The 56,720-nt window shown below is 73.1% G+C and carries 48 protein-coding genes, 3 pseudogenes and 1 riboswitch (1 of these 52 cut by a window edge); of the genes and pseudogenes, 24 read left to right on the top strand and 27 right to left on the bottom strand.

Annotation, left to right across the window (positions count from 1 at the left end):
- The 10 genes from TR50_RS10430 to TR50_RS10385 form a co-directional block, all read right to left on the bottom strand.
- The coding region annotated (locus tag TR50_RS10430) for a biotin carboxylase N-terminal domain-containing protein (RefSeq protein WP_042418151.1) crosses the window boundary (this coding region is incomplete at its 3' end): on the bottom strand, positions 1-302 show 302 of its 579 nt. 277 nt of the annotated region lie to the left of the window's left edge.
- A gap of 113 nt (positions 303-415) precedes the next feature.
- Positions 416-952 carry an acetyl-CoA carboxylase biotin carboxyl carrier protein gene (locus TR50_RS10425; protein WP_052440900.1) on the bottom strand — a complete coding sequence of 179 codons (537 nt, stop codon included), beginning with the start codon at positions 950-952 and terminating at the stop codon, positions 416-418.
- Positions 942-2,696, bottom strand: coding sequence for an acetyl-CoA carboxylase carboxyl transferase subunit (locus tag TR50_RS10420; protein WP_042418150.1), 1,755 nt, complete (start codon positions 2,694-2,696; stop codon positions 942-944). Before TR50_RS10420 ends, TR50_RS10425 begins: the two co-directional genes overlap by 11 nt.
- 59 nt (positions 2,697-2,755) lie before the next feature.
- Positions 2,756-3,085 (bottom strand): TcmI family type II polyketide cyclase, encoded by a 330-nt coding sequence (locus TR50_RS10415; protein WP_042418147.1) that lies wholly within the window; start codon positions 3,083-3,085, stop codon positions 2,756-2,758.
- 17 nt (positions 3,086-3,102) lie between these two features.
- The gene (locus TR50_RS10410) at positions 3,103-3,588 is read right to left on the bottom strand and encodes an SRPBCC family protein (RefSeq protein ID WP_042418144.1); all 486 of its coding nucleotides are present in this window, start codon (positions 3,586-3,588) and stop codon (positions 3,103-3,105) included.
- Position 3,589: 1 nt separating this feature from the next.
- Entirely contained in the window at positions 3,590-3,847 is a 258-nt protein-coding gene (locus TR50_RS10405; RefSeq protein ID WP_042418142.1) for a phosphopantetheine-binding protein, read from the bottom strand.
- 40 nt (positions 3,848-3,887) lie between these two features.
- A complete protein-coding gene (locus TR50_RS10400; protein ID WP_042418139.1) occupies positions 3,888-5,141 on the bottom strand; it encodes a beta-ketoacyl synthase N-terminal-like domain-containing protein in 1,254 nt (417 codons plus the stop codon).
- Positions 5,138-6,406: a beta-ketoacyl-[acyl-carrier-protein] synthase family protein gene (locus TR50_RS10395; protein WP_042418136.1), complete on the bottom strand. Its 1,269-nt coding sequence runs from the start codon at positions 6,404-6,406 to the stop codon at positions 5,138-5,140. The genes TR50_RS10400 and TR50_RS10395 overlap by 4 nt, the downstream gene beginning before the upstream one ends.
- The gene (locus TR50_RS10390) at positions 6,403-6,825 is read right to left on the bottom strand and encodes a cupin domain-containing protein (RefSeq protein ID WP_042418134.1); all 423 of its coding nucleotides are present in this window, start codon (positions 6,823-6,825) and stop codon (positions 6,403-6,405) included. The genes TR50_RS10395 and TR50_RS10390 overlap by 4 nt, the downstream gene beginning before the upstream one ends.
- 50 nt (positions 6,826-6,875) lie before the next feature.
- Positions 6,876-8,075 (bottom strand): SchA/CurD-like domain-containing protein, encoded by a 1,200-nt coding sequence (locus TR50_RS10385; RefSeq protein ID WP_063775049.1) that lies wholly within the window; start codon positions 8,073-8,075, stop codon positions 6,876-6,878.
- Between the two features lie 332 nt (positions 8,076-8,407).
- Here TR50_RS10385 and TR50_RS10380 point away from each other — a divergent pair, with 332 nt between their 5' ends.
- Complete coding sequence (locus TR50_RS10380; protein WP_042418131.1) at positions 8,408-10,057, top strand: FAD-dependent oxidoreductase; 1,650 nt, start codon at positions 8,408-8,410, stop codon at positions 10,055-10,057.
- A gap of 98 nt (positions 10,058-10,155) precedes the next feature.
- On the opposite strand, the gene TR50_RS10375 is transcribed toward TR50_RS10380, so the two are convergent.
- From TR50_RS10375 to TR50_RS10370, 3 genes are all read right to left on the bottom strand, one after another.
- Positions 10,156-10,455 carry a hypothetical protein gene (locus tag TR50_RS10375; protein ID WP_042418128.1) on the bottom strand — a complete coding sequence of 100 codons (300 nt, stop codon included), beginning with the start codon at positions 10,453-10,455 and terminating at the stop codon, positions 10,156-10,158.
- Between the two features lie 91 nt (positions 10,456-10,546).
- Positions 10,547-10,675, bottom strand: coding sequence for a hypothetical protein (locus TR50_RS49710; protein ID WP_269084788.1), 129 nt, complete (start codon positions 10,673-10,675; stop codon positions 10,547-10,549).
- Between the two features lie 138 nt (positions 10,676-10,813).
- Positions 10,814-11,974 carry a ferritin-like domain-containing protein gene (locus TR50_RS10370; protein WP_236654361.1) on the bottom strand — a complete coding sequence of 387 codons (1,161 nt, stop codon included), beginning with the start codon at positions 11,972-11,974 and terminating at the stop codon, positions 10,814-10,816.
- A gap of 251 nt (positions 11,975-12,225) precedes the next feature.
- On the opposite strand from TR50_RS10370, the gene TR50_RS10365 reads away from it, so the two are divergent.
- From TR50_RS10365 to TR50_RS10355, 3 genes are all read left to right on the top strand, one after another.
- Complete coding sequence (locus TR50_RS10365; RefSeq protein WP_042418125.1) at positions 12,226-13,335, top strand: PP2C family protein-serine/threonine phosphatase; 1,110 nt, start codon at positions 12,226-12,228, stop codon at positions 13,333-13,335.
- Between the two features lie 170 nt (positions 13,336-13,505).
- A complete protein-coding gene (locus TR50_RS10360) occupies positions 13,506-13,877 on the top strand; it encodes a VOC family protein (protein ID WP_201776811.1) in 372 nt (123 codons plus the stop codon).
- Between the two features lie 14 nt (positions 13,878-13,891).
- Positions 13,892-14,815, top strand: a complete 924-nt coding sequence (locus TR50_RS10355; RefSeq protein ID WP_042418119.1) for an LLM class F420-dependent oxidoreductase — start codon at positions 13,892-13,894, stop codon at positions 14,813-14,815.
- Between the two features lie 7 nt (positions 14,816-14,822).
- On the opposite strand, the gene TR50_RS10350 is transcribed toward TR50_RS10355, so the two are convergent.
- From TR50_RS10350 to TR50_RS10340, 3 genes are all read right to left on the bottom strand, one after another.
- Positions 14,823-15,074 (bottom strand): hypothetical protein, encoded by a 252-nt coding sequence (locus TR50_RS10350; protein ID WP_152648341.1) that lies wholly within the window; start codon positions 15,072-15,074, stop codon positions 14,823-14,825.
- A gap of 84 nt (positions 15,075-15,158) precedes the next feature.
- Positions 15,159-16,466, bottom strand: coding sequence for an SUMF1/EgtB/PvdO family nonheme iron enzyme (locus tag TR50_RS10345; RefSeq protein WP_236654360.1), 1,308 nt, complete (start codon positions 16,464-16,466; stop codon positions 15,159-15,161).
- A 191-nt stretch (positions 16,467-16,657) separates the two neighbouring features.
- Positions 16,658-17,146, bottom strand: coding sequence for a MarR family winged helix-turn-helix transcriptional regulator (locus TR50_RS10340; RefSeq protein ID WP_439654210.1), 489 nt, complete (start codon positions 17,144-17,146; stop codon positions 16,658-16,660).
- Positions 17,147-17,290: 144 nt separating this feature from the next.
- Between TR50_RS10340 and TR50_RS10335 the strand changes: the two genes are divergently transcribed.
- Positions 17,291-18,259: an alpha/beta hydrolase gene (locus TR50_RS10335; protein ID WP_042418110.1), complete on the top strand. Its 969-nt coding sequence runs from the start codon at positions 17,291-17,293 to the stop codon at positions 18,257-18,259.
- 53 nt (positions 18,260-18,312) lie between these two features.
- On the opposite strand, the gene TR50_RS10330 is transcribed toward TR50_RS10335, so the two are convergent.
- The 4 genes from TR50_RS10330 to TR50_RS10315 all read right to left on the bottom strand — a co-directional run bounded on the left by TR50_RS10330 (position 18,313) and on the right by TR50_RS10315 (position 24,216).
- Complete coding sequence (locus tag TR50_RS10330) at positions 18,313-19,728, bottom strand: glucose-6-phosphate dehydrogenase (protein ID WP_042418107.1); 1,416 nt, start codon at positions 19,726-19,728, stop codon at positions 18,313-18,315.
- Entirely contained in the window at positions 19,725-21,554 is a 1,830-nt protein-coding gene (locus TR50_RS10325; RefSeq protein WP_042418104.1) for a glycoside hydrolase family 15 protein, read from the bottom strand. Before TR50_RS10325 ends, TR50_RS10330 begins: the two co-directional genes overlap by 4 nt.
- A 56-nt stretch (positions 21,555-21,610) precedes the next feature.
- Complete coding sequence (locus tag TR50_RS10320) at positions 21,611-22,645, bottom strand: NAD(P)-dependent alcohol dehydrogenase (protein ID WP_304941200.1); 1,035 nt, start codon at positions 22,643-22,645, stop codon at positions 21,611-21,613.
- Between the two features lie 296 nt (positions 22,646-22,941).
- Positions 22,942-24,216, bottom strand: coding sequence for an MptA/MptB family glycosyltransferase (locus TR50_RS10315; protein WP_042418097.1), 1,275 nt, complete (start codon positions 24,214-24,216; stop codon positions 22,942-22,944).
- Between the two features lie 538 nt (positions 24,217-24,754).
- Between TR50_RS10315 and TR50_RS10305 the strand changes: the two genes are divergently transcribed.
- The 4 genes from TR50_RS10305 (at position 24,755) to TR50_RS10290 (ending at position 29,602) form a co-directional block, all read left to right on the top strand.
- Positions 24,755-25,729, top strand: coding sequence for a hypothetical protein (locus TR50_RS10305; RefSeq protein ID WP_042418091.1), 975 nt, complete (start codon positions 24,755-24,757; stop codon positions 25,727-25,729).
- A gap of 240 nt (positions 25,730-25,969) precedes the next feature.
- Positions 25,970-26,422 (top strand): SPW repeat protein, encoded by a 453-nt coding sequence (locus TR50_RS10300; RefSeq protein WP_084700050.1) that lies wholly within the window; start codon positions 25,970-25,972, stop codon positions 26,420-26,422.
- Between the two features lie 324 nt (positions 26,423-26,746).
- Positions 26,747-27,646: an ABC transporter ATP-binding protein gene (locus tag TR50_RS10295; RefSeq protein WP_236654359.1), complete on the top strand. Its 900-nt coding sequence runs from the start codon at positions 26,747-26,749 to the stop codon at positions 27,644-27,646.
- A 105-nt stretch (positions 27,647-27,751) separates the two neighbouring features.
- Positions 27,752-29,602, top strand: coding sequence for a glycoside hydrolase family 15 protein (locus TR50_RS10290; protein ID WP_042418085.1), 1,851 nt, complete (start codon positions 27,752-27,754; stop codon positions 29,600-29,602).
- Between the two features lie 18 nt (positions 29,603-29,620).
- Here the strand turns inward: TR50_RS10290 and TR50_RS10285 are convergent, their stop codons facing one another.
- Complete coding sequence (locus TR50_RS10285) at positions 29,621-30,619, bottom strand: Lrp/AsnC family transcriptional regulator (protein WP_042418338.1); 999 nt, start codon at positions 30,617-30,619, stop codon at positions 29,621-29,623.
- A 131-nt stretch (positions 30,620-30,750) separates the two neighbouring features.
- Between TR50_RS10285 and TR50_RS10280 the strand changes: the two genes are divergently transcribed.
- Positions 30,751-32,370 carry an amidohydrolase gene (locus TR50_RS10280; RefSeq protein WP_042418082.1) on the top strand — a complete coding sequence of 540 codons (1,620 nt, stop codon included), beginning with the start codon at positions 30,751-30,753 and terminating at the stop codon, positions 32,368-32,370.
- Between the two features lie 133 nt (positions 32,371-32,503).
- Positions 32,504-32,875, top strand: a complete 372-nt coding sequence (locus TR50_RS10275) for a TraR/DksA family transcriptional regulator (protein ID WP_042418078.1) — start codon at positions 32,504-32,506, stop codon at positions 32,873-32,875.
- 29 nt (positions 32,876-32,904) lie between these two features.
- Here TR50_RS10275 and TR50_RS10270 read toward each other — a convergent pair whose 3' ends face one another.
- Complete coding sequence (locus TR50_RS10270; RefSeq protein WP_152648340.1) at positions 32,905-33,588, bottom strand: DUF899 family protein; 684 nt, start codon at positions 33,586-33,588, stop codon at positions 32,905-32,907.
- Between the two features lie 204 nt (positions 33,589-33,792).
- On the opposite strand from TR50_RS10270, the pseudogene TR50_RS48625 reads away from it, so the two are divergent.
- The 3 genes and pseudogenes from TR50_RS48625 to TR50_RS10260 form a co-directional block, all read left to right on the top strand.
- A pseudogene (locus TR50_RS48625) lies at positions 33,793-34,296 on the top strand (ATP-binding cassette domain-containing protein); the annotation flags it as partial.
- Positions 34,297-34,524: 228 nt separating this feature from the next.
- Positions 34,525-35,634, top strand: a pseudogene (locus TR50_RS42430) (SpoIIE family protein phosphatase); the annotation flags it as partial.
- Positions 35,635-35,696: 62 nt separating this feature from the next.
- The gene (locus tag TR50_RS10260; protein WP_042418067.1) at positions 35,697-36,020 is read left to right on the top strand and encodes a UBP-type zinc finger domain-containing protein; all 324 of its coding nucleotides are present in this window, start codon (positions 35,697-35,699) and stop codon (positions 36,018-36,020) included.
- Between the two features lie 25 nt (positions 36,021-36,045).
- On the opposite strand, the gene TR50_RS10255 is transcribed toward TR50_RS10260, so the two are convergent.
- A complete protein-coding gene (locus tag TR50_RS10255) occupies positions 36,046-37,062 on the bottom strand; it encodes a pyridoxamine 5'-phosphate oxidase family protein (RefSeq protein ID WP_063775046.1) in 1,017 nt (338 codons plus the stop codon).
- Positions 37,059-37,766 (bottom strand): hemerythrin domain-containing protein, encoded by a 708-nt coding sequence (locus tag TR50_RS10250; RefSeq protein ID WP_236654358.1) that lies wholly within the window; start codon positions 37,764-37,766, stop codon positions 37,059-37,061. The genes TR50_RS10255 and TR50_RS10250 overlap by 4 nt, the downstream gene beginning before the upstream one ends.
- 157 nt (positions 37,767-37,923) lie before the next feature.
- Between TR50_RS10250 and TR50_RS10245 the strand changes: the two genes are divergently transcribed.
- A complete protein-coding gene (locus TR50_RS10245; RefSeq protein WP_236654357.1) occupies positions 37,924-41,268 on the top strand; it encodes an ATP-binding protein in 3,345 nt (1,114 codons plus the stop codon).
- A 135-nt stretch (positions 41,269-41,403) separates the two neighbouring features.
- Here the strand turns inward: TR50_RS10245 and TR50_RS10240 are convergent, their stop codons facing one another.
- Positions 41,404-42,339, bottom strand: coding sequence for an oxidoreductase (locus TR50_RS10240; RefSeq protein WP_042418064.1), 936 nt, complete (start codon positions 42,337-42,339; stop codon positions 41,404-41,406).
- Positions 42,340-42,745: 406 nt separating this feature from the next.
- Between TR50_RS10240 and TR50_RS10235 the strand changes: the two genes are divergently transcribed.
- The 5 genes from TR50_RS10235 (at position 42,746) to TR50_RS10215 (ending at position 49,200) form a co-directional block, all read left to right on the top strand.
- Positions 42,746-44,161 (top strand): multicopper oxidase family protein, encoded by a 1,416-nt coding sequence (locus tag TR50_RS10235; RefSeq protein WP_042418061.1) that lies wholly within the window; start codon positions 42,746-42,748, stop codon positions 44,159-44,161.
- Between the two features lie 27 nt (positions 44,162-44,188).
- Positions 44,189-45,421 (top strand): MalY/PatB family protein, encoded by a 1,233-nt coding sequence (locus TR50_RS10230; RefSeq protein ID WP_042418322.1) that lies wholly within the window; start codon positions 44,189-44,191, stop codon positions 45,419-45,421.
- A gap of 577 nt (positions 45,422-45,998) precedes the next feature.
- A riboswitch (cobalamin riboswitch) is annotated at positions 45,999-46,151 on the top strand.
- Positions 46,152-46,248: 97 nt separating this feature from the next.
- Entirely contained in the window at positions 46,249-47,229 is a 981-nt protein-coding gene (locus tag TR50_RS10225; protein ID WP_042418058.1) for an ABC transporter substrate-binding protein, read from the top strand.
- Between the two features lie 31 nt (positions 47,230-47,260).
- The gene (locus TR50_RS10220; protein ID WP_236654356.1) at positions 47,261-48,340 is read left to right on the top strand and encodes a FecCD family ABC transporter permease; all 1,080 of its coding nucleotides are present in this window, start codon (positions 47,261-47,263) and stop codon (positions 48,338-48,340) included.
- On the top strand, positions 48,337-49,200 hold the full coding sequence (locus tag TR50_RS10215; RefSeq protein WP_152648339.1) for an ABC transporter ATP-binding protein: 864 nt from the start codon (positions 48,337-48,339) through the stop codon (positions 49,198-49,200). Before TR50_RS10220 ends, TR50_RS10215 begins: the two co-directional genes overlap by 4 nt.
- A gap of 63 nt (positions 49,201-49,263) precedes the next feature.
- Here TR50_RS10215 and TR50_RS42425 read toward each other — a convergent pair whose 3' ends face one another.
- Positions 49,264-51,351: an Ig domain-containing protein gene (locus TR50_RS42425; RefSeq protein WP_052440897.1), complete on the bottom strand. Its 2,088-nt coding sequence runs from the start codon at positions 51,349-51,351 to the stop codon at positions 49,264-49,266.
- Positions 51,352-51,720: 369 nt separating this feature from the next.
- On the opposite strand from TR50_RS42425, the gene TR50_RS10205 reads away from it, so the two are divergent.
- The gene (locus TR50_RS10205) at positions 51,721-52,482 is read left to right on the top strand and encodes a dienelactone hydrolase family protein (RefSeq protein ID WP_042418056.1); all 762 of its coding nucleotides are present in this window, start codon (positions 51,721-51,723) and stop codon (positions 52,480-52,482) included.
- Between the two features lie 245 nt (positions 52,483-52,727).
- The gene (locus tag TR50_RS10200; protein WP_084700040.1) at positions 52,728-53,981 is read left to right on the top strand and encodes an MFS transporter; all 1,254 of its coding nucleotides are present in this window, start codon (positions 52,728-52,730) and stop codon (positions 53,979-53,981) included.
- A 7-nt stretch (positions 53,982-53,988) separates the two neighbouring features.
- Here the strand turns inward: TR50_RS10200 and TR50_RS10195 are convergent, their stop codons facing one another.
- A complete protein-coding gene (locus TR50_RS10195) occupies positions 53,989-54,849 on the bottom strand; it encodes a LysR family transcriptional regulator (protein ID WP_042418052.1) in 861 nt (286 codons plus the stop codon).
- A 232-nt stretch (positions 54,850-55,081) separates the two neighbouring features.
- Here TR50_RS10195 and TR50_RS10190 point away from each other — a divergent pair, with 232 nt between their 5' ends.
- Positions 55,082-56,158 (top strand): hypothetical protein, encoded by a 1,077-nt coding sequence (locus TR50_RS10190; RefSeq protein ID WP_042418049.1) that lies wholly within the window; start codon positions 55,082-55,084, stop codon positions 56,156-56,158.
- Between the two features lie 136 nt (positions 56,159-56,294).
- Positions 56,295-56,720: pseudogene (locus TR50_RS46640) on the top strand (hypothetical protein); the annotation flags it as partial.

Raw genomic sequence — 56,720 nt, 5'->3', positions numbered from 1 at the left:
ACGATGCCGTTGGCCTCGCAGATCTCGGCGAAGTCGGGGTCCTCCGACAGGAAGCCGTAGCCCGGATGGATGGCCTGTGCGCCGGTCTGCCGGGCGGCCTCGATGAGGGCCGGGATGTTGAGGTAGCTGTCCTTGGACGGCGGCGGCCCGATGTGCACGCTCTCGTCGGCGAAGCGCACCACCGCGGAATCGCGGTCCGCGGAGGAGTACACCGCCACCACGCGGATGCCGAGCTCCCGGCACGCGCGGGCCACCCGCAGCGCGATCTCTCCGCGGTTGGCGACAAGAACGGTCGAGAACATGAGGACCAACTCCCTCCTCGCAGGGCGGACGGGCCGTCGTGGGGCCCCGGGGTAGCGCGGTGGCCGGTTGCGGCAAGCGCAACCGGCCACCTCCGCCGTCCTCTGACGGCGGATCAGGCGTTCTGTTCCACAGGGACGGGCTCGAGCGCGATCAGCATCTGGTCGTACTCGACCGGCTGCGCGTTGGGGGCGATCATCTCGACCACACGACCACCGGTCTCGGCGGTGACCGTGCTCATCATCTTCATCGCCTCCAGCACCCCGACCGGCTGACCCGGTCGGATCACGTCGCCGATGCGGACGAACGGCGCCTCGTCCGGAGCGCTGGCATGGTAGAAGGTGCCCACCATGGGCGCGCGGACGTAGCTGCGCGGATCGTCCCCGAGGACGGCCGGGTCACCCGGCAGCCCCGCCCCGGCGAGCGTTCCCAGGGCGTCCGGCACCCCGCCGGCGCGCGGCGGGTCCGGCCACTCGACCTCGACGGTCGTCTGCCCGTCCTGCATCCGGATCCGCCGTGGCGGCTCGGGCGCGGACCTGGCCAACTGGGTGACGCTGCGGCACACGGCGTCCAGCACCGCGCCCGTCTCCGCTCCCGCGTCCGCGTCCGTCACCTCCGCGGCGTTCTCCTTGTACTCGTCGTCAGGCTTCACCGGTCACCTCTTTCAACGCTCGGTTCGGCTCGTCGACGCCGAAGCGGTGGAAGTGGTCACGGCGCGCTCGGACCAGACGCCGTGGCTCCCAGGGGTCCAGCTCGTCGAGAGCGGCCTCCAGTGCGGCGCCGAGCAGTGCCGCCGCGCGCGTGGGATCGGTGTGCGCACCGCCTGGGGGCTCCGGTACGACACCGTTGACGATACCGAGACGCAGGAGTTCTGCCGCGCCGACGCGCAGGGCGGAGGCCGCTGTCGACGCCGCGTCGGAGTCCTTCCACAGGATCGCGGCGCATCCCTCCGGGCTGATCACCGAGTAGATCCCGTTCTCACAGATCAGCACCCGGTCCGCGACCGCGAGAGCGAGCGCCCCGCCGCTGCCGCCCTCGCCGGTGACCACGGCCACGATCGGCACGGGAAGCCCGGCCATCAGGCGCAGGTTCTCGGCGATGGCCACGGCCTGGCCGTTGCGCTCCGCCTCGGGGCCGGGGTAGGCGCCGGGCGTGTCGACGAGCGTGACCACGGGGAGTCGCAGCTTCGCGGCCATCCGCATGAGCCGGGCCGCCTTGCGGTAGCCGGCCGGGGAGGGCATGCCGAAGCTCCGGCGCTGCCGTTCGGCCAGTTGGCTGCCGCCCTTGTGATGGCCGATCAGCATGATGGGGCGTCCGTTGAGCCGTCCGGGGCCGCCGACCACGGCGGGGCAGTCCGCCCCGAGCCGGTCGCCGTGCAGCTCGTGGAAGCCGTCGAGCAGGTGCGCGGCGTAGTCCAGGATCGTGGGCCGCTCGCAGTGGCGCGCCAGCTGCACGGGCGTCCACGAGTCCACGGCCGGGACCTGGTCGGCGCAGCGCAGGATGTGCTCGGGCGCACGGCCCGTCGAGCCGTCCCGGACGAGATCCGCCGGCCCGGGGGCTGGTCCAGGCTCCGGTGCGGGGTCGGCAGGGTCGGCTCGGTGGTCCTGGAGCGCGAGCAGCTGGGCCAGCACGGTTCGCTGGGCCGCCCGGGGCACGATGTCGTCGATCAGGCCGTGCCGCAGGAGGAACTCCGCCGTCTGGAAGCCCGGCGGCAGGGTCTCCCCGATGGTCTGCTCGATGACCCTCGGGCCCGCGAAACCGAGGCGGGCCCCGGGCTCGGCGAGGATCACGTCCGCCAGGGTGGCGAAGGACGCGGCCACGCCGCCGTAGGTCGGATCGGTGATCAACGAGATCACCAGGATCCCGGCCTCGTCCAGTTCGGCCAGGGCCTGACTGGTCTTCGCCATCTGCATCAGCGAGAGCGCGCCCTCCTGCATCCGGGCGCCGCCGGAGGCGGTGACCAGCAGCAGGGGGACGCGCAGCCGCAGGCTGGTCCGCGCCGCCTCCGTGATCAGGGCTCCCACGCTGCACCCCAGACTCCCGCCGAGGAAGCGGAAGTCCATCGCGGCGACGACCACCGGCCAGCCCTCGACGGTGCCGCGCACGCAGACCACGGCCTCGTGCAGCCCGGTCTCGGCCCGCGCGTCGAGCAGCCGCTCGGGGTAGGGACGGGTGTCGACGAAGTCGAGCGGGTCGTGCACGGAGTCGATGTGGGGAATCGGCAGCGCGGAGCCCGGGTCCAGAAGCTGGTCCAGACGCTGGGGCGCGGTGAGCCGGGCATGCGTGCCGCAGTCGGGGCACACGCGCAGGGAGCGGATGAACCGTTTGTCGTAGATGAGCCGGACGCACTGGTCACAGCGGACCCACGCGTCAGTCGGTCCTTCGACGTCGACCATGCTGGTTCCTTCCACGTACGGGTGGCACCGGGCCGACCGGGGTGCGGCGCGGGCCGGGGTCAGTCCGGGTTCCGCTCCCACCGGTAGAACTCGCGGGCCATCGCGTCCTTGGGCTCACGCCAGGTGTCCGGGTCGTAGGCCTGGACGTAGGCGGCGAGCCGCTCGCTGACGTCGCGGAACTCCGGGTGGTCGTGGTACCGGGCGACCTTGGGGCCGGGGGGCTGCTCGGACTCGATCAGGTGCAGGTACAGGTCGCCGAACTGGAAGAGGCTGCGCCCGGTGACGCCGATCAGCTGGGGCAGTTCCCCGCTGTCGGAGGCCGCGAAGGTGGCGGCGATGTCGTGGGCGGCGTCGGGCCTCATGCGGGCGACGATCAGTGCGCGGTGCATCAGGGGGTTCCTCCCTCTCAGCGCGGCAGGGGCTGGGACGAGCTCCAGCCCGCCTCCTTGGCGCGCCGCTCGACCTTGTCGCGGATGACCTCCATCTGCACCCGGGAGTTGCGGTTGATGAGCTCGGTCATGCCGGCGTCGTCCACGGGCGCGGTGGGCTTCATGGAGAAGTCCTGGACCCAGCGCATCGAGGTGCCGCCGGGTAGCTCCTGGTAGTGCCAGGTGATGTCCATGTGCTCGAACGGGCCGGTCTCGACCCGGTGGGCCCGCACCGTCAACGCGGGCCGGTCGGCCTCGCGCTGGGAGACCCAGGACCAGACGGCGCCGTTCTCGTCGGGGTGCATGGTCAGCCGGAAGGTGACCTTGTCGCCGTTGCGTTCCAGCACGTCGACGGACGCGTACTCGGTGAAGAGCGACGGCCAGCTCTCGAGATCGTTCGTCAGATCCCAGGTGAGGTCCAGCGGGGCCGCGATGGTGATGGTGTTGTCGGTGTGTCCGGACATGTCACACTCCAGCCTTGAGCTGCTCGTTGACGATGGTGAGGAAGGCGCGGGGGGTCTTGGCCATCTCCGGCTCGCCGCCGATGGAGCGGCCGTAGCGCTTCTCCAGCTCGGAGACGATGCCGAGCAGGCCGAGCGAGTCGAGGTCGAACACGGCGAACTCGGCGTCGGGCCGCTCCTCCAGGGTCGCGGTGTCCACGTCCAGGCCGGCGCGGCCCTTCATCAGGGAGGCGAGTTCGTCGTAGGTCACAGGGCCGTTCATGGGGTTCTCCTTCGTTCGGGTCGGGAGCGGCACGAGGCGGTCAGGAGTGGCCGCCGTCGTCCGCGCGGCGCAGCACCAGCGCCGAGTTGCAGCCCATCAGGCCGCGGCTGAGCACCAGCGCCGTCCGCAGCGGCACGCTGCGGGCGTGGCCGGTGACCACGTCGAGGTCGACGCGGACCTCCGCGACGTTGGGGGTGGGCGGCACCGCGCCGTGCTCCAGGGCGAAGACCGCCGCGGCGACGTCGAGGGCCGAGGCGGCCGAGAACGCGCGGCCGAACCCGGCCTTGGGGGCGGTCACCGGGACGTCGGCGGCCCGCACCCCCAGCGCGTCGCTGATGGCGAGCGCTTCGGCCTGGTCGGCGGCCGGGACGCCGAGGGCGTCCGCGAAGACCACGTCCACCTCCTCCGGGTCGCAGCCGGCGTCGTCCAGGGCGCCTTGGATGGCCCTGGCCAGCCCCTGCCGCGAGTGCTCCCAGGACCGCGTGCCGGTGAACGTCGAGGCGTGGCCGACGACCTGGGCGCGGATGCGGGCGTCGCGTCGGCGGGCCCAGTCCTCGTCCTCCACCACGAACATGGCGCCGCCCTCGGCGGGCGAGAAGCCGCAGGCGTGTTCCGTGAAGGGGAGGTACGCCCGATGCGGGTCCTCGGCGAGGCTGAGCTCGGGGTAGCCGAGCTGGCAGACCATCGAGTAGGGGGCGAGCGGGGCCTCGGTCGCGCCGGTCACCACGGCTCTGGTGCCGTGCCCGAGGGCGCGGCGGGCGTGGGCGAACACGTCCAGCCCGCCGGCCTCGTCGTTGGCCAGCACGCCGCAGGGTCCGCGGAAGCCGCCGCGGATCGAGATCTGGCCGGTGCTGGCGGCGTAGAACCACGCGATGGACTGGTAGGGGCCGACGAAGTGCGGCCCGTTTCCCCACAGTTCCTGGAGTTCACGCTGGCCGAACTCGCCGCCGCCGGAGCCTGCGGCGGTGGTCACGCCGATGGTGAAGGGCGCCTGCGGGTCCCCGGTGAGCCGGGCGTCCTCGAGGGCGAGGTCCGCGGCGGCCATGGCGAAGTGCGTGAACCGGTCGGTCTGCACCAGGAAGCGGCTCTCGACCAGCGGTTCGGGTTCGAAGCCCCGGACCTCGCCGGCGACGCGCAGCGGCAGATGGGTGCAGCCCTCGCGGCTGACCCGGTCCAGCGCGACGGTCCCCTGCAGCACGGCCTTCCAGAAGCCGTCGCAGCCGCTGCCGTTGGGCGCGATGACGCCCGCGCCGGTGATCACGGCCCGCGGCGGCGTGTCGCTGCTGCGTCTCATGGCAGCCTCCGGTCGGGATGGGTGAGCACGACCGCGGACTGGAAGCCGCCGAACCCGCTGCCGACGGACAGCACGTTGCGCAGGCGCTGCTGCCGGGCCGTGCGCGGCACGTAGTCCAGGTCGCACTCGGGGTCGGGGGTCTCGTAGTTGGCGGTCGGCGGCACCACGCCGTGGGCGATGGCCAGGGCGCAGGCGGCCAGCTCGATCGCGCCGATGGCGCCCAGCGAGTGGCCGACCATCGACTTGATGGAGCTCATCGGCACCGCGTAGGCGTGCTCCCCCAGTGAGCGTTTGACCGCCGCCGTCTCGTGCCGGTCGTTCTGCCGCGTGCCCGAGCCGTGGGCGTTGACGTAGTCCACCTCGCCCGGCGAGACCCGGGCCTGCTCCAGCGCCCGGTCGATGGCCTCGGACATCTCCCGGCCCTCGGCGGTCAGCCCGGTCATGTGGTACGCGTTGCCGAAGGTCGCGAATCCGCTGATCTCGCAGTAGATCCGCGCCCCGCGGGCCAGGGCGTGCTCGCGCTCCTCAAGGAGCAGCACCGCCGCGCCCTCGCCGAGCACGAAGCCGTCGCGTTCCGCGTCGAAAGGCCGGGAGGCGTGGGCCGGGTCGTCGTTGCGCGTCGAGGTCGCCTTGATGGCGTCGAAGCACGCCACGGTGATCGGGGAGATCGGCGACTCCGACGCACCGGCCACGACGATGTCGGCCTTGCCCTCGACGATGCTCGCGAAGGCGTGTCCGACGGCGTCCAGGCCCGAGGTGCAGCCGGTCGAGACCGTCTGCACCGGCCCGTGGGCCCCCACGAACTCGGCGACCTCGGAGCCGAGCGTGCTGGGCGAGAAGGCCCGGTGCAGGTGCGGCCCCGAAGCGCCGGGTTCCACGTCCCAGCGGGCGCCGTGCTCGCTGACGGCGACGTAGTCGTGTTCGAGCCGGGTGGTCCCGCCCACGGCCGACCCCAGCGACACGCCCATCCGCCAGCCGTCCAGCCGGGAGGTGTCGAGCCCGGAGTCCCGCAGCGCCTCGGCCGCCGCGACGAGCGCGAACTGCACGTACCGGTCGGTGCGCGCCGCCGTCTCGGGGTCGAGGCCGCCGGCCAGCGGCTCGAAGTCGCACTCGGCCGCGATCCGGGAGCGGAACGCCGCCGCGTCGAAGAGGGAGATCCCCCGGGTCGCGGTGCGCCCGGCGGTCAGCAGGTCCCAGAAGGCCGGGACGCCGACGCCGCCGGGGGCGACCACGCCCAGTCCCGTCACCGCCACGCGGCGCGTCATATGCTCGCCGCCCGCGCGTCGGCGGACGGTTCCTGCCCGTCCTCGGTGTCGACGTGCCCGAGCTCCGGGCGCGGCGCGAGCGGACCCAGGTGGAACACCATCCGGGCCTGCGCGGCGCCGACGTTGCGGAAGCGGTGCCGCATGTCACGCGGGATCAGCAGCCCCTGCTCGGGACGGAGCGGGTGCGCCTCGCCGTCCAGGTCCACCTCGAGCTCCCCGGCCACGACGAACACGAACTCCTCGGAGTACGGGTGGTAGTGCTCGCCGATGCGCTCGCCGGGCTCGATCAGCGCGAGGCCCATGAATCCGCTGGTCGCCCCGACCGTGGTGGGGGTGAGCATGGCGCGCAGGTCGCCGCCGCGGCGTCGGTTGGGTGGGACGTCACCGAGGCTGACGATACGGGTGGGTTGAGTGGTCATGACTCTCTCCCGAACTGTGCGTACGAACGGTTCGTACGAAAGGACGGTGCTCAGGACGAGGCGGAGACGCGGTCGGTGATCGGGCGCATCGCGCACCCGGCCAGGAACCGCGCCAGCGCGGGCTCGTCGGCGGCGAACGTCGGATCGCCGAAGTCCAGGTGGAGGCGGAGCTGCTCCACCGTCCCGGAGTCGAGGCCCGCGGCGTGCCCGGGGACCTCCTGGTACGGCCGGCGCAGGTCGACCATGCGCATCAGCAGGTCGTCGCGCGCGAACATGGTGCTCTGCGCCAGCGGACTGCCGGCCGCGGCCGCGGCCTTGACGTCGTGCTCCCCCAACAGCCGTGCCGCGTCCACCGCATGGCCGCGTCTGACCGGGTAGAGGAACGCGTGCCGGGTGACCTCGCCGCCGTCGGCGGGCCGGCCGTCGGCGGCGTGCCGCACGGCGGGCAGGGCCGCGTGGGCGAAGAAGGCGCGGGCAGAGGTGGGGTCGGCCAGGTCGCGGGCCTCCTCCAGATACGGGTTGATGGCCTCCTCGACACGCCGGACCTCCGGCTGCATGGCCACGTGCCGCAGGGCGTTGCCCAGGTCTCCCTTGACCTCGACGGCCCGCACCACCTGGTTGCCGCGCATGAACAGCGAGGTGCGGCACAGCCGCGTCGTCTCGTCGACCTGCGCCCTGGGCGACTCGTAGCCCGACAGGATCTCCGCCACCCGCTCCTCGCTGCCCGGCTTCACCGTGAACGCGATCGCGTGGCGCACCAGGCCGCCGCTCGCCAGCGGCGGGGCCGGCAGCGGGTCGGTGCTGCGCGCGGGACGTCCGGTCACCGGCCGGCCCGGCGTCACGCCGGCCGCGGCACGCGCGGCGCGGGCGGCACGCTCGGAGGGGCCCCGGCCGTGCCCGAAGCCGGTCTCCGGGGTCTGCCGGGCGATGACGAACCGCAGCGAGCGGGTGTCGGTCACGCAGTTGTGCAGCGGCTCGACCAGCGCGCGGTGGGCGTCGCTGTCCACCCAGCTCAGGAAGGGCTCGGCGCTCTCCCACTCACTGGTGATGAGCCATTGGGAGGAGTTGCCCAGGGACTGGCACAGCTGGTCGCTGATGTGTCCGGGCACGCTCGCCACCTGATGGCGTATCTGGTCGTAGGCCGCCAGGAAACGCTGTTCCTGGCCCTCGTGGACGTCCAGCAGGAGCACCACCCGAAGGTGGCCGTCCGCCGAGGTGGGCATGGGGTTCTTGGTGTCGTCCGTGGTCACCACAGTCGTTGCTTCCTCTCGCCCGCGGCGTCCGTGCCCCGTTCTCGCTGGGGAACGGGTGGCGCCGCCAGGGGGCACGCGGTCGGGGCGTCCACGCCCGCGACGGGGATCGTCGGCATATGCCGAGAATCGGTGCTACGTACTCGATCCTTCGACACGTCCGCCGAGGCTGCGCGCTGTGTACGTCAACCGAGTGAAGAACCGGTCAACGCCACGGCCGCCGGGGACACATGCAGTTCAGGCGCGCGAAGGGCCTCCCACCCCGCCGTGCGACCGCACCGCGGTGCGCCGTGCCCGCACCGCCTCCTCGCCGAACTCGGAGCCCATTCCCCATGACCAAGGTCGATGACCACGTCCCCGTGCTGATCTCCGGAGGCTCCCTCGTGGGGCTGTCCACCTCGCTGTTCCTCGGCCGCCTCGGCGTCCCGCACCTCCTGGTGGAACGCCACGCGGGCACCTCGCAGCATCCGCGCGGACGCGGCAACAACGTACGGACGATGGAGCTGTTCCGCACCGCCGGAGTCGAGCAGCGCATCCACGAGGCCGCCTCGGTGCTCGCGGAGAACCACGGCATCCTCCAGGCCGACACGCTCACCGGCGCCGAGCAGGAGTGGCTGTTCCGCCAGATCGACCCCGGCGGCGGCCTCTCCCGGCTCAGCCCGGCCGGCTGGTGCCTGTGCTCCCAGAACGACCTGGAGCCGGTACTGCTGGCCGCCACCCGGGAGCTCGGCGCCGACATCCGCTTCGGCGCCGAGCTCGAGTCGTTCGAGCAGGACGGGGACGGGGTGACCGCCGTCGTCAAGGAACGCGCGACCGGCCGGACCAGGACCGTCCGGGCGCAGTACCTCGTCGCGGCCGACGGGCCGCACAGCCCGATCCGGGAGCGGCTGGGCATCGGCCACAGCGGCAAGGGCGACCTGTTCCACAACGTCAGCATCACCTTCCGCGCCAAACGCCTGGCCGACGCGGTCGGAGACCGCCGCTTCATCGTCTGCTACCTGAGGAATCCCGAGGGCTCGGGCGCGCTGCTGCCGGTCGACAACAAGGAGGCGTGGGTGTTCCACGCCCCCTGGCGGCCCGACAGCGGCGAGACCCTGGAGGACTTCACCGACGAGCGCTGCACGGCGCTGATCCGCGCCGCGACGGGCGTGCCCGATCTGGAGGTCGAGATCACCGGAAAGGCGCCCTGGCACGCCGCCGAACGGGTGGCGGACCGCTACGGCAGCGGGCGGGTCTTCCTCGCTGGCGACTCGGCCCACGAGATGTCCCCCACCGGCGCGTTCGGCTCCAACACCGGCATCCAGGACGCCCACAACCTGGCCTGGAAGCTCGCGGCGGTGCTGCAGGGCTGGGCCGGCCCCGGGCTGCTGGAGACCTACGACGCCGAACGACGCCCCGTCGCCCTGGCGACGGCGGCGCGCGCCTCGGCCCGCTCGGCGGAGCACCGCCACCCCGGATACGACGTCAGTCCCGGAACGGGACGTCAGGCAGGCATGCTGGCCGTGGTGCTGGGCTACCGCTACCGCTCCAGCGCGGTCCACGGCGTCGCGTCCGACACGTCCGACGGCTCCGACGCCGGCGCCGTGCCCGAGCAGTTCCGCGCGAGCGGCGAACCGGGTAGCCGCGCCCCGCACCTGTGGCTGGTGGCCGACGGGACGCGCATGTCGACCCTGGACCTGTACGAGCGCGGCCCGGTGCTGCTGACCGGCCCGGCCGGCGCGTCCTGGCACGAGGCGGGCCAGCAGGTGGCGCAGGCACTCGGCCTGCCCCTGAACTGCCTTCCGGTCGACGCCGGGTCCGGGCAGGGGCCGGCCCTCGCCCCGGACGCCGAGTCGGGCTGGGCCCAGGCCCACGGAGTGAACGACGACGGCGCGGTCCTGGTACGCCCGGACGGCTTCGTCGCCTGGCGCGCCGCCGGCGCGTCGGACCGACCCGTCCAGGTCCTGACCGAGGTGCTGACCTCGGTCCTCAGCCGCGGCTGAGGACCGGGCACCCGGACGGAGCAGGCACAGCAGAGGCCGGGCCGGTGCGGCAACCGCTCGCACCGGCCCGGCCGTTGACTCCTGTTCAACCCGCTGTGTCAGGCGGCTCCGCTCACACCCGGCCCGACGAAGCGGCGGTGCAACGGCGAGAAGCTCACCTGCGGCTCCTCGGTGACACCGAGCCTGCGGACGACGGGCATCAGCCGCTTCAGGCTGAACTGCTGGAAGGCGGCCTCGGTGTCCCAGATGTCCACGACGTGCAATCCGTCGGCCTCGAACCAGGACGCGTGCATGATGCCGCCGTCGGGAGCCCTGTCCTCCCAGTGCACGACGGCTCGGGCGGACTCGTACTGGTCGGGCGTCACACCCGCCCAGCGCATCGACATCACGACAGCCATGGGAGTCTCCTTAGCTGGTCAGTCGCTGACCCCCCACGACGACGATAGATCGCACACGTCCTGCGGGCATCCCGAAGCGGTCACCGCGGTGCTACGGCTGGCAGGTGACGGTGTCGCCGCTCACGAGCGGGTCGGGCAGGGCGCCGAGCGACTCCCAGGAGCCGTCCGCCGCCCCCGGAGGCAGGACCGACCGTGCTCCGGTCTGTTGACTGTGCGTCAACCGACCGACCCTGGAGCTCCCCTACGTCCTCGTCACGCTTCCGACGATCCGACGAGGGAGGACCGGCCGGTGCCGGAGACCGACACGACGGGCGTCGCCTGCTGGGGTCGGGGGCCGGGAAGCGCTCGGTGCGGACCTTCAGGAGGGGGGTCGGAACTGAGGTCCGTAGGTGCCGGTTCCGTTCGGCAGCGGCGTGTCCATCAGTTGCACGGCCGTCGACTCCAGCTCGTGCATGGCGCGTACGGCGGCGTCCAGGCTGCTCGGTCCGCCGCCGCCCCAGGCGCTCTCCAGGGACTCGAGGACGGTGGCGTAGGCGCTGTCGAACCGGTCCAGCAGCCCTCCCACCTGCTCCGGCGGGTCGGGCCAGCCGCCGAGCGGCACCTCGGCCATGGGCCGGGCGTCGGGGAAGGGGATCGCGTCGCCGCTGTACTCCCACGTGCCGTCGTTCTGCCGCAACCGGTGTCCGTGGTAGATCTCGGCGAAGGCGTAGTAGTGCGCGAGGTGGTCGTCCTGGACGGCGTCGTCCGGGGAGCCCGAGGTGCCCTCGCCCTGCTCCCTGACGATCTCGATGGAACGTGCCACCGCGTCGAGGTCCGCCACGGGCGCCAGGGCGTCGGCGCCGATCCGCTCCGAGAGCTGGCCGTCCGTCGACAAGGGGGGCGCCACGCTCTGGAAGGCGTCCAGCAGCGCGCCGTAGAAGGCGCCGATGGTCAGACCGCCGTCGCGGGCGAGCGGCGCCTCGGGTGCCTCGATCGCCATCATGACGTCGTGCACCAGGGACGGCGTCAGGCCCGACAGGCGGACGGTGACCCCAGGTCGCACCCCGCCGGGCAGCGGACCGGGGTACATCGGCGCGGCGTCCTTGATCCGCGGCTGACCGCCGACGGCGGCCAGCAGGTTGCAGACCACACCCAGGTGGTACATCTCGTCGTCCACGATGCGCCGGATCAGCTGCGCGGCCTCGCTGTCGCGGTCGCGCACGGACCACCATCCGCACAGGTAGGGCGGCAGGGTGGACAGCTCGAGCTCCACGGCGATCTGGAGCGCGTCCCGGATCCAGCCCAGGTCGCGGTCGCCCTCGGCGACGTCCAGCAAGCGCGCCACCGATCCGCCGCTCTCGCTGGCGCCGACGCCGACGCCGACGGCGGACGGGTGGCCTTCCTTCAGCGCGTCGCCCCGCGCGGGACCCGCCAACGCCACCGAAGCCGCCGCTGCCGCGGCGGCCGTGAGCAGGGTCCTTCGGCCGAAGCCGTTTCGCCCCTGCTCCTCGCGACGACTGCCGCTGTCTGCCACAGGCACCCCGCACCGCCTCTTCCGCCGTGTCGGCGCCGACGCCGACGTGCCTCCCGCACCGCAGGCTCCTTCAGGACGCAGCCGAAGCTAGCAGGGGCGTCCCCGGTCTACCTCCAGGCAGGCCCGCGCCGGAGGTTCCGCCACTCGATCGGGGTAGCCCCGCCGAACCGGCGGCTCTCCTGGGATCGTCGCGATCCTCTCCGGAAGCGGTCGTCGGAGGAGATGGCGCGGGAGTCGCGGAGGGGTGACGATGAAGCATGCCTCCTCGGCTGATCGACGGTTTCCGCCGGTCCTGGCGCTCGAGCCACGCGCTGGTGCTGATCCCGCTCGCGCTGATCGTCGCGGTCTCGGTGATCGATGACCTGGCCCCGCAGGACATCCATCTCGGCCCGCTGCTGGTCGCCGCCCCCACGATCACCGCGTCGTTCGCCGGCGCCCGCCTGACGGCGCTGATCGGCGCCCTGGCCGTGGCAGCCCAACTGGCCATCGGCGTGGAGCGCGGCGTCCTCGGCACCGCGAACATCACGGCCCAGGCGAGCGCCTTGGTCGTCGTCACCATCCTGACCGTGATCTTCTGCCTGCTGCGGGACAGGCGGGCCCGGGAGCTGACCCAGGTGCGCTCGGTGGCGGAGGCCGCGCAGCAGGTGCTGCTGCAGCCGCTGCCCAGTCTCAGCGGGCCGCTGGAGATCGCCACGCTCTACCGCGCCGCCGACGCGGAGGCCGAACTGGGCGGAGACCTGTACGCGGCGGCGCGTACCTGGGTGGGGACGCGACTGATCATCGGCGATGTCCGCGGCAAGGGCCTGACGGCGATCGGACTGTCCGCCCTGGTCCTCGGCGCGTTCCGGGCCGCGGCGCACCGGCAGGCCGCGCTGGGGGTGCTCGTCGAGCATCTCGACGGGGCCGTGCACTGGGACGCCGTGCAGTGGCGGGCGGCGGCTCAGGACAAGGACGAGTCGTTCGTGACCGCGGTGGTCCTCGACATCCCCGACCACGAGCCGGAGGTCCGCATGGTCAACTGCGGCCATCCCGCGCCCCTGCTGCTGAGCGGGAACAGCGCCAGAGCGCTCGACGTCGGAACGCCCGCGCCCCCGCTCGGGCTCGGCGAGCTGGCCGCGTCCTCCGAGCACGCGGTGCAGACGTTCACCTTCGAGGCCGGGGACACGCTGCTGCTCTACACGGACGGCGTGATCGAGGCCCGGGACCCCGACGGATCGTTCTACCCCCTCGCCGAGCGGGCGGCGGCGTGGAGTCAGGAGCGCCCGGAGGGACTCCTGAACCGCCTGGAGGCCGACCTGCGGGACCACACCCACGGTCGGCTCGCCGACGACGTCGCGGCGGTCGCGATCCACCGCCGACGCACCTGACCGGTCCGACCGCACCTCGCTGTCGCACTCATTGCCCTGATCACGCTCCGTGTACGGTGACGGCTCCGTCGGCGGCCAGCTCGTGGCGCTGTCCGGGTCGCGGACCCGTGTCGCGGACTCGTCGGCTCGGCGTTCGGCGTGACACGGGGTCACGGTGCGAGACTTGCGGCATGGCTATGAACCCGGCCCTCCCCCATGGTTTCCATGCCGTGACGCCGCGCATGTTCGTCGACGACGTGGAGGCCGCGGTCGCGTTCCTGCGTGCGGTGTTCGACGCCACGGGCGAGGTGCAGCCGGGCCGTCCCGCGCAGGTGCGCATCGGGGACTCCTTGGTCATGGTGTCCGGTTCGGACCAGCGCGAGGCCTTCCCCGCCTTCCTGTACGTCTACGTCGACGATGTCGACTCCAGGTACCGCCGGGCGCTGGCGACCGGCGCGGAGAGCCTGGAGGAGCCCGTCGACACTCCGTACGGCGATCGCCGCGCGATGGTCCGCGACCCGTTCGGCAACGTCTTTCAGATCGCCACGCCGCAACGCTTCTGACGTAGCGTGGCCGCATGGATCTGCGCATCTTCACCGAGCCCCAGCAGGGCGCCGACTACCGCACGCTGCTGCGGGTGGCCAAAGCCGCCGAGGACCTGGGCTACGACGGGTTCTTCCGCTCCGATCACTACCTGAAGATGGGCGACGTGGCCGGCCTGCCGGGGCCCACCGACGCCTGGATCACGCTCGCGGGCCTGGCCCGGGAGACCTCCAGGATCCGCCTGGGGACGCTCATGACCGCCGCGACCTTCCGGCTGCCCGGAGTCCTCGCCATCCAGGTCGCGCAGGTCGACCAGATGAGCGGTGGCCGCATCGAACTCGGCCTCGGCGCGGGCTGGTACGAGGCCGAGCACACGGCCTACGGCATCCCCTTCCCGGCCGCAAGGCTGGGCCGGCTGGAGGAGCAGCTGGCGATCGTCACCGGCCTCTGGGGGACCAAGCCGGGCGAGACCTTCGACTTCGAGGGCCGCTACTACCAGCTCAAGGACTCTCCCGCGCTGCCGAAACCCGCACAGGAGCGGCTCCCCGTCCTGATCGGGGGCATGGGCGCCGAACGCACGCCTGACATCGCCGCCCGCTTCGCCGACGAGTTCAACATCCCCTTCGCCTCCGTCGCCGACACCGCCGCCCAGATCACACGGGTCCGCGCGGCCGCGCAGGCACGCGGTCGCGCCCGGGACTCGCTGGTCTACAGCAACGCGCTGGTCGCGTGCGTGGACCGGAACGACGCCGAGGTGAGCCGCCGTGCCGCGGCCATCGGACGGGAGGTCGCGGAACTCAAGGAGAACGGTCTCGCCGGAACCCCCGCCGAGGTCGTCGAGAAGATCGGCCGGTATGCGGAGACCGGCAGCACCAGGATCTACCTCCAGATCCTGGATCTCGACGACCTGGAGCACCTGGCGCTCATCGCGGACCAGGTGATGCCTCAGCTGGGTTGACCAGCCCTCAGCTGCGTCGTGGGGCAGCCCTGCGCTTACGGCGGGCTGCCCTCTTCGCGGTGCGCCGCGCGTGCGCGTGCGGATTCGACACGAGCCACAGGTTGTAGCAGATCGATCCGCCGACGAGGGCGACGGCCAAGGAGAGCCAGGACTGCCAGGGCCAGCCCGTCAGAAGCCCGAGGGCGAGGGCGACGGCGGCGCTGCAGGCAGCGTCCTGGCGGGATTCGATCAGCGCTTTCTTGATCTTCATTCGAGCCACGGGCGCAGCGTAGCCGCTCGTGGGCACCTTGATCACCTTCTGGCGTCCCAGGGACCGAACTGTGACCACCGGCAGGCGGTTCGCTCAGCCTGCCGGGCAGGGCTCCAGGTCGCCGACGACTCCGATCCGGATGCCCAGCCACGGGTAGGTGTGGTTGAAGAAGACGTTGTCCTGCGGCTGGAGCCCGACCGCCGAGGGCCACATCTGGTACGCCGAGGCGTTGGAGATCCCGCCGTGCAGCCTCCGCCACACCCGGGCCGAGCTCCCCCCGGACGGGGGCGGGGTGATCGTGTCGGTCCATTCGACGGCGTTGCCGCCCTGGTCGAGCGTGCCCCACGGCGAGGTGGTGCGGGCCTGGCCCACCGTGCTGAGGCTGCCCTGGTAGAGCGCGGCGTACGCGATCGGGTCCAACCCCAGCGGGTTGACCGTCGCACACGCCTCGCGCGAGATCTGCCCCGGGCACCAGCTCGGCGCAGGCTGGCCGTCGGCGTGATAGGAGGCCAGTGGCTGGGTCGACGCGTTGGTCACGTCGCCCGTGTCCGGGTTGAGCACGGTGGACGCGGGCGCGGTCGCGTCCCCGTCGCCGAAGACGCCCGGGTTCGTCGGATACTTCCAGTAGCTGAAGGTCCCGCCACCGCGGGGGTCGTAGTAGGCCGCCTTGATCCACTCGTCCTGGCTCGGCACGACGAACCCGGTGCCGTGCGTTCGCACGGCCTTCGGGTCGGCCAGGTCGTACATGCCGTTCTCCGTGCGCGCGGACAGCTGGACGCGGTAGCTGACGTACTGGAAGTCGCCGCTCCGGCTGGTGGTCTTCGAGATCACCCGGCCGTTGTAGAGCGAGTTGACGAAGCGCGCGGCCCGCAGGAAGGTCGCGAAGCCGTAGGGCTTGTCGGCCCACTGCGGGTAGGCCACCGAGTAGTGCCCGCCGGGCTGGGCCTGCTCGGAGAAGTTGATCTGCCCGTACTTCGGCCAGGCGGACGAGCTCTCGGTGTCGTCGTAGAGCCCGTGGGGATCGCTGCCGGTCGGGTCGGCCGTGTTCAGGAACGCCACCCACTGGTCGACGGTGACCTCGAACTTGCCGATCTCGTAGGGCTTGGCGACATGCCCGACCATCAGGCAGCCACGGCTGCTCGCGGGCGCGTCGGCGCACGAGCGGTAGACCGCGTCCGTGAACGGGACGACGCCGACCGCCCGGTTCCCCGGCGCGCCGACCTGAGCGGTCGTCACGGTGATGGCCGCGCCCTCGCGGCCCGCAGCGTCCGCGGAGGACACGGCGGACGCGGCGGGCGCGGCGGGCCCGACTGCGACGGCGGGCGCGAGGACGGCGGCGGCGGTGCCGCACACCGCCATCAGGACCCTGGCACGAGAGAGACGACCGGCAACGAACCGCATGAGCGCACCCCTGGGATCGGACCTCACCATTCGTGCGCACACCGTAATCAGGGCCGGGCCACCCGCCGCCACCGGCACGCGGAACGTTCAGCCAGGTGGCGGTAGCCTGCACCCACGTTCTGACCGGTCGTCAGAGGTGCTGTCGCCGGTGGCCGGTGGCCGTCGGCGGACCGCCGGCGGGGGCGGCTCGCTCAGCCGGAGACGTTCCGTGTCAACTGCCGGAGGATCCGCTTGACGTCGTCGAAATCCTGCGGCGGCAGAGCCATGGCGTCCCCGATGGCCGAGGGCACGGTGCGGGCGCGTTCGCGCATCTCCTCGCCCTGCTCGGTCAGGCTCACCTGGACGGTGCGCTCGTCCTCCGGGGACCGCTCGCGCCGGACGAGTCCGTTGGCCTCCAGGCGCTTGACCAGCGGGGTGAGCGTGCCGTAGTCGAGCTGGAGCGCCGCGCCGATGTCCTTGACCGGGACGACGCCGTGCTCCCAGAGCACGAGCATCACCAGGTACTGCGGATAGGTCAGGCCGAGCTCCTCCAGCAGCGGCCGGTACCGCTGCGTCACCGCCCGCGAGGCCGCGTAGAGCACGAAGCAGAGCTGGTCGTCGAGCAGCATTGAGAACCCGCCCGGCGAAGCACCGGCGGGGCCGGCGGGGCCAGGGCTGTCAGACGTGTCGGCGGCGGTCATCGGCGTTCTCCGTTCCGGGCGTGTCCCTCCAGGTTACCAACGGGGCGATGACAACGTTCCCGTTTAACTTGTGCACGAGGAAATCGTGTCATAGGTTATCCACCAGACGGAGCCGCCCGGCTCCCTCCCCACAAGGAGTCCGTCATGAGCAACGACACGCCCCGCATCCCAGTTCTGGAGCCGGAGGCGCAGGCCTTCGCCGACGCGACGGCGAACCCGCCCTACCTGTTCGACCTCGGCCCGACCGAGGGCCGCAAGACCGTCGACGAGGTCCAGTCCGGCGAGACCGCCAAGCCGGCCGTCGACGAGGAGTGGACCACCGTCCCCGACGGCCCCACCGGCCCCGTCAAGATCCGCATCGTCAAGCCCGCCGGCACCACCGGCACCCTGCCCGTCATCCTCTACATCCACGGCGCCGGCTGGGTCTTCGGCAACGCCCACACCCACGACCGCCTCGTACGCGAACTCGCCGTCGGTGCCAACGCCGCCGTCGTCTTCCCCGAGTACGACCTCTCCCCCGAAGCCCGCTACCCCGTCGCCATCGAGCAGAAATACACCGTCGCCCGCTGGATCACCACCCACGGCGCCACCAAGGGCCTCGACACCACCCGCATCGCCGTCGCCGGCGACAGCGTCGGCGGCAACATGACCGCCGCCCTCACCCTCATGGCCAAGGAACGCGGCAACCTCCCCCTCGCCGCCCAGGTCCTCTTCTACCCCGTCACCGACGCGAGCTTCGACACCCCCTCCTACCACCAGTTCGCCGAAGGCTACTTCCTGCGCCGCGACGCCATGCAGTGGTTCTGGAACCAGTACACCACCGACGAGAACCAGCGCGCCCAGATCACCGCCAGCCCCCTGCGCGCCACCCTCGACCAGCTCAAGGACCTCCCGCCCGCCCTCGTCATCACCGGCGAAGCCGACGTCCTGCGCGACGAGGGCGAGGCCTACGCCGACAAGCTCCGCCAAGCCGGCGTCCCCGTCACCGCCGTCCGCTACCAGGGCATCATCCACGACTTCGTCATGCTCAACGCCCTCCGCCCCACCCACGCCGCCCAAGCCGCCATCACCCAGGCAGTCGGCTTCCTGCGCGACGCACTGAGCGTCGGCTGACCGTCGATCGGCACCGGCCGGGGACGGTCCGCCCGTCCCCGGCCGGTCGACGCTCAGGGCGTTCCTGCTCCCGCGTGCGGTTCGGGGCCGTCGGAGCCGGCCGGGTACTCCTGGAGCGGGACCAGGTCCTGCGACCAGGCCGACAGGACGGGGGTGAGGAGCCGCCACGCCTCCTCGGCCTCGTCGCCCCGGATCGACAGGGCGGGGTCTCCCGTCAGCACGTCGAGCAGCAGACGGCCGTAGGCAGGCAGTTCCGGGGGGTCCATGCGGGCGGAGAGCGTCAGCGGCGCCAGGGTGTGGGTGTGGGAGCCGGTGCCGGTCAGACGGAGGGTCAGGTCCTCGGGGTCGAGACCGAAGCGGAGCAGGTTGGGCGTGGCCTCCTCGTCGTCGCCGAACGGCAGATGGGGGACGTGCCGGAAGTGCACGGCCACCTCCTTGCGGTCGGCTCCGAGCGCCTTGCCGCTGCGGAGTCGGAAGACCGTCCCCGCCCAGCGCCAGCTGTCCAGTTCCAACTCCACCTCGGCGAAGGTCTCGGTGCCTCGGGCGGGATCCACCCCGTCCTCGCCGGTGTAGGAGGGGATCGCGCGGTCCCCGATCCGGCCGGCCGTGTAGCGTGCGCGGCGCGTGCGGCGCGGCACCTCGGCCTCGGTCAGGGGACGCACCGACCGCAGCACGTCGACCTTGCGGTTGCGCAGGTCGCGTTCGTCGAGGCTGACCGGCGGCTCCATGGCGACCAGGCAGAGCAGTTGCAGCAGGTGGTTCTGCAGCATGTCCTTGAGCGCGCCCACGCCGTCGTAGTAGCCGGCCCGGCCCTCCAGGGCGAGGGTCTCGTCCCAGACGATGTCCACCTCGGCGATGTGGGTGCTGTTCCAGATCGGCTCCAGGACGCGGTTGGCGAGCCTGAGGCCGAGGAGGTTCTGGACGGTGGTCATGGCGAGGAAGTGGTCGACCCGGAACACCGCCTCCTCGGGCACGACGGCCGCCAGCAGCCGGTTGAGCTCCACCGCGCTGTCCAGGTCCTCGCCGAAGGGCTTCTCCAGCACGATCCGGCTGCCCGGCGGCAGGCCCGCCCGGTGCAGGGCGGTGACGGCGGAGGGGAACAGGGCCGGGGGCAGGGCGAGATACACCGCGACCGGGCCCGGCCCGGCGATCGCTGACGCCACGTCGGCGGGATCGGTGACGTCGGCGCGCCGGTACTCCGCCTGCGCGCAGACGGCGTGGCGGGCGTCGGCCGGGAGGTCGGCGGCGTGCCGCTCCAGCTGTTCGGCCGCCCAGCGGCGGAACCACGCGCTGCCCCCACCGCCCTGGTCGTCGCCCTGGTCGTCGCCCCGGTCCAGGCCCCGGTCGGCGCCGACCAGGCGGAAGCCGGAGCCGAGGTGGCCGCCCGCCTGGAGCGCGGCCAGCCCCGGCAGCAGGTAGCGCGCGCTGAGGTCGCCCGTGGCGCCGAAGACGACGAGCCGGTCGATCACTTCGGCCTCGCCAGGGTCGCCCGGCTGAGGTTCACTCCGCTGGCGATGATCCCGATGTGGCTGAACGCCTGGGGGAAGTTGCCCATGAACGCTCCCGTCACGGGGTCGATCTGCTCCGGCAGCAGCCCCAACGGGCTCGCCCGGCCGCACAGCGACGCGTACAGCTGCCCGGCCTCGTCGAGACGGCCCTGGCCGATCAGGTTGTCGACGAGCCAGAAGCTGCACAGGACGAACGCGCCCTCGTCGCCGGGCAGGCCGTCCGGCGAATGGTCGTGCAGGTAGCGGTAGACCAGGCCGTCGCCCGCGGAGAGACGGTCGGCGATGGCGGCTGTCGTCGCCACCATGCGCGGGTGGTCGGCCGGGACGACCATGCGCAGCGGGAGCGCCAGCAGGCTGGCGTCGAGCGCGCCGCCGCCGTCCAGGTGCTCGCTGAGGGTCTGGGCGTCCTCGTCCCAGGACTCCGTGAGGATCCGCTCGCGAAGCCTCTCGGCCGCGGCCCGCCAGGCCGCGGTCCGCTCGGTGCGCCCGAGCCGCTCGCCGATCAGGGCCGCCCGGTCCAGGGCCACCTGGCACATCCCGGCCGAGTACGTGAACACCCGGCCCTCGCTGCGGACCTCCCAGATGCCCTGGTCGGGCTGGATCCACGCCTTCTCGGCGGCGTCCGCGAGGCCGGCCAGACCGGCCCACAGGGCGGGCTCCAGACGGCCGCCGGCGCGCAGCCACTGGTCGGCGCAGTCCAGCACCTCGCCGTAGACGTCGTGCTGGCGCTGGTCGGCCGCGCCGTTGCCCCAGCGCACGGGGGCCGAGCGCCGGTAGCCCTCCAGTTCGGCGTCCTCGACCTCGTCGGGCACCAGACGGCCGTCGAGGTCGTACATGATGCGGGGCCGGCCGCTGCGTTCGAAGGCGTCGAGCACCCAGCCGAGAAAGGCGTCGGCCTCCCCCGCGAAGCCGATGCGGCGCATGGCGAAGACCGCGTAGGCGGCGTCGCGGATCCAGGTGTAGCGGTAGTCCCAGTTGCGCACCCCGCCGACGGGCGCGGGCAGCGAGGAGGTCGGGGCCGCGACCAGCGAGCCGTTGGCCCAGTCGTCGCACAGCTTGAGCGTGATGGCGGAGCGGCGCACCAGCGGCTCCTGCGGCCCCTGGTAGTCGAAGCCGGTCATCCAGCGCCGCCAGGCCGCCGCGGTCTCGTGCAGCATCGCCTGCGCGTCGAACCGGTGGTGGCGGTGGAAGCGCCCCCAGGACAGGACCAGGTCGAGTCGCTCGCCCGCGCGCAGTGCGTGGCTGCTGTGCAGGGACTCCAGCGGCCGGTTGCAGCGCAGGTGCAGTTGGAGGTCCGGCCGCCGGGGCACCTGCACCTCCAGCCCGCTGAACAGCGCCCGGGCCAGCGCGCCGCCGCGCGGCTCCAGGTCGACCCGCAGCCGGACCTCGCCGTCCAGCACGACCGCGGAACGCACCAGCTCGCCCCGGCTCTGGGGCGCGTCGTCGGTCAGGTCGGCGCCGGAGCGCAGCGCCAGCGCGTCGGTGACCCGGACCACGCCGGTGGGGCTGCGCATCTCCGTCACCAGGACGCCGGTGTCGGGCTCGTAGCGCTGCCGGGCCTCGACCAGGTCGATCGGCGCGACGGTGAAGTGCCCGCCCCGGGCGTGGTCGAGCAGGCCGCAGAAGAGCGGGTCGGAGCCGAAGCGGGGCAGGCACATCCAGGGGATGGAGCCGTCCAGCCCGACCAGGGCCGCCGTGCTGCCGTCCCCGATGAGCCCGAGGTCCTCCAGGGGGAGGTAGCCGTCCTGCTGCCGGACCGGCCGGAACGGCGGATCGAGATCAAGCATCCTGCCCTGCGCTTCCTTCCGAGCCCCGGCGACCTCGCCCCGGGAGCGGGGTCGCCCTAGAAGACGATCAGCGGTTTGACGACGTCCTCGAGCTTCTTGTCCATGACCTCGAAGGCCCGCTCGATCTCGTCGAAGGGGAACTGGTGGGTCGTCATGCGGGTGGGGTCGAGCCGCCCGGACCGCAGCACCCGCAGCAGCCGCTCCATGCGCAGCCGCCCGCCCGGGCACAGCCCGGTCGCGATCGTCTTGCCCGCCATGCCGACGCCCCACTCGACCCTGGGGATCCGCACGAACTCGCCCTCGCCGAAGTAGCCGGTGACGGAGACCGTCCCACCGGGCTTGGTGATCTTGACGCAGGTCTGGAACGTGGCGTCGGAGCCGAGCGCCTCGATCGCGGTGTCGACCCCCTGGCCATCGGTCAGCTCCAGGATCCGCGCGACGACGTCCTCCTGGGTGAAGTCCACGATCTCGTCCGCGCCGTAGAGCCGGGCCAGCTTCTTCCTGGTGGGCACCGACTCGACGCCGACGACCAGGCCCGCGCCGCGCAGCCGCGCCCCGGCCGTCGCCATCAGCCCGACCGGCCCCTGGGCGAGCACGGCGACCGTGCCGCCGATCGGGATGTCGCCGTGCTCCGCGCCCATGAAGCCGGTCGAGAGCATGTCGGCGCAGTAGACCGCCGCGTCGTCGGACACGTCGTCGGGGATGTGCGCCATGTTGGCGTCGGCCTCGTTCACGTGGAAGTACTCGGCGAAGACGCCGTCCTTGACGTTGGCGAACTTCCAGCCGCCGAGCGGGCCGCCCGACTGCGAGGGGTATCCGTTCTGGGAGGCCCGGTCCCCCCAGTCGGGGGTGATCGCGCCCACCAGCACCCGGTCGCCGGGGCGGAAGTCCCTGACCTCGTCGCCGACCTCGTGGACGACGCCGACCGCCTCGTGGCCCAGCGTCAGGTTCTCCCGGGGGCCGATCCCGCCCGCCACCGTGTGCGAGTCCGAGGTGCAGATCAGGGCCCGAGTGGTCCGGACGACGGCGTCGTTCGGACCGGGCCGCGGCACGGGCTTGTCCATGACGCCCACGCGCCCGATCTCCCTCATCACGAACGCCTTCATGCGCCTGTCGGACCTCCCGTGCGGGCGCCTGTGTCGGCGCCTTCTGCCACCGTGTACGGCTTCATGCTCGGGGGGAACGGGACGCCGCGCACTCCGGGGTGCGGGGGCGTCCCCGCACGCCGCGCCCGGTTCAGCCCCCGGGACGTGCCAGGTCACCTGCCAGGTCACCCGGCAAACGCGTCCTGCGGCCGGGACAGGAGGCCGGCAGCCGTCCGAGTGATCGGATCGGGGCAGCCCGGCAGGCCTCGCCCACCAGCCGCAAGCGTCAGGCCGTGATCGGACTACCAGCTCCAGCCGTGTCCGCCGGTGTTGTGCGCCAGCGCGAGCCCGAGCGTGATCGCCGTCAGGAGGTAGTCGGTGCGGGCGCGCGGCAGCAGGGCCGCGAGCGGCCAGGTCATCGCGGTGTACCAGGGCATGCACCAGGGCGCGGCGATGTTCCAGCCGAGCGCCAGGGCCTGCGCGGTCCGTGGCTGCTCCAGCTGGTCCCGTCGTGTCGGGTGCCCGCGGCGGCGCATCAGGAGTCGTGCCAGCACCAGCATCAGCAGCGGCCAGGCGACCCCGGTCAGCGTCGCCGCGACGGCGGGGCCGTTCAGCAGACGGCCGGCCAGTTGCGGGATCTGCCAGATCGACGGTGCGGAGACCAGCTGGGACGCCTCGGACAGCGGCGCGAGGGCGTGCAGGCCGACCGGTGCGTACAGCAGCACGATGACGCCGAGACAGCTGGCGGCGCGGATCAGCAGCCGGTTCCAGTCGCGTCGCATCAGCAGCGGCCAGGTCAGACCGATCACCAGCAGGGCCGCGCTGATCTTCACGCCGCAGGCGAGCCCGAGCAGGAGGCCGACCATCGCTTCGCCCTGCCAGTCCGGTCGCCGCTCGGCGAGGACGGCCGCGGAGACGGCGAACAGCGCGATATAGGTGTCGAGGTGGCCGCCACCGACCAGGATCCCCAGGAGCAGCGGGTTGGCCGCCCACAGCAGCGCGGCCCGGCCGCGGTCGGCCGCCGAGCGGACCAGGATCAGGCCGGTGGCGAGGAAGACGAGGGTGTTGGCCACCATGAGCACACCGATCGTCACCAGCACGCGCTCGCCGCCGATGTCGGCGGCGAGCCGCTGGACGAAGGTGGCCACCGGCCCGTAGACCGAGGGGGTCCGCAACCAGCTGCTGCTGACGAGGCGGGCGTAGTCGCCGCCCAGGTCGGCCGGGACGACGCGGTAGGGGTCGAGTCCGAGCGAGGCGATCCTGCCGTAGGCGGCGTAGCTCGCCATGTCCGCCGAGCCGACCGGTGTGGCGAGGGTCAGCAGGCAGGCGCCGACTCCCCCGGCGGCGAGCAGCCTGCGCGGAGACGGCCGCCACCCGCGTCCGGCCGCGGACAGCATCCCGATCAGACCCATCCCTTGCGCGGCTATCGCCGCGCAGGTCAGGAACGTGGAGACGGGACCCGAGAGCGCGGGCAGCCGCAGCAGGGGCATGGCCCGGTCGAGGGTGTGGTCGTTCGGCGCCGCGATGGCGACCAGGACCATCAGCAGCACACCCGCGACGGACAGCGCGACCGGCACCCACGGGGGCCCGGCTCTCTCCTCCGGCCGCCGCCGGGCGGGGCCGCTGGACTGCGCGGGTACCGCGACGGCACCCGCCGCTGCCGTACCCGACGCTGCGGCACCCGCCTCGCCTGACCTGTCGGTTGTCGCTGTGGACGTGGACACCACTGGCTCGCCTCCCGCCGGTGGTCCGGCAGCATTCCCGGACGAGCACGGACGTCCGCTTCCGGCGGATCCCCGCCGGCACAACGACCGGCCGCGACCTGCAAAGAGTGCGAACGCTGATCCTACGAGTGGACTGTGTGATCTTGTCACTCGGGGCAGCCTCGGGGCAGCCGATGTGGGCCGGCCCGCCACCAGCCTCAGTCGGCTCCGCCACGCTGCAGATCGATGACGACATGGCCGTCAGCTCCCAGCGCGTCGCCGTCGGGCAGTACGTCAATCCCTCCCTGGCCACTCGCATCCAAAGTGTCGGGATCGGTGAGCCGGGGTAGTCAGGCCGAAGGACCCGGGGCGGGGGGCGCGCCCGGGCATCGACTTCGGGTGGGGGTTGGCAGTGATCCTGCACAGGGAGTACCACGACGGTTCGGACAACTACCGCGACATCCGCGCGGACCTCGAGCTCCAGGAGACCGTCACGGCCCTGGAGAAGCTGACCGCGCGTCAAGCCTGCACCTTCACGGGAGTGGGGGTCGCGGTGCGGGCGCCCGGCGAGAACTACGTCGTCGGGAACAACGTGCACAACGAACTCGAGGGCTGGTCCCCGGAGAATCTGGCTGCGGAGCTGGTGCGCCGCGGGCTCCAGAGCGGGGACCAGCTCACCCTGGTCGCCTGCTGGGCGGGTGCCGAGGGCGGATACGGGCAGACGCTCGCGGCTACGCTCGGGACGCTGGGCAGGGACAAGGTGCGGGTCCGGGGGCCCAAGGGATACGTCCACTGGACCAAGAACGGCGACATCGCCCTGGCGGACTACCCGACCGGCGACGCCATCAAAAGGGCGAGCAAGGCCCAGACGAAGGGTGAGGACGCGGCGTGCCTGGCCTACGTCCAGGCGCTCAAGTCTCGGATCAACGCGGTGATTCTGGGCCTGGAGCAGGCCCAGACCGCGACCGCCGACGCCCTCGTCCGCGCGTTCGCGTCCGAGCGGCCGCAGCAGGGGCGCGAAGCGGTCGACCAGCTGCTGCGCAAGACATCGACGGACCGCCCGCTGCCCGCGGACACGATGGCCGGCATCGTCACGGCGGCCCAGGCCAAGCTCCTCAGTTCCCCCGAGACCACCCGCGTCGGCTGGAACCAGGAGCTGCGCTCGCTGCTGACCGCCCTGCACTCCGTCAAGGACCGGGCGGCGGGCCCGGCCGCGGCGGCGGCGGAGATCACCACAGCCACGGCGGCTCTGCGCGCCTCCCTGGCGCAGCTGTGGCCGCGCTACAGCGAGGACTACTACGACGCCATGCGGGCGTCCTGCGTCTCGAACCCCTTCGACCCCGCCTTCCAGTGGGAGGACCACACCAGCAGCACCGCCCACCGCTGAGGCGCTGCAACCGACCGCGCCGACCGCGCCGGGGATGGTCACCCGTTCGGCGGTAACCCGGGCCCCATGGCTCCGACGCGAGCGGCGCGGCGCGTCCCTGAGCGCCGGGTGCGGGGCGGGCGCCCCCACCGGGCGTGGTGATCCGGGCGGAGCGACAATCCAAGGACAGAGGTTCGCTTGCCGCGGGCCGGTGATGCCGCTGCAAGCAGCGCCCCCGTCAGCCGAACCGGAGGGGTTGCCATGGCGCTTCTGACGTCGACCCGGACGCGTGACGTTGTCCCTTGGGAGAGGATCGTCCCACCCCGGCACCTGTGGTGGGCGGACCAGCGGGAGGCCGTGGGCTATCCGCTGATCCTGATCGGCGTGTGGTTGTACGCGACGATCGCGGTGCTCGACTACCCGATGACCTACCAGGCCCAGGAAGCCCACCTCAACGAGATCATGGTCGGGATCGTGGTGCTCCTCAACGGCATCGCCCGCCTGGCCCGCACGAAGACCGGCAGGGCCAGCGACGTGGTCGTCGGCCTGTCGGGCGTCTGGCTCGTGGTCGCGCCGTGGGCCGTGGGCTACTCCCACTACTCCGAAGCCGGCCAGGCGGCCGTCGCGGACTGGGTGACCGGAGGGTTGCTGATCCTGCTGGCCGTCTACAGCTCCGTGGCGCTGACGGTCTCCGAGCGGACCCGCCCACGCTAGGACCGCGACAGGCGGGCGGGCCCCTCGGGCTCGGCCGCGGAAACCCGCGAACAGGTCCGCGCGCGACCGTTTCGGTCCTGACGGGCGGGGTGGACAATGCCTGGTATCTGCTGACGGCGGAAAGTAGGTCCGGGTGACTGCAACCACGACAGGCGGCGTCCGCCGCAGAGGTGGGCGGGGATGACCCCGCGGCTGCCGTCGCTGCGCCGCCGAGGCCAGGTATCACCCGGGGAATCGGGGCCGCCCGGGGAATCGGGCCTCGCGCCCGAGGGGCCTCCGTCGCAGTCCGTCGTTCCGCCGCCGTCCGCGCCCGCGCACGTACCGGTGCCCGTGCCCGTGGTCCAACTGCGCCGGGTGGTGAAGACCTACGGCATGGGGGACGCCGTGGTCCACGCCCTGACCGGCCCCACGGACGCGGAGGGGCGGGCGCTCGGCCTCGACCTCACCGTCCAGGCCGGGGACTTCGTGGCGATCATGGGCAGCTCCGGCTCGGGCAAGTCGACGCTGATGAACATCGTCGGCTGCCTGGACGCCCCGACCTCCGGCCGCTACCTGCTGGACGGCGTCGACGTCGGGAACATGGACGAGCAGCAGCTCTCGCTGGTGCGCAACCGCAAGGTCGGCTTCGTCTTCCAGTCCTTCAACCTGGTGCCCCGGATGACCGCGCTCGACCAGATCGAACTCCCCCTGGCGTACGCCGGGGTGAAGCCGGAGCAGCGCCGCAGGCGCGCGCTGGCGGCGCTCAGCCTGGTCGGGATGCTGGACCGGGCGGGGCACCGGCCCAACGAACTGTCGGGCGGTCAGCAGCAGCGGATCGCCGTGGCCCGCGCCCTGGTGATGACTCCCTCGATGCTGCTGGCGGACGAGCCCACCGGCAACCTCGACAGCCACAGCACGGACGAACTGCTGGCCATCATCGACCGGTTGAACGCCGCGCGGCGCACGGTCGTGCTGATCACCCACGAGGACGAGGTCGCCCGGCACGCGAAGCGGGTGGTCCGGCTGGTCGACGGGCGCATCGTCTCCGACGTCCGCCAGGCCCCGCTGAGCGGTCTGCCGCCGGCCCTGACGGACCCCGACGGCTTCGCACAGCACTCGTCGCACCTCGCGGCGCGCGACGCCAGGGCGTCGGCGGATGAGGCGCGGACCGAGACACGGACCGAGACACGGGCCGGAGTGCCCGCCGCGACGCCCACGGAAACCCGCGCCGACGGCGCCGACTGATCCCGTCGGCCGACGCGGCCCGCAGCGCTGCAAGATCCGGTCCGGACTAGCATGGAAGGCCAGGCTTCATCCCCGCACCGGCGCCGCAGCGGCAGGGAGGCCGAGATGGCGTTCGACACGACCGGCTTCGAGCCGGTGGACGACTGTCGCTACATGCCGATCGCCGAGCACGGCCTGATCGGCGATCTCCGGACGGCCGCGCTGGTCGGCACGGACGGCACCATCGACTGGTACTGCTGTCCGCGCTTCGACGCGCCCAGCGTGTTCGGGTCCATCCTCGACGCCGACCGGGGCGGTTCGTTCCAGTTGGCCGCCGACGTCGCGACACGCACCCGGCAGTTCTACTTCCCCGACACGAACGTGCTGATCACGCGGTTCTTCTCGGCCGACGGGGTGGCGGAGATCCAGGACTTCATGCCCGTGGCCGACGGGTCCGCCGGAACGGCCGGCGCGGCCGAGGGCGCGAGGCACCGGCTGATCCGGCGGGTGCTCTGCGTCCGCGGGACCCTCCCCTTCCGGGCACGGATCGCCCCGCGCTTCGGGTACGGCGCGGAGAAGCACACCGCCGAGCTCGAAAGCCGTGTCGCGGTGTTCCGCTCCCCCTCGCTGACCCTCGCGCTGACGGCCACCGCACCGCTGGAGTGCGACGGGACGGACGTGTGGTCGCGGTTCAAGCTCCTCGAGGGCGAGTCCCACGTGTTCGCGCTCGACCACATCACCGACGGCGTCCCGACCCGGTCGTGTCCGCGCGAGGAGGCCCAGGCGGAGGCCGAGGCGACGGTCCGGTTCTGGCGCCACTGGCTGTCGGGCTCCCGCTACCACGGCCGGTGGCGGGAGATGGTGCACCGCTCCGCTCTCGTGCTGAAGCTGCTCACCTACGCGCCGACCGGCGCGATCGTCGCCGCCCCCACCACCAGCCTCCCCGAGCAGCTCGGCGGCGAGCGCAACTGGGACTACCGGTACGTGTGGGTCCGCGACGCCGCGTTCTGCGTCTACGCGCTGCTGCGGCTCGGGTTCACCTCGGAGGCCGAGGCGTTCATCGAGTTCCTCTGCGAACGCATGAGGAGCGGCAGCGCCGCCACCGGGCCCCTGCAGATCATGTACGGCATCGACGGGCGCAGCGAACTGCCCGAGTTCCAGCTGCCGCACCTGGAAGGCCACCTCGGCTCCGCGCCGGTCCGGGTCGGCAACGCCGCCACCGGGCAGCTCCAGCTGGACATCTACGGCGCGCTGATCGACTCGATCTACCTCTACGACAAGTGGGGGCGGCCCATCAGCAGCGCCGACTGGGACCAGATCGGCGCGGTCGCGGACTGGCTCTGCGGCCACTGGGACCAGCCCGACGAGGGCATCTGGGAGACCCGCGCGGGCCGCCGCAACTTCGTGTACTCGCGGGTGATGTGCTGGGTGGCGCTGGAGCGGGCCATCCGGATGGCGAACCGGCGCGGCCTGCCGGCCGACCTGCCGCTGTGGCGGCAGTCCCGCGACGCGATCTACCGGCAGATCATGCAGCGCGGCTGGTCGGCCGAGCGCCAGGCGTTCGTCCAGTCGCTGGACGACGGCGAGCTGGACGCCTCCCTCCTGATGATGCCGCTGTCGAAGTTCATCGCCCCCACCGACCCGAAGTGGATCTCCACCCTGGACGCGCTCAGCGCCGATCTGGTCTCCGACTCGCTGGTCTACCGCTACGACCCGACGGCCAGCCCGGACGGTCTGCACGGCCCGGAGGGCACCTTCTCCATCTGCTCCTTCTGGTACGTGGAGGCCCTGACCCGCGCGGGTCGGCTGGAGGAGGCCCGGCTCGCCTTCGAGAAGATGCTCACCTACGCCAACCACCTCGGCCTGTTCGCCGAGGAGATCGGCCCGACCGGCGAGCAACTCGGCAACTTCCCCCAGGCGTTCACCCACCTCTCGCTGATCAGCGCTGCCTTCAACCTCGACCGGGCGCTCGGCTGACGCAGCATCAGTGCCGGATCAGTGGCGGAGCAGTCCCGTGCGTTTCACCGTCGCCAGCAGCGGGGTGACGTCGATGGCGGTGACCGCCTCCAAGGGGCCGACGGCGTCGGTGAGGAAGGTGTACAGCGCGTCGAGGTCCGCGGCGGCGACCGCGACGACCAGGTTGGCGGGACCCGTCGTCGCGGCGCAGAACCGGACGTGCGGGTGGCCGCTCAGGGTCTGCGCCGTCTCCTGGAGCGCGCCCGGACGGACGGCGATCCACAGCAGCGCCTCGGTCTGCGCGCCCAGCAGGGCGAGATCGAGCTCGGTGGCCAGGCGCAGCACCTGGCCGGCGAGGAGGGACTCCAGCCGGCGTCGGGCGGTGAGCGCCGTGGTGCCGGCGCGGCGGGCCAGGTCGGTGTAGGTGGCCCGGCCGTCCTCGGTGAGAGCTGCGATCAACGCGGTGTCGACGTCGTGATGCTGCGTGGAGGACTGAGTCGGCGGCGGGGACGGGGACGCCGGACCCGGATCCGGGGCCGAGGTGGCGGGTTCGGCGAGCGCGGCGAGTTCCGCCGGTGAGAGGAGACCGGCCGTCCAACGGAACGCCGTGGGGAAGACGCGCAGCAGGGTGTGGGCGGTCCAGGAGCCGACCGCGTCGGTGGCGGGCAGATCGCGCAGCAGCAGGCTGTTGCGGGCCTCCGGACCCTCCAGGAAGAAGACCGCGGAGATCTCGTCGCCGCCGCCGAGGATGTCCACCCAGACGGTGTCGTCCCGGCGGGCGAGCGCCTGGGCGACCTGACGGATCCTGTTGGGCCGGCAGCGGATGCGCAGGACGACGGGGACCAGGTGGGCGAAACGCGCCGGGTTGCGCACGGCGGTCGCGCGCAGGGTGCCGTCGGCGTAGAGCAGGGCGACCCGGCGCACGACGGTGCGCTCCGACAGCCCCAGGCAGCGGGCCACCTCGCGCCAGGAGGCGCGCGGCGAGGCGACCAGCGCGGCCGCGATCCGCCGATCCGTCTCGTCCAGGGCCTGTCTCATGATCAGCATGATAGGCCGCGAGGCTGGCGTACTTTCTGCGTTCCAGCCTTCACTTTGGCAGGGAAATCCCGGCCGGCTCCTACAACAGTCTCATCACCGAACGACACAGCTTCCAGTCGAGGGAGAAGACGATGACCGATCGCGGAGCCGACCTGCTGATCCGCGCCGGCGCGGTGCACAGCCTGGTGCCCGGCCAGGGCCCGTTGCGGGCGCTGGCCGTGCGCGGCAGCCGTGTCGCCGCCGTGTCCGCCGACCCCGGCGGCCTCGACCACCTGGTGGGCGCGGGAACGCAGGTGCTCGACCTGCCCGGCGCCACCGTGCTGCCCGCCTTCGACGACACCCACACCCACCTGGTCTTCGCGGCGCTGGGCGCCCACGACGTCCCGGTCCACCGGGCCCGGAACATCCCCGAGTTCCTCGACCTGATCCGGCAGAGGGCCGCCGTCACCCCCGAGGGCGAGTGGATCCGCACCACCACCAACTGGCAGGAACTCAATCTCGCCGAACGCCGCATGCCCACCGCGGCCGAACTCGACCGGGCCACCGACCGGCACCCGGTCCTGGTCAAGCGCGGCGGGCACAACGACGTCGTCAACAGCTACGCGCTCCGCCTCGCGGGCGTCACCGAGGACACCCCCGCACCGCCGGGCGGCGTCATCGGCCGCGGCGCCGACGGCAGGCTGAACGGCCGGCTGATCGACAACGCCCTGCACCTGGTCGAGCACCTCGTCCCGGCCCCGGACCGGACCGAGCGCGTCGACGGACTGCGCCTGGCCAGCCGTGACTACGCCGCCACGGGCATCGGGACCGTGCGCGACTGCGCGGTCACCCCCGAGGACTACGCCGTGCTCCTGGCCGCCCGCGAGGCCGGGGCGCTCAGCACCCGCGTGCGCGTGCTCATCTCGGCGCTCGGTCTGACCAGCGCGGCCCCGGTGGAGGACCTGCTCGACGTGATGGAGGAGTGGCGCGAGAGCTCCGACCAATGGCTCTCGGTCTGGGGCGTGAAGTTCGGCCTCGACGGCGGTCTGGAGGCCGGGGCGACCGAGGAGCCGTACGCCTGCGACCACTCCTTCTCCGGGATGCTCACCTGGGAGCCGGACGCGCTGGTCGAGGCGGTCGAGGCGGTGGTGCGCCGCGGCTGGCGAGTCGGCACGCACGCCTACGGCGACCGGGCGGTCCGCACCCTCCTCGACGTCTACGAGCGCGTCCTCGCGCGCAACCCCGGCCTGCCCGCCGGCACGCTGGTGATGGAGCACGGCGGCCTGGCCGGCCCCGAGCAGCGCGCCCGCGCCGTCGCCCTGGGCATCCCGGTCACCATCCAGCAGCCGCTGCTGCACGACACCGCCGAGGTGGAGGAGGGCTTCTGGGGCCCGGAACGTGTCGCGCGCCTCTTCCCCGCCCGGGGCTGGATCGATCTCGGCGCCCAGGTCAGCGCCGGTTCCGACTTTCCCGTCGGCCAGTTCGGCGCGATGCGCTCGGTCTGGGGCATGACCACACGGCAGACCGTCATCGGCGTCAAGGGCCCCGAGCACGCCATCACCTACGACGAGGCCGTCACCCTGCACACCGCCAACGCCGCCCGGCTCCTCGGCGAGGAGCACCTGCGCGGCACCCTCACCCCGGGCCGGCTCGCCGACCTCACCGTCTGGGACCGGGACCCCGCCCACTGCCCCGACGACGTGCTGCGCGACCTCATGCCCACCCACACCTTCGTCGGGGGCCGACTGGTCGCCTCCACCGGCACGAGGTAGAGCAGCAGACGAGGTCGGCAGCCCGGGGCACCCGGCCGCGGTCGACCGGCCCGCCGGACGACCGCGGCCGGGTGTCGTACGCCGTAGCGGGTATGACAGGCGTGGGAGTCTCAAGCCGTGGGAAGGAGGCGAGATGTCGCACCGGTCCTCCGACCACCACCAGGCCCGTGACCTGCTGGTCTCCCAGCAGGCCGAGGTCCGTGCCCGGATCGCCGCCCTGGAGCGCGAGTACCGGACGGTCGTCGAGGCGAACGCCCTGGTCGCCGTGGACGACGAACACGACCCGGAGGGGTCCAGCACCGCGTTCGAGCGCGCGCACGTCGCCGCCCTGCTCGCTCAGGGCCGCCAGGAGCTGGAAGAGCTGGAGAACGCGATGAAGCGCCTGGACGGCGGTGCCTACGGTCGCTGCGAGGTCTGCCACTCGCCCATCCCCGCCGAGCGCCTGGCGGTCCGCCCCGCCGCCACCCGCTGTGTGGCCTGCGCCGAGGCCGCCCCTCGGCGGTGAAGGTCGCCGGCGAACGTCGCCGATGGCGGTCAGTAGTCCAGTGCGGCGAACCAGTCCGCGCGCCCGCCCGGGGTGAGGTCGAGGAGGTGCCAGACGGGGGCGAGCAGGTCGATGCCGCGCTGGTCGATGTCCTCGGCCATCCGCGGGTGGGCGGAGTAGAAGTGCCGGACGGTCCCGTCGGCGTCCCGGGTGAAGACCGAGACGGTGGAGTCCTGGACGCCGTCCTCGCTCTCGCTGCCGAGGTCGTACTTGAAGCTGCTGTCGCCGCAGCTCAGCAGCCGCAGCCGGTCCCAGCCGCGGTTGCGCGCGTGCTCGCGCAACGCCGCCGGGTCGGCGGCCGCGGCGACGGCGAAGTCGGCGTTCTGGGTGATGTGGCGGGCCACGCCGTTGAACCCGTCGATCCACAGCGTGCACATCGGGCACGGGTCGGTCTGCTTCTTGCCGTACATGAGGTGGTAGACGATCAGCGGCCGGTCCGGGGCGGTGAACAGCTCGCTCAGCCGGACCTGGCGCACCGGGGTGTCGCCCGCGTCCAGGTCGGCGGGCCCCTCGAGGAAGGCGTAGTCGTCGACCGGCGGCCCCTGCGGGAGTGCGCGGCGCTGGGCCGCCACCCGCTCCCGGTGGCGCATCAGGTCGATCTCGGCCTGGCGGAGCTCCTCCCGGGCGGCGAGGTACTCCGGGGATTCGGTGGCGAGTCGGGTGTGCCGGATCATCCGGACCTCCTGGCAGCAGAGCTCACGCGGGATCACCCCGGGTCTGATCACCCCGAGTCTAGGGCGACCCCGATCCGCACGCCGTCGGCCGAGGGTCCGTTCGGCCTAGCCCGCGTGTGGACAGGCCCCGCACGGGGGTATCGGCGGGAGGGGCGTTTCGCGGGAGACTGGAGGGATCCGCACCGGGAGAGGACTTCGCACCGCATGGCCGAACCACCGCTGCTGTCCCTGCGAGGCGTCTCCAAGCGCTTCGGAGCCGTGCGCGCGCTCGTCGACGTCGACCTCGACGTGCACGCGGGCGAAGTCGTCGCCGTCGCCGGCGAGAGCGGCGCCGGCAAGTCCACCCTGATCCGGGTGATGGCCGGGGTCGAGGCGCCGGACAGCGGCGTCGCCCGGTGGCACGGTCGGCCGGTGGACCTGCGCGGACCGCGCGCGATCCGGCGGCTCGGCGTGGCCGCGGTGCACCAGGAACCGCAGCTGTGCCTCAACCTCGACGTGACCTCCCAGCTGTTCCTGGGGCGGGAGTTGCGGCGCTTCGGGATGCTGGACGAGATCGGCATGGAGCAGCGGGCACGCGGACTGCTGAACCGCCTGCGCGTGCCGATCGCCGACCTCGGCACCCCGCTGGCGGCCCTGACCGCCGCCGAGCGCCAGTCGGTCGCCATCGCCGGGGCGCTGATCGACGATCCGGCTCTGCTGCTGCTGGACGAGCCCACGGCCGGGCTGGCCCCCGAGCAGAGTGCCCTCCTGCTCGACCTGGTGCGCCGTCTGCGTCACAGCGGACTGGGGATCGTCCTGGTCAGCCACAACATCGACGACGTGGTGGAGGTCGCCGACCGCGTCGCCGTGCTGCGGCTCGGCCGCAACGCCGGCGTCTTCGAGACGCGTTACGCCAGCCAGGAACAGATCGTGTCGGCGGTGAGCGGCAATCAGATCCTCGCCGCCGCGCTGCAACGCAGCCTGCTGCCACGGGACCTGCCGAGGCTCGAGACGCTCGACACCGCGTTCCGGTACCTCCCCGCGCAGGCCGGCGCGGGCGGGGACTGGTTCGACGTCATCCCCCTGTCCGGCGCGCGGGTCGCCCTGGTCGTCGGGGACGTGGTCGGCCACGGCCTCAGCGCCGCCGCGACCATGGGACGGCTGCGCACCGCCGTCCACAACGTCTCCCATCTCAACCTGCCGCCGGGCGAGTTGCTGGCGCACCTGGACGACCTGGTCAGCCGCCTCGACGAGGAGCGCGGGGCCGCCGGCGGCCACAGCGACATCATCGGCGCGACCTGCGTCTACGCCGTCTACGACCCGGTGGACCGGCAGTTGGAGGTGGCCCGGGCCGGCCACCTGCCGCCGCTGCTGGTCCAGCCGGACGGCCGGGCCGCGTTCGCCGAGGTTCCGGCCGGTCCCCCGCTCGGCCTCGGCGGGATGCCGTTCGAGACCGTCGAGCTGCCGCTGCCCGACGGCGCCCGGTTCCTGCTCTACACCGACGGGCTGGTCGAACGGCGGGACCACGACATCGACCAGGGATTGGACCGGCTGCTCCAGGCGGTGCGTCAGAACGAGGACCTGCCGCCCGGCCGCCTGTGCGACGCCCTGGTCTCGGCCCTGCTGCCCGACGCGGGGGCCGGCGAGACGCCCGACGACGTCGCCCTGCTGGTGGCACGCGCCCGAGGGCTCCCCAAGGGCCACGTGGCCGCCTTCGACGTCCCGGGCGACCCGGCCGCGGTCGCCGAGGTCCGCGCCGCGGCGACGCGGCAGCTGCACCGCTGGGACCTCGACGACCTGGCGTTCACCACCGAACTGATCCTCAGTGAGCTGATCACCAACGCCATCCGCTACGCGAGCGGCCCGATCACGGTCCGGATGCTCCGCACCCGGTCCCTGGTCTGCGAGGTCGCCGACGCCAGCAGCACCTCGCCGCACGTCCGCTACGCGGCGACCACGGACGAGGGCGGGCGCGGCCTGTTCCTGGTGGCCCACCTGTCGGAGCGCTGGGGCACCCGCTACACCGACCGCGGAAAGATCATCTGGGCGGAGCAGCGACTGCCCTGACCCGACCCCGCGCACAAGGCGACGAGCTCCGCCCGGGGGCGCGTCCGTGGTCTCCTGGTGGGGTGAGCGAGGCGGACGAAGAGTGGCACGTCGAACAGCCGCCGGGTGCGGCGCGCACCCGAACCTGCGACCACCTCGCGCCGGCCCGCGCGCCGGCGGCACAGCCCGCCCGGTGCGAGGCGTGCCTGCGGAGGGGGGACACGTGGGTCAACCTCCTCGCGTGCCTGGTGTGCGGGGAGGTGGGGTGCTGTGACAGCTCGCCGGGCCGGCACGCGCACGAGCACGCGGAGCGCACCGGGCACCCGCTCGCCCGCACCCTGAAGAAGGGCGAGAGCTGGGGGTGGTGCTACGTGGACGAGGTGTTCCTGGCCCGAACGGGTCGGTGATCACTGCCTCGGGCACGCGACCGGGTCAGCGGTCCTGTGCGCGGGCCTGTGACCGCGCACCGTCGTTCGTCGCGGTCGCGGGCCGCTCCGGCGCGGCGAGGGCGCGGAACTCGTCCCAGTGGACCCGGGGGCGTTCCAGGCCGTTCCGGTCGAAGTAGCGGCGGGTGGCGCCGCGGACCTGGCGCAGGACGCGCACCGCGTCGCGGGGACTGCCGGTACCCATCGGCTCGACGACGCGTGTGGGCGCGAGCAGCCAGCCGTCGCCGTCGGCCCGCAGCACGCCGCGGACGAGCGCGTTGTGCATGCCGTTCAGCCGCTCGTCGTGCCGGTGGACCAGGAGCGACGCCGGTCCGGGGGCCGGCGCGCAGTCGTCCGGCAGGTGCGCGACGGTGAAACCGTCCCGCGTCGCGACGGGGCGGGTGCGGGCGAGGACCGGCGCGCCGGCGGCGTCACGGGCGGCGAGCACCGCGGTCGGGTAGCGGCCCAGCTGCTCCGCTCCCGCGAGCGTGAGGGGTTCCGCACCGCTCGGCACCGGCACCGGCACCGGCACCGGCACCGGCACCGGCACCGGCGGCAGGGACGCCGACGGCCCGCGCACCACCGCCTGCTCGGGGGTGACGGTGATCAGCAGGCGCAGGTAGTACCAGTCCATCAGCGACCGCACCGGGCGGCGGACATAAGCGCGACTGTGCGGCTGGCGCTCGAAGAGCATGCGCCAGTACTCCTCCGCACCCCGGGGGCTGCCGACCGGCTCCTGAGTGCAGACGGCCCGGCCGCGCAGCAGGATCTGCGGCGGGTCGTCGAGCCCGCTGCCGGTCGGCTCGGAGAACAGCAGCGCGACCCGGTCGTCCCGGCGGACGTTGAGCGCCTTCTGCACGAACGCGACGGAGGTGGTCACCAGCAGGGTTCCGTCGTCGCGTCGGCGCACCGCGGTCGGCCAGGCCACGGGCGTGCCGTCACCGGCCAGGGTGGCGAACTCGCAGGTGCGGTAGGCGTCCAGGGCGCGCAGCGCCTCGACGGGGAGGGAGTCGAGAACGGTCACGGCCGGTGCTCCCCGTGCCCGGGGCGCAGCGCTCCGCGCAGCTCGCGGCAGTGCGCGGCGTACTGGCGACGGCCGACGACACGCCACAGCAGTCGTCCGAGAGCGGGCACTTGGCTAAGGAAGAAGGCCGCCTCCGGCTCGGTGGCGTCCTCCAGGATCGCCCCGAGGGCCAGCAGACGCTTCTCCTTCGGGATGTGCTCCATGCCGCGCTTGCCGACCAGAGACCACTCCGCGACGGTCAGGTGGTCCGTCACCAGGGGCAGCAGCAACCGCTCCTCGTCGTCGAGGTGCCGCAGCAGCACGGCGTGATGGTCGTCGAGGGCCGCGGCCAAGGGATCCCCTGTCGTGCGGTCCGCAACGCGCTCCCAGAGCGGCAGTTGACGGGTGACCGCGGCCAGGCTCGCGTCGATGAGCTCGTGCTGCTCCTCCATGCGGGCGACCAGGTCGCCCTGCTCGACCCGCGCGCGCAGCAACGGCCAGAGCAGCTCGTCCTCGGTCCGATGGTGGATGTGCAGGCCATCCAGGTACTCGCGCACGTAGGCCGCCAGAAGTCCCGCGCGGGCGGTGTCGCCCTCGGGGACGGCGCGGACCAGCCGCGGCAGCAGTGCCGCCTCCCGGCGGAAGACGCGGTGGACGACGACCATCTCCTGCGTGAAGGGACGTCCCTCGGCCGGGATCTGACGTGTGGTGGTGCTCGGGGTCACGCGGGCTTGCTCCATCGGTCGGGCCCGGACAGGACGGCACGGGCTCGGATTTCGGCTACGGCCCCGATGCTCGGTGCGAGCGCTTGGCGGCTGCTTGCCGTCCGCTTGGCACGGGCATGGCGGGCGTCGCCCGACAGTTCGGGTAGATTTCCCCGGCGTGCTGCGCATTCGAATCCTGGGGTCGCTGGGCGCCGACCGGAAGGGAACACCACTCGATCTCGGCGCCCCGCGGCAGCGGGCGGTCCTGTCACTGCTCGTCGCGGCCCGAGGCGACATGGTCCCGCTCGAACGGATGGCGGACCGCTTGTGGCGCGGCCAGCCACCACCCAAGGCGGGCGTCTCCCTCCAGACGTACGTGTCGAACCTGCGCCGCTCGCTCGAACCGGCGCGCCGGCCCCGGACCCCGGCGTCCGTTCTGGTCACCGCGCCCCCGGGGTACGCCCTGCGGCTTCCCGAGGACGCGGTGGACGCCTGGCGGTTCGAGGCACGGGTGGTCCTGGCGCGCGGCGCGCCGCCGCAGGAGGCCCGGCGGCTGCTCACCGAGGCGCTCGGCTGGTGGCAGGGTCCGGCGTACGCGGAGAACGCCGACGAGGAGTGGGCCGCGCCGGAGGTCGCGCGTCTGAACCAACTGCACACCGAGGCACGCGAACTGGCCACGGCAGCCGACCTGCGCCTGGGCCGTGCGCCCGAGGCCGCGTTGGCGGCCGAGGCGCTGGTGCGGGCGAACCCCCTGCGCGAGGAGGGCTGGCGGCTGCTCGCACTGGCCCAGTGGGCCTGCGGGCGTCAGGGCGACGCGCTGGCGTCGCTGCGGCGCGCGGCGGCCACGGTGCGCGAGGAACTCGGCTGCGACCCGGGTCCGGCGCTCGTGGATCTGGAGCGGGCCGTGTTGGCCCAGCGCCTCGACGTCTTGCGCGCGGCGGTCCCCGATCCTGGGCCGACGCCGCCGATCGCGCCGGCGCCCCTGCCCGGCGGCCTGTTCGTGGGCCGCGACGAGGAGATCCGCGCGCTGGAGGAGGCCGCGCTGGCCCGCCGCGAGGCCGGCGGCGTCGCGCTGGTCACCGGCGAGGCCGGGGCCGGCAAGACGGCCCTGCTGGACCGGCTCGCCGGACGCCTGCGTGCGGCCGGCTGGCGGGTCGTGGTCGGGCACTGCTCCGAGGCCGACGGCGCGCCGCCGGCCTGGGCCTGGGTGGAAGCCCTGGGCACGCTCGCCCGCGACGTCCCGCCACGGCGGCCGCACGAACTCGCGGTGCTGCTCCGCGAGGCGCAGCGAGGCCCCGGCGAGGTCAGCGAGGTCAGCGACGACGCGACCGCGGGCCGCTTCCGGATGCACCGGGCTTTCACCGCCTGGCTGCGCGACGCGGCCCGCTCCGCGCCCCTGGCCGTCATCCTGGAGGACCTGCACCGCGCCGACAGCGAGACGCTGGCGCTGCTCGAGGCGGCCGCCGCAGTGTCCGACGCCCCCGTGCTCACCGTCGCCAGCTACCGGCCCGCCGAGACCGGGAAACACCTGGGGAAGACCCTCGCCGTCCTCGCCACCCGTTCCCCGCACCGGATCACCCTGGGCGGACTGCGATCGCGGGACGTGGCCACCGTCGTCGACGCGGTCTGCGGCAGGCCCGTGGACCGTACGACGGTCGACGCGCTCGCCCGGCGCACCGGCGGCAACCCCTTCTACGTCCTGGAGAGCGCACGGCTGCTGGCCAGCGAGGGCGCGCTGGTGGCCGTGAGCGACGTCCCGCAGGGCGTGCGTGACGTGCTGCGCCGACGTCTCGCCCTGCTGTCCCCCGGCACCCGGGGAGTGCTCGGCCTCACCGCCGCGGCCGGCCTGGAGGCCGACACCGCGCTCCTGCTCGACGCGTCCGACCAGCCGGACGAGGAGGTGCTCGACGCTCTGGAGGCCGCCGTGTCGGCGGACCTGCTCACCGAACCTGCGCCCGGTCGCGTCCGCTTCGTCCACGCCCTGGTCCGCGACACCGTCTACACCGACCTGGCCGGGGTGCGCCGGGCCCGCCTGCACGCCCGCATCGCCCAGTCGCTGCGTCGGCACCGGCCCGACGACCTCGCCGCGCTGGCCCACCACTTCGCCCGATCGGGCACCCCGGCGAACGCCCCGCTGGCCGTCGACTACGCGCTGCGCGCCGCGGAACTGGCCGAGCGCCGCTACGCCCACGACATCGCGGTCGGGTTGATCCAGCAGGCGATCGAGGTACAGACGGCCACCTCGAGCGACGCGGCAGCCACCCCGGATCCGCTGATCGGTCTGCTCGTCCGGCTCCTGGGCGCGCAGATCCGCGCCGGTTCGACGGACGCGGCCCGGCACACCCGGGGACGCGCCGTCGAGCTCGCCGAACGGGCCGACCGCGACGACCTCGTGGCGGCGGTCTACGCAGCCTGGACCGAGCCCTCCCCCTGGCGCAGCCGCCTGGAGGGCTTCCCCGACCGCGTCTCCCTGACCCGGCTGGAACGTCTGGCGTCACGCCCCGGCCTGGGCACCCCGACACGGGCGCGCCTGCTGCAGGTGCTCACCGACGAGGCGGCGGCCGTCGACACGCCGAGAGCCGTCAAGGCCGCGGGCGAGCAACTGGAACTGGCCCGCTCCTGCGGTGAACCCCGGCTGCTCGCAGCCGCCTTGATGACCTCCACCAAGCTGCTGCCGCACGAGTCGCAGGCGGGCTCGCGGGAGCCGCTCCTGGCCGAACTGCGCGAACTGGCCCAGGCGCACGACCTGCCCGCCTACCGGTGGGTGTGCGAGCACGGCGCGGGCATGGCCGCCGCCGCCCGCAACGACGCCGCAGGCCTGCGTCGGCACACCGACGAGGGGCTCGAACTCGCCCGCCGCTACCGCATGCTGTGGGCGCAAGGCGTCAACTGCACCACCGGTGCCATGCTGGAGGCCGTCGCCGGCCGGTTCGAGGCGGCCGCGGCTGCCTACGCCGAGGCCGGTGAACTGCTGCAGCGGGTCGGCGCCCGGCACGCTCCGGGCCTGCACACGCTCGGGATGATCGTGATCCGGCTGGCCCAGGGCCGGCTGACCGAGCTGGAGCCGACGGTGCGCGCGGTCTACGACGCCTCGGGCGAACCGACCGGCGTGGCCCTGGCCCTCGTCCTCGCCCGTCTGGGCCGGCTCGACGAGGCGCGCGAGGTGCGCTGCCCACCGGAACCGGTGACCGACCACCTGTACGGCGTCGAGCTCGACTTCCGCGCGCAACTCGCCGTCCTGCACCGCGACACGGACACCGCCGCCGCGCTGGTCGGCCACCTGCTGCCGATCCGCGAGCAGCTCGCAGGGGCGGCCGGCGCGGCCTACGCGACCCGCCCCCTGGCCCACGCGCTCGCCGACCTGCAGCGGCTCCTGGGCGAGGAGCAGGCGGCGGCGGAGAACTACGCCCTCGCCGAGCGCACCGCGCAGGCGTGGGGCTCGGCCCACCTGCTGGCAGCGGCCCGCGCGTCCGCGGCCGGTCTGGCCGCGGCACGGAGCCGACGGCGGACCTACCCACGCTGAGGCGGCGAGGCAGGCGGCGCGACGACCGCTCCTCGGTCGGACGTCGGCGCGACGGCACCGTGCCGGACGCCCCGGCGGTCCGGGATCCGGCTCGCTCCTGCTGCCGCGCCCTCCGTCGCCGGACCGGCCCGCCCCTCAGGGGGCCGCGGGGCGCACGTCGACGGCGACGCCGGTTTCCCGCTCGGAGACCTCCCAGAGCTTCGCCACGGCGCGGTCCATCCCGATCCTGCGCAGGACAGGTTTGCGAACCGGTGGGCCGTTGTTGACGAACAGGGGGCCGTAGAACTCGCCGCCCTTCGCCGCCGGGTCGGTGGCGGCGCGCAGCTGCGGCAGGGCTCCGTCGGCGGCGGACATGCCGGTGTGGCGGGCCATGACGTGGAAGAAGCGCTGGGAGGCGCCGCCGCCCGAGCCCTCCACGCTGACCGCCTGCAGGTCCGTGTCGGAGAGCCCGGGGTGCGCGATCAGGCTCGCGGTGCGCGCGCCCGCGCGCTCCAGTTCACGCTGGAGCCCGAGCCCGAAATGGAAGTTGGCGAGTTTCGCCTGACCGTAGGCGCGCCAGGGCCCGTAGCGGCCCTTGAGGTGCGGGTTGGCCACGTCGACGGGACGGCCCATGTGGTGCGCGGTGCTGGTCACCGTCACGACGCGGGACCCGGGTGTCCGCAGCAACGCGGGCAGCAGCAGGGCGGTGAGCGTCCAGTGGCCCAGATGGTCGACGCCGAACTGCATCTCGAAGCCGTCGACCGTCCTCGCTTCGGCGATTCCCATGACGCCCGCGTTGTTGACCAGGAGGTCGAGCCGGTCGTGCGTGTCCAGGACGTGCCGCGCCGCCTCCCGCACGGAGGCCTGCGAGGACAGGTCCAGGGCGACCAGCTCCAGGGACGCGTCCGGCACGTGTGCCCGGATGTCCTCGACCGCGGCGGCGGCCTTCTGCTGGTTGCGCACGGCCATGACGACGTGCGCGCCCTTCGCGGCCAGTTCCCGGGCGGTCACCAGTCCGAGCCCGCCGTTGGCCCCCGTGACGACAGCAGTGCGGCCGCGCTGGTCGGGCATGTCGGTCGTGGTCCAGCTCATCGCGCACCTCCGCATGAACGTTCATTCAGCCTGCGACCGACGTGCGCGACCTGCAATCCGGCCCTGCCGGGGCCGCTCGCTCGGCGTGTGCCTTTCAGGTGATCTTCGCAGGGCCGGCGGCCACCCGGCCGGCGGGCCGGGTAGCAGTCTGCGGATCCCCCGAAAGGGAAGCCCAGGCATCGACCCGCATTCCGGAGGTACCCGCGTGGAACGCGCGAGCGACAAGACGTCCGGGCCCTTGCGGGCCCGGACGCCCCTCCCAGGGACCGGCCGTGCCCGGCGGCCCCTGCGGCGCACGGCTCTCGCCCTGGTCGCCGTGCTGGTGACGCTCGCCACCGGAACGGGTGTGCGCCCTGCGGTCGCGGCATCCCAACCGGTGCCGACGACGGCCGAGCAGGAGAGGGGGATGAGGGCCGGCGCACCCCTGCGGGATCCCGTGGACGCGGACGCACCGGACCGCCACGTCGTGCGGATCACGCTCGACGCGCACCGGACCCGGTTCGACATCTCCGGCCGTGAGGTGGACGGACAGTCCTACGACGGACGTTACATCGGGCCGACCCTGCGGCTGGAGCCCGGCACGAGCGTGGTCATCCGACTCGTCAACCACCTCACCGTCGCGACCAATCTCCACGTCCACGGAATGCACGTGTCCCCGGCCGGAGAGGCGGACGATCCGTTCCGCTGCGTCCCGGCCGGGAGCACGGCGACGTACCTGCTGCGGATCCCCCGGGACCAGCAGCAGGGGACGTACTGGTACCACAGCCACGCCATGGGGAAGACCTGCCCCTTCAGGTCCGCGGGCGGACCGGACATGGCCTCGCCCATGGTCGGCGACGTCGAGAACCAGATCTTCGCGGGGCTCAGTGGCGCGATCGTGGTCGGCGACGACCGGAGCCTGCTCCCCGCCCCACTGCGCCATGTCACCGCGCACACGCTGGTCCTGAAGGACATGCAGATCGACTGGAAGGGTCACATCGTCCAGAACACCGCCACGACCGCGATCAACTCGGACAGCCCGACCGTCCGACTCGTCGACGGCCAACTGCGCCCGGTGCTCTCGATGCGCCCGGACGAGACGCAGCTGTGGCGCCTCGTCAACGCCGGGGCTGACATCTTCTACCAGCTCCAGCTCGACGGGTACCGCTTCACCGTGGTCGGCGAGGACGGCGCGCCGGTGGCCAGGGTCACGGTGACGACGAACCTGCTGATGCCGCCGGGGAAGCGCTTCGACGTCCTGGTGACCGCCTGCCCCCGACCGGGCCGGGCCTGGCTTCGCACCCTGGCCTACACCACCGGGCCGCAGGGCGACTCCTACCCGCAGGCCCGGCTGCTGCTGCTGGACGTGCACGGCCCGCGCGCCGCCGAACTGCCCACGGTCACCGGACGCATCCCGACAGCCGCGTCGGACCTGAGCCGGGCGAGGATCGCGCGGCACCGGACGGTGGTGCTGTCGGAGAGCGCCGACGGGAACACCTTCTACATCAACGGCCGGGAGTTCTCCGGGGACGACCCGTCGGTCTTCGCCACCCCCGCGCGGCTCGGCACGGTGGAGGAGTGGACCGTCGTCAACGCCAGCCGTGAGATCCATCCGTTCCACCTGCACGTGTCCTACTTCCAGGTGATGTCCGTCAACGGCCGCCCCCAGCCGTACACGCACGTCCAGGACATCGTCCCGATCCCCTACACGGTGCACGGAAGGCCGGGTGTCGTGGTGGTCCGGATCGCCTTCACCGACTTCACGGGCCGCTACCTGTTCCACTGTCACATCGCCGCGCACGAGGACAACGGGATGATGAGCTTCGTCTACGTCGTGCGGTGAACTCCCGAGTGCAGTGTGATGGACCGCATGGACAGTGAAGGTCCCGGCGCTGCGGACGCCGCGCGGAACGACCCCCTCGTGCAGTTGAGCCTCGACCAGCTGCGGCGGCGCACCAGCATGAAGTGGCGCGCCTTCCCCGGTGACGTGCTGCCGCTGTGGGTCGCGGAGATGGACGTCCCCCTCGCCCCCGCCGTCGCCGCGGCCCTGCACGAGGCGGTCAGCCTCGGCGACACCGGCTACCCCTACGGCCGCGCCTACGCGGAGGCGCTCGCCGCATTCGCCCGCGAGCGCTGGCACTGGGACGGCCTGCGCGTCGAGCACACCGCGATCGTGCCCGACGTGATGATGGGCGTGGTCGAACTGCTGCGCCTGGTCACCGAGCCGGGGGACGCCGTGGTCGTGTGCTCCCCGGTCTACCCGCCCTTCTACGCGTTCGTGAGCCATGACGGCCGGGAGGTCGTCGAGGCTCCCCTCGGCCCCGGCCTGCGCATCGATCCGGACGCTCTCGAAGAGGCGTTCGTCCGGGCCCGAGGCGACGGCCGCCGCGGCGCGGCGTTCCTGATGAGCAACCCGCACAATCCGACCGGCGTCGTGCACACCCGCGCGGAACTGGCGGCTGTGGCGGAACTCGCGCGCAGACACCGGGTCCGGGTCGTCTCGGACGAGATCCACGCGCCCCTGGTGCTCGCGGGGGCCTCCTTCACGCCCTTCCTCAGCGTCCCGGGCGCGGAGAACGGCCTGGCCGTGACCTCCGCGTCCAAGGCGTGGAACCTCGCCGGGCTCAAGGCCGCCGTGGCCTTCGCCGGCCCGGAGGCCGCGGCCGACCTGCGGCGCCTGCCCGAGGAGGTCAGCCACGGCCCCAGCCACCTGGGCGTCATCGCCCACACCGCGGCCCTGCGCTCCGGCCGTGAGTGGCTCGACGACCTGCTGACCGGCCTCGACGCCAACCGGCGCCTGCTCGGGCAGCTGGTCGAGCAGCACCTGCCGGGCGTCGGTTACCGACCGCCCGAGGCGACGTACCTGGCCTGGCTCGACTGCACCGCCCTGGGCCTGCACGACGACGCGGCCGACGGCCCCGGCGTGGTCAGCGAGCTCGCCGGTCCGGCGAGGATGTTCCTCGACCGGGCCCGGGTCGCCCTCAGCTCGGGTCACGTCTTCGGCACCGGCGGCGCGGGTTGCGTGCGTCTCAACTTCGCCACCTCCCCGGCGGTGCTGCGCGAGGCGGTGGAACGCATGGGACGGGCGATCGCCGACCGCTGACGCTCCGTCCGAGGCAGGGCCGGGCCCTCGGCGGGCAGCATGGGGGCCCGGCGGCCCGGGACCAAGCCCAGCCGGGGCCGCGGCCGGGCCAAGACCGGGGCCGAGCCGGGCTGGTGCCGAGCCGGGACCCAGCCAAGCCAGTCCCGAGCCGGACTGAGCCAAGCCAGTCCCGAGCCGGGACCAAACCAGGCCGGTGCCAAGCCCAGCCGGGGCCGGGACCGAGCCGGGGCCGGGCCAAGGTCGGGCCAGCCGGGCGCGAGCTAAGGCCGGGGCCGAGCCAGGCCGTTGCCGAGCCGGGATCGGTCCGAGCCCGGGCCGAGCCGGGGCTGGGGCCGGGGCTGGGCTGGGGCCGGGGCTGGGTCATTCCACCCACCGATGACCGTCGCCGATGCGACGGTCCCGACCGGCGGCCACAACTTCACCATCTGCGTGCGGCTGCTGCCGGCGTCCCGGGCCAAGACCGGGCCGGGGTCGGGACCAAACCGGCCCGGCCGGTGTCGGGCCGGGGCCGGGCCCAGCCGGGCTGGGGTCGGGGACGCGGTGCGGGAGGGCTGCGTGCTAGGGTGCGCCGGACCGGAAATCTGCGCAGACTTGCAGGTTTCCGGTGGCGCGACAGGCAGCGAAGCCGGTGACGCCCGTCTCACGGCGGGCCATTCCGGCGCTGTCCCGCAACTGTAAGGGCCCCTGACGGGGCCCGAGCCAGGTCGCCTCCTGCCGCGCTACGACATCGACCCTCGTGGGAAGGGCGATCCGTCTCCGTCGGCGTGCGCTCAGGCGCGGCCGGTCAGCGGGTTGGCCTCTCCCGCCCGCACGGTAGGAAGTACCACATGGCTCAGCGACGGCTGGTCCGCTCTGTTGCGACGGCGGCCGCGGCGCTCGCCGCCCTGGCCGCCGTCTCCGGCTGCAGCTCCTCGGGTTCAGGCTCCGCCGCCCCGTCCGCCTCGACGTCGGCCTCCTCGGCCGCGGCCGCCTCGTTCCCGGTCACGGTGACCCCGTCGAACGGCAAAGTCACCGTCAAGGCCCGGCCGCAGCACATCGTCTCGCTGTCGCCGACCGCGACCGAGGACCTGTACGCCGTGGGCGCGGGCAAGCAGGTCGTGGCCGTCGACTCGACGTCGGACTACCCGAAGGGCGCTCCGGTCACCAGCCTCAGCGGCCTGACGCCGAACGTCGAGGCGATCGTCAAGTACAGCCCGGACCTGGTCGTCGCCTCGCAGGACTCCGGCGGCCTGGTCGCCGGTCTGCAGAAGCTGGGCGTTCCGGTCATGATCGAGCCCGCCGCGGCGACGCTGGACGACGCCTACGCCCAGATCGAGCAGATCGGCCAGGCCACCGGCCACGCCACCGAGGCCACCGCGACCGTGGCCGGCATGAAGTCGCAGATCGCCGCCACCGTCAAGCAGGTCGGCGCCGCGCACGCGGACCTCGGCTACTACTGGGAGCTGAGCGCCAACCCGTACTACTCGGCGACCTCCAAGACCTTCGTCGGACAGGTCGTCTCCCTGTTCGGCCTGAAGAACATCGCCGACAAGGCGGACAAGGCGTCCGACGGCGGGTACCCGCAGCTGTCCGCCGAGTACGTCGTCTCCGCGCAGCCGCAGCTGATCTTCCTCACGGACAACGGAGCCTCCGACGGCGGCCAGACCCCCGCGGTCGTCGCGGCCCGGCCGGGCTGGTCCGGGATCCCGGCGGTGAAGAAGGATCAGGTCGTCGGCCTGGACGACGACATCGCCTCCCGCTGGGGCCCGCGTCTGCCGCAGCTGGTCGCCGAGATCGCGCAGGCGGTCGAGAAGGCCCCGACCAAGTGACCCCGGCCGGGCGGCGCCCGTGAAGGCGCCCGTGGAAGGGACCACGGAGGCGTCTGCGGACGGCACCGCGGAAGGGACCGGCGGGCGCGGACGCGTCCGCCGGCGGACGGTGCGCGCCTACGGCCTCGCGGTGGCCTTCCTGGTCGCCGCGGTGCTGGTGGGCGCCATGGCCGGGGCGGCGGACCTCAATCCGCTCGCCACGGCCGCCGCGCTGCTGGACCGGCTGCCGTTCGTGCACCTGCCCGGCGGGCTCAGCCCGCTGGACCGGGCCGTGCTCTTCCAGATCCGGCTGCCGCGCGTGGTCCTGGCGGCGCTGGTGGGCGGGGCGCTCTCGCTCTCCGGCGCGGGCTACCAGGGGGTGTTCCGCAACCCGCTGGTCGACTCCTCGCTGCTGGGCGCGTCGGCGGGGGCCGGCCTCGGCGCGACCCTCGCCATCGTCGCGATGGGCGGGGTGAACGCGCAGACCCTGCCGGTGGCCGCGTTCGTCGGCTCGCTGGCCGGGGTGGCCTGCGCCTACCTCGCCGGCGCGAGCGGCGGACCCGGCACGTCGACGTTGCTGCTCGCGGGGCTCGCGGTCTCGATGTTCCTGACCGCCGTGCAGACCTATGTGCTCCAGCGCTCCACCCAGGACATCCAGCAGGTCTACTCGTGGCTGCTGGGCTCGCTGTCCGCCGCCACCTGGCACCAGAGTGTGCAGATCCTGCCCTACCTGGCCGTCTCCACGGCCGTCGTGCTGCTGCACGGCCGCCATCTCGACGTGCTGTCGGTGGGCGACGAGGAGGCCCGCTCGCTGGGCCTGCGTCCCGCCCGGATCAGGCTGGCGGTCGTGGCCGGCTGCGCGCTCGCCGCGGCGAGCGCGGTCGCGGTGAGCGGGCTGATCGGCTTCGTCGGGCTCGTCGTCCCGCACGCGGTGCGACGACTGGCCGGCACCTCCTACCGTCTCGTTCTGCCGCTGTCGCTGCTGTTCGGCGCGGGATTCCTGGTCCTCGCCGACACCCTGGCGCGGACCGTGGTGGCCCCGGCCGAACTGCCCATCGGTGTCGTCACCGCCCTCGTCGGCTCCCCGGCCTTCGTCTGGATCCTGCGCTCCACCCGGGCGGTGCGCACATGAGCGCGCCCGGGGCCGCGCCGACGTCCGAGTCGGGATCGGGCTCGGGATCGGGATCGGGGGCGGTGTCGGTGTCGGCGGTGAACGGACTGGAGCTGGCCGGGCTGGACGTCGACCTGGACCGCACCCCGGTCGTCCGGGAGCTGTCCGGCACCGTCGCCCAGGGCGGCTGGCTGGCGCTGATCGGCCCCAACGGCGCCGGCAAGTCGACCGCGCTGCGGGCGGTCGCCGGGCTGATCCCGCACCGCGGCACCGTCCTGGTCGAGGGCACCGACGTGAGCGCCCTGCGCACCAGGGAACGGGCCCGCCTGATCGCCTACGTGCCCCAGACGCCCCTGCTGCCGCCCGACATGACGGTCCACGAGTACGTGCTGCTGGGCCGCACGCCCCATCTGTCCTACCTCGCGAGCCCCGGCGACCGGGACCGCCGGACCGCCGCGCGCACCCTGGACGAGCTCGACCTCACCCACTACGCCGACCGTCGCCTCGCCCGACTCTCCGGCGGGGAGCGCCAGCGCGCCGCCATCGCCCGAGCCCTGGCCCAGGAGCCCCGCCTGCTGCTGCTGGACGAGCCCACCTCCGCCCTCGACCTCGGACACCAGCAGCACGTCCTCGACCTCGTCGACCGGCTGCGCCGCACCCAGGGCCTGACCGTCGTCACCACCCTCCACGACCTGACCACCGCCTCCCAGTACGCCGACCAGCTCGTCCTGCTGCACCGGGGGCGCGTCGAGGCGAGCGGCGCCCCGGGCGACGTCATCACCCGGGACGTGATCGCCCGCGTCTACGACGCGCGGGTCTCGGTGACCAGGGACGCCCAGGGCTGCCCCGTCGTCACCCCGCTGCGGCACGAATCCCGCTGACCACGAACAGTGCAGTGGGGCCCCGCCTCGGCGGCGGGACCCCACTGACGGTGCGGCACGGCGTCAGGTCAGGTGCACCGACGCGTCGTCGACGAGGAACGCGGTCTGGCCGGTGGTCGAGTGCGAGACCAGCTTCAGGCCGACCGTGGAGCCGAACTCACTGGCCACCCAGGGGGTGAGGTCGAAGCTCTGCAGCTGGTACCCGTTGGTCGCGTCCTGGTTGGACCAGGTCTTGACCACGCCGATCTCGTTGCCGGTGTACTGGTCGTAGAGGACCAGCGACATCGTGTCGGCGGCGCTGCCGCTGGGAGCGGTGCCGGTGACGTCCAGGTAGAACGAGAAGGACATGTGCTTGTAGCCGGGCGTCGTCTCGACCCACTGCGTGACCGAGTCGTCGGTGTTCTGGCCGAGCCAGGCGTAGCCGTTGCCGGTGCGGGCCTGGTGGGCCGTCGCCTCGGTGATGACGTTCCAGCTGCTCTCGTTCCACACGGTGTGGTCGTAGCTGCTGTTCTCGAACCCGGCGTCGTTCAGCTGCTCGATCGGTGTGCAGCCGACCTGCGGGCCGTTGAAGAAGCCCATCCAGCTGGTCTGCGACTGACTGTTCCCCTTGTCGTCACTGGCCGTCACGGTGACCGAGTACCACCCCGTGGCCGAGGTCTGACCGGTGATGTGGCCGGTGCCCGGGTTGATGGCCAGGCCGGCCGGCAATCCGGTGGCGCTGTAGGAGATCCGGGTGGAGGCCGTGTCCGAGGCCAGCACCGCGTAGTCGATCGGGCTGTTCGTCGACTGGGTCTGGTCGCAGGGCTTGGTGACCAGCAGCGGCTGGTTGGCGAAGAGCGGGTCGTTGCCCATGCAGTTGTGGTCGTAGTTGGACCACAGCGTCTGCACCGGGAAGACGCCGGTCGACAGCGTCAGGTTGAACAGGCCGCCCGGGGTGCCGGCGGGGATCCAGCTGCACTTGTCCGCGATCTCCTGGCCGGTGGCGTCGGTCCAGGCGCCGATCGGGTTCTGGTCGTCGATGGTCTCGGCGTACTCGTGGCCGCCGATGATGCCGTAGCCGTCCAGGTGGCCGCGCTGGCCGCTGTTGATCCAGTTGGTGCCGCAGTACTTGTTGTCCGTCAGGTACGGCATCAGCGTGTACGCGACCGTGCCGTAGCTGCTGCGGGCGAAGGTGTGCCAGGCGCAGTAGCCGAGCTCCTGCCAGTGGTCCGGGTCGGCGCCGGGGACGGTGTTGATGATGTACTGCACGTTGCGGTTCTGGTTCGCCGTCGTGTTGCCGAAGTGCTGGGCGGCGGCGAGCGCCTCGGCCGCGATCTGCGGCTCGGTGGCGGCGGCGGGCGCGGCGGCGGAGTTGTCGTACCAGATGCCGGCCAGCGTCTTGCCCGCGACCGGGTAGCCCACGTGGTTGGCGCCGGCCGGACAGGAGACGCTGCCCTGGCTGATGTTCTCGCAGTACTGCGTCGGGACCTTGGACCAGGTGTCCGTGCTGGAGCCGAGGCCGTTGAAGAAGTCCTGCTGGTACGGCGACGCGCCCTCGGGGTCACCGCTGAAGGTGGTGTGCCCGCTCGCGTCGGTGCCCGCGGTCCCCCACTGGCTTCCCCAGTAGACCAGGTAGACCTGCGGCGGACCGGTGGTGACGCCGATCGAGTCCTGGCCGCCGCGGTAGGTCATGTTGAGGTCGTAGTCGTTGTGCGGGTGGATGCCGCTCGACTTGTCGTGCGCCGCGGCCTCGGCTGCGAGCGCCTGCTGCTGCGCCTTGCGCGCGGTGAAGGTCTGCTGGTTAAGCATCACCTGGGGCTTCGTCTCGACGCTCTGCACCCAGACACCGTTGATCTTCACCCAGCCCTCCGCGGCCGGGTGCGCGTCGGCGGGACCCTTCGGCTTCGGCACGGGCTTGGGGGTCGGTTTGGGAGTCGGCTTGGGCACGGGCTTGGGCTTGGGCTTGGGCTTGGGCTTGGGGTGCGGCTTCGGCTTCGGCTTGGGCTGGGGCTTGTGGGCGGCCGTCGCGGCGGGGGCCGCCGCGCCCGACGAGCCGCTCAGCGAATCGGCCGCCGCGGTGCCGGCCATGCCGACGGCGGCCAGCCCGAACGCCAGGACGGCGACGAGACCGCGCCGGAGCGGCGACAGCCGGCGGGTACCTGATGTGGACACAGTTGTCCTCTCCATGGGGGAACGGAACGCGGATGCAGCCGATGAGGCGCGGCGCGGTGCAATGACACATGTCACGTGATAAAGACGTCAAGACCTTTGACAAGATCCATGTCTCGCCCCGACCAACGCCCAGGGACTCGTCGCACAAGGGACTTTGACTTCCCCTCAGCCGAGCCGGGACGGGGCCCGGCCCGGCTCGGCGTTGGCGGAGCCGGGCGGCGACTGCTACATTTCCGGAGGCCGTGCGAGAGAACGAGGAGGTGGTACCCGTGAACGCAGTTTCGACATGGGTGCTCCCCTCCGGGGTCACGGTCGGGCGATAGGTCGTCCGGGAGCGCCGTCTCAGCGCACTCCCGAAAGGCACGACCCATGCAGTTCACTTCCGAGCGCCGCCTCGACGACGGCGTCCTCGAACGCGACTTCACCCTCGGCCGGAACGCCGACAGTCGGATCCCCGGCATCCTGTGGACGCCCGCATCCGACTCCGCCCCCTCCTCCGCACCCGCGCCGCTGATCCTGGTCGGCCACCCCGGCGGGCTCGACCGGATGCGCCCCCGGCTCGCATCCCGGGCCCGGCACTACGCGACGCAGTACGGCTTCGCCGCGGCCACCGTCGAACTCCCCGGCAGCGGTGACCGGCCCCGCCTGCCCGCGGTCGAGCAGGCACGCGCCGACCTGCGGCGGGCGATCCAGGCCGGCGAGCCGGTCAGCGACGAGGTCGTCGACGCCCTCGTCCTCCCCCTGGTCGAGCAGGCGGTCCCGGAATGGCGGGCCGCCCTGGACGCGCTCCTCGCGCTGCCGGGGATCGGCGGCCCGGTCGGGTTCGAGGGAGGAGTCATCTCCATCGGCATCCGGCTGGCGGTGGTCGAGCCGCGCATCGCGGCCGCCAACCTCTTCGCCGGGAGCTTCGTTCCCGCCGCCCTCGTCGAGGAGGCCCGCCGGCTCACCGTTCCGCTGCAGGTGCTGCTCCAGTGGGACGACGAGGGCAACGACCGGCAGGCGGCCCTGGACCTGTTCGACGCCTTCGGCACCAAGGAGAAGACGCTGCACGCCAACCTCGGCGGGCACACCGGCGTCCCGTCGTTCGAGATCGACAACGGGGCCCGGTTCTTCGCCCGGCATCTGAAGTAGCCGTCGGCACGGGCAGCCGCGCGCCTCCCGGGCTACTCCCGGGAGGCGCGGCGGCGGTACCTCGCGCGACCCAGCTGTGCTGCCGACCCGCCGGCCAGCGGGAACGGTCATCACGATCAGAGATGACAGTTGTCGTGGATCATCGCAGCGGGACGGGAAGCGGAACGGGGCCGACAGCGCTTTCACCCGTGCACGCGGCGGAGAGCGCCGCACCACCCGACCGGAACGTCCCAAGAAGGCAGGCCATGGTCCAGGCATCCGGCCCCACTCCCACCCTCGGTCCGGCCACGGAAGGTGCGGCCGCGTCAGGCGGCGCCTCCTACGAGTCCGGCCCCTCGATACCCGGCTGGCTGGTGGCGCTGCTGGCCGTCGCCACCGGCCTGTCGGTGGCGAACCTCTACTACGCGCAGCCCCTGCTGTCCACGCTGGCCCCGGCCTTCGGCGTCAGCGCCGCCACCGTGGGCTCGCTGGTGACGGTCACCCAGATCGGCTACGTGCTCGGCATGCTGTTCCTGGTGCCGCTCGGGGACCGCTTCGAGAAGCGACGCCTGGTGGCGGTCCTGCTGTCGGTCACCACCGTCGCCATGGCGGTCGGCGGCGCGGCGAGCGGCTTCCCGATGATGGTGCTCGCCTCGCTGGTCAGCGGCGCGACCTCCGTGGTCGCCCAGATCCTGGTGCCGCTCGCGGCGAGCCTGGCGCCGGACCACGCCCGCGGCCGGATCGTCGGCCGGGTGATGGCGGGGCTGCTCACCGGCATCCTGCTGTCCCGCACCCTCAGCTCGCTGGTCGCGGGGGCCGCCGGCTGGCGGGTGGTCTACCTCGGCTCGGCCGTGCTGATGGCGCTCCTCGCCCTCGCCCTGCGTCTGGCCCTGCCGCGCCACGCACCGACGACCGACCTGCCGTACCACCATGTGCTGCGCTCCACCGTGCGACTGGTCCGCACCCACCCGGCACTGATGCGGCGCGGGCTGTACCAGGCAGCGCTGTTCGCGACGTTCAGCGCGTTCTGGACCACGGTCTCCTTCCTGCTGACCGGCCCGGCGTTCCGCTACCCGGCCTCCGCCGTCGGTGTCTTCGCCCTGGTCGGCGCGGCGGGTGTGGTCGTGGCACCGGTGGTGGGCCGCTGGGCGGACCGGGGTCTGGGCCGTCCGCTGACGGGGGCGGCCCTGCTGCTCGGGGCCGTCGGCGCGCTGGTCGCCGGGCTCGGCGGTCACCACATCGTGCTCCTGGCCCTGGCCGCGATCCTGCTCGACGTGGCCGTGCAGACCTCTTTGATCCTCGGCCAGCACGTCGTCTACCAGCTCGACCCGAGCGCCCGCGCGCGACTCAACAGCGTCTTCATCGCGACCTTCTTCGCCGGAGGGGCCCTCGGATCGCAGCTCGGCACGATCCTCTACCACGCCGAGGGCTGGTGGGCGGTCTCCCTCCTCGGGGCGGCCCTGCCGCTGTCGGCCCTGCTGTACTGGACGACCGAGCGCCGCACCCGGAAGACGGACTGAGACGACGTCAGCCGAGGTGACGCAGCAGCGCGGCCACCGCCGGAGCAGGCTCTCCGGCGGGCCGCGCCACCGTCACGTTCCAGCGGGGCGGGCGGCTGGAGAAGCGGCGCAGCGCGAGCTCGGGAAAGCGCGCGGCGATCGACTCCGGCAGGACGCAGACGCCGAGGTCGTGGCGGACCAGTTCCACGGCCGCCCCGATGTCGTTGACCTCGAAGACCGCGGCGCGCTCCACCGCGACCGCCCGGAAGGCCCGGTCGACCGCACCCCTGATCGCCCAGCCGGGCGCGAAGTCGACGAACGGCAGCACCGCGACCTCGGCGTAGCCGACCGTGTCGGGATCGGCGAAGGCCCGCGCCGGTGAGGCCGCCAGCAGCATCTCCTCGCGGGCCAGCAGCCGGGTCTCCAGTCCGCGCCGCTGCTGGCGGTCGAAGGCCACCACCGCCACGTCCACGGAGCCGTCCCGCAGCGCCGCGCGGATGTCCGCCACCGCCGCCTGCCGCAGCCGGACCACCAGGCGCGGGTGCTCGGCGCGCAGTCCCGCGAGGGCGCGGTCCAGCCCCAGCCACACGCCCTGCATCGTCCCGACGGTGAGCACGCCGCGCAGCTCGCCGCGCGCCTCGTCGGCGACCGCACGGGCCTGGTCGGCCGCCTTCAGCGCGACGCGGGCGGCCGGCACGAACGACTCCCCCACCGCGGTGAGCGTGACCCGGTGCGTGGTGCGTTCGAAGAGCCGGACGCCCAACTCGCCTTCCAGCGCCCGGACCGTGCTCGACACCGCGGACTGCACGACGTGCAGGCGGCGCGCGGCGGCGGTGAACCCACCCTCCTCGGCCACCGCGACGACGACCTCCAACTGCCGCAGATCCATCCGTGGATCATCGCATCCCGGCGTCGCCCGCGGATCCCGGCTCGACCACGACGGCCCGTGGGAATCGCCGCATTGTGTGATCAACCTGTATCCGCCGGGCCGCCCTGTGCGATTCACCCGTATCTGTCGCTTCCGTCGGACCGTTACCGTCCGCTTCTGCGAGCCGCGTTGGAGGCTGACAGGCCCCTCGCACGGCTCTCGTCCGCACAAGCGATCACCGAGGGAGACTCCGATGAAGACCGCGTTCCTGCCGCGCCTGGCGACCGGGAAAGCACTGGTGGTGGGTGCTCTGCTGGCCCTGACCGTCCCCGGGGTCGCGTACGCGAACAGCGTCAGCGCGACGGTGCGGACCCCTGGGGCCACGGCAGGCCCGACCAGCACCTTCTCCGAGATCTCGACCCATGCGGACTGCGGCTCCGGCCTGGTGTCCGGCGGCGGTCTGGACCAGGCCATCGGCAGCGGCACGTCCTCCAACGGGAACCACGTGATGGGGACCGAGCCCAGCGCGGACGGCTCCACCGAGTACACCGGCAGCACCGGCGTCGTCGGCACGGACAACACCCACTGGCTCGGCATCGGCGGCAGCGGCGGGGCGGTGAACAGCTCCTTCGCCACCACCCCGTACGCGGTGTGCTTCACCAGCAGTCTGATCGACCACACCCAGACCGTCATGGACAAGGCGGCCGGCCCGACCTCCGCGGCGACGCCGGTCGCGGTCACCGCGACCTGTCCGGCGGGCACCGTGCTGCTCGGCGGCGGCGCCCGGACCACGCCGGCCAGCGTCGGCAGCCTGAAGCCGATCTCGAGCTTCCCCACGTTCGACGACTCCGCGCACGACTACGGACTGAAGGCCGCGGCCGACGGCGAGACCGACCCGAACGCGTGGACGGCGGTCGGCTGGAACGGCGGCGGTGGCGGCGCGACGAACGAGACCTACGCCTACGCGATCTGCAGCGGCAGCGGCATCGACGTCAGCGGTGTGAAGGTGACGGTGCACTACAGCGAGGTGAACACCTCCTCCTCGGCGGGCGCGAACACCGTGGTGACGGTCGGCTGCGGCTCGGACGGCAACCTCGTCAGCGGCGGCGCGGGCGCGAGCGGCGGCAACGTCACCACCACCGACTACACCGGCCCCGGCTCCGGCGGGGACCACCTGAACGGCAGCTTCCCGAGCGACTCCGGCGGCAACCCGGTCGGCGACGGAACCACCAACGCCTCGTACTGGACGGCGGACGCCCACGCGGGCGGCGCCGGCTCCAGCGGCACCTACGCGGACGTCTGGGCGCTCTGCGCCGACGACGGGGTGTGACCGGAGGATCCGCGGGCGGGCGCCGAGCCCGCCCGCAGACCACGCCTCGCCCGCCCCGTCCCCACCTGCCGACCTGCCCGGAGAAACAGTGTCAACTCCTGCAACCCTTACCGTCCTCCGCTCCAGACTGACGTCGATGGCCGGGACCTCCGTCCTCCTCGCCGCGGCGCTGGTGCCCCTCACCGCCGCCACCGCCGCGACCGCTGTCACCGACGCCGTCGCGGGCGCGGGCGCGGCGGAGCCCTGCGGCGTCGGCGGCGTCTTCACCACGACGCCGCGCCCCACGTGCACCTACGACTCGGTGGGCACCGACACCTTCACGGTTCCCGACGGCGTCACGGCCGTCACCGTCGACCTCTTCGGCGGCCAGGGCGGCAGCGCCGCCGGCTACATCGACCCCCACCCGGCGGTCCCCGGCGCGCCCGGTGGACTCGGCGGGGAGGCCCTGGCGACACTGCCGGTGACGCCGGGTCAGACCCTTCAGCTCACCGTCGGCGCGGCCGGCGTCCCCGGCTCGTCCCAGCACGGTCAGTTCGCCCGGCCGGGCGGGACCGGGCACGGC

This window comes from Streptacidiphilus anmyonensis (assembly GCF_000787855.1).
In the GTDB taxonomy this organism is placed as follows: Bacteria; Actinomycetota; Actinomycetes; order Streptomycetales; family Streptomycetaceae; genus Streptacidiphilus; species Streptacidiphilus anmyonensis.
The sequence above is the reverse complement of the archived record's forward strand: the minus strand, read 5'-3'. Positions and strand labels throughout refer to the sequence as shown.

Coding starts and splice junctions, on each gene's coding strand:
- TR50_RS10420 (WP_042418150.1), bottom strand. CDS start 2,696: ATGGTCGACGTCGAAGGACCGACTGACGCGTGGGTCCGCTGTGACCAG.
- TR50_RS10415 (WP_042418147.1), bottom strand. CDS start 3,085: ATGCACCGCGCACTGATCGTCGCCCGCATGAGGCCCGACGCCGCCCAC.
- TR50_RS10410 (WP_042418144.1), bottom strand. CDS start 3,588: ATGTCCGGACACACCGACAACACCATCACCATCGCGGCCCCGCTGGAC.
- TR50_RS10405 (WP_042418142.1), bottom strand. CDS start 3,847: ATGAACGGCCCTGTGACCTACGACGAACTCGCCTCCCTGATGAAGGGC.
- TR50_RS10400 (WP_042418139.1), bottom strand. CDS start 5,141: ATGAGACGCAGCAGCGACACGCCGCCGCGGGCCGTGATCACCGGCGCG.
- TR50_RS10395 (WP_042418136.1), bottom strand. CDS start 6,406: ATGACGCGCCGCGTGGCGGTGACGGGACTGGGCGTGGTCGCCCCCGGC.
- TR50_RS10390 (WP_042418134.1), bottom strand. CDS start 6,825: ATGACCACTCAACCCACCCGTATCGTCAGCCTCGGTGACGTCCCACCC.
- TR50_RS10380 (WP_042418131.1), top strand. CDS start 8,408: ATGACCAAGGTCGATGACCACGTCCCCGTGCTGATCTCCGGAGGCTCC.
- TR50_RS10375 (WP_042418128.1), bottom strand. CDS start 10,455: ATGGCTGTCGTGATGTCGATGCGCTGGGCGGGTGTGACGCCCGACCAG.
- TR50_RS10365 (WP_042418125.1), top strand. CDS start 12,226: ATGCCTCCTCGGCTGATCGACGGTTTCCGCCGGTCCTGGCGCTCGAGC.
- TR50_RS10360 (WP_201776811.1), top strand. CDS start 13,506: ATGGCTATGAACCCGGCCCTCCCCCATGGTTTCCATGCCGTGACGCCG.
- TR50_RS10355 (WP_042418119.1), top strand. CDS start 13,892: ATGGATCTGCGCATCTTCACCGAGCCCCAGCAGGGCGCCGACTACCGC.
- TR50_RS10345 (WP_236654360.1), bottom strand. CDS start 16,466: ATGCGGTTCGTTGCCGGTCGTCTCTCTCGTGCCAGGGTCCTGATGGCG.
- TR50_RS10340 (WP_439654210.1), bottom strand. CDS start 17,146: ATGACCGCCGCCGACACGTCTGACAGCCCTGGCCCCGCCGGCCCCGCC.
- TR50_RS10335 (WP_042418110.1), top strand. CDS start 17,291: ATGAGCAACGACACGCCCCGCATCCCAGTTCTGGAGCCGGAGGCGCAG.
- TR50_RS10325 (WP_042418104.1), bottom strand. CDS start 21,554: ATGCTTGATCTCGATCCGCCGTTCCGGCCGGTCCGGCAGCAGGACGGC.
- TR50_RS10320 (WP_304941200.1), bottom strand. CDS start 22,645: ATGAGGGAGATCGGGCGCGTGGGCGTCATGGACAAGCCCGTGCCGCGG.
- TR50_RS10300 (WP_084700050.1), top strand. CDS start 25,970: ATGGCGCTTCTGACGTCGACCCGGACGCGTGACGTTGTCCCTTGGGAG.
- TR50_RS10290 (WP_042418085.1), top strand. CDS start 27,752: ATGGCGTTCGACACGACCGGCTTCGAGCCGGTGGACGACTGTCGCTAC.
- TR50_RS10285 (WP_042418338.1), bottom strand. CDS start 30,619: ATGAGACAGGCCCTGGACGAGACGGATCGGCGGATCGCGGCCGCGCTG.
- TR50_RS10280 (WP_042418082.1), top strand. CDS start 30,751: ATGACCGATCGCGGAGCCGACCTGCTGATCCGCGCCGGCGCGGTGCAC.
- TR50_RS10275 (WP_042418078.1), top strand. CDS start 32,504: ATGTCGCACCGGTCCTCCGACCACCACCAGGCCCGTGACCTGCTGGTC.
- TR50_RS10270 (WP_152648340.1), bottom strand. CDS start 33,588: ATGATCCGGCACACCCGACTCGCCACCGAATCCCCGGAGTACCTCGCC.
- TR50_RS10240 (WP_042418064.1), bottom strand. CDS start 42,339: ATGAGCTGGACCACGACCGACATGCCCGACCAGCGCGGCCGCACTGCT.
- TR50_RS10235 (WP_042418061.1), top strand. CDS start 42,746: ATGAGGGCCGGCGCACCCCTGCGGGATCCCGTGGACGCGGACGCACCG.
- TR50_RS10230 (WP_042418322.1), top strand. CDS start 44,189: ATGGACAGTGAAGGTCCCGGCGCTGCGGACGCCGCGCGGAACGACCCC.
- TR50_RS10225 (WP_042418058.1), top strand. CDS start 46,249: ATGGCTCAGCGACGGCTGGTCCGCTCTGTTGCGACGGCGGCCGCGGCG.
- TR50_RS10215 (WP_152648339.1), top strand. CDS start 48,337: ATGAGCGCGCCCGGGGCCGCGCCGACGTCCGAGTCGGGATCGGGCTCG.
- TR50_RS10205 (WP_042418056.1), top strand. CDS start 51,721: ATGCAGTTCACTTCCGAGCGCCGCCTCGACGACGGCGTCCTCGAACGC.
- TR50_RS10200 (WP_084700040.1), top strand. CDS start 52,728: ATGGTCCAGGCATCCGGCCCCACTCCCACCCTCGGTCCGGCCACGGAA.
- TR50_RS10195 (WP_042418052.1), bottom strand. CDS start 54,849: ATGGATCTGCGGCAGTTGGAGGTCGTCGTCGCGGTGGCCGAGGAGGGT.
- TR50_RS10190 (WP_042418049.1), top strand. CDS start 55,082: ATGAAGACCGCGTTCCTGCCGCGCCTGGCGACCGGGAAAGCACTGGTG.